Annotated in this window: 49 protein-coding genes and 6 tRNA genes (2 of these 55 running past the window's edge); 27 read left to right on the top strand and 28 right to left on the bottom strand. The window is 43.7% G+C overall.

Translation table 11 applies throughout. The annotated features are described in order from the left end of the window. The 4 genes from R7093_RS01105 to R7093_RS01090 form a co-directional block, all read left to right on the top strand. Nucleotides 1–129: the end of a PAAR domain-containing protein gene (locus R7093_RS01105; protein WP_005375969.1), read on the top strand. 162 nt of this gene lie to the left of the window's left edge; 129 of the gene's 291 nt are visible here — the last part of the coding sequence; its start codon lies beyond the left edge, outside the window; it ends in the stop codon at nt 127–129. Beyond that, nucleotides 130–969 carry an NAD/NADP transhydrogenase subunit beta gene (locus tag R7093_RS01100; RefSeq protein ID WP_318146464.1) on the top strand — a complete coding sequence of 280 codons (840 nt, stop codon included), beginning with the start codon at nt 130–132 and terminating at the stop codon, nt 967–969. It begins immediately after the preceding gene. Nucleotides 970–1,327: 358 nt separating this feature from the next. Further along, the gene (locus R7093_RS01095; RefSeq protein ID WP_005375971.1) at nt 1,328–2,461 is read left to right on the top strand and encodes an exonuclease SbcCD subunit D; all 1,134 of its coding nucleotides are present in this window, start codon (nt 1,328–1,330) and stop codon (nt 2,459–2,461) included. Nucleotides 2,462–2,470: 9 nt separating this feature from the next. Next, on the top strand, nt 2,471–5,527 hold the full coding sequence (locus tag R7093_RS01090) for an SMC family ATPase (protein ID WP_318146463.1): 3,057 nt from the start codon (nt 2,471–2,473) through the stop codon (nt 5,525–5,527). A gap of 58 nt (nt 5,528–5,585) precedes the next feature. On the opposite strand, the gene R7093_RS01085 is transcribed toward R7093_RS01090, so the two are convergent. Then, a complete protein-coding gene (locus tag R7093_RS01085; protein WP_017633640.1) occupies nt 5,586–5,966 on the bottom strand; it encodes a cystatin domain-containing protein in 381 nt (126 codons plus the stop codon). Nucleotides 5,967–6,273: 307 nt separating this feature from the next. Here R7093_RS01085 and R7093_RS01080 point away from each other — a divergent pair, with 307 nt between their 5' ends. Beyond that, nucleotides 6,274–6,807: a lipocalin family protein gene (locus R7093_RS01080; protein WP_005375974.1), complete on the top strand. Its 534-nt coding sequence runs from the start codon at nt 6,274–6,276 to the stop codon at nt 6,805–6,807. Nucleotides 6,808–7,014: 207 nt separating this feature from the next. Here the strand turns inward: R7093_RS01080 and R7093_RS01075 are convergent, their stop codons facing one another. The 5 genes from R7093_RS01075 to R7093_RS01055 all read right to left on the bottom strand — a co-directional run bounded on the left by R7093_RS01075 (nt 7,015) and on the right by R7093_RS01055 (nt 11,806). Next, entirely contained in the window at nt 7,015–8,010 is a 996-nt protein-coding gene (locus R7093_RS01075) for a succinylglutamate desuccinylase/aspartoacylase family protein (protein WP_047101032.1), read from the bottom strand. Between the two features lie 110 nt (nt 8,011–8,120). Next, nucleotides 8,121–9,653: a putative basic amino acid antiporter YfcC gene (gene yfcC / locus R7093_RS01070; protein WP_005387492.1), complete on the bottom strand. Its 1,533-nt coding sequence runs from the start codon at nt 9,651–9,653 to the stop codon at nt 8,121–8,123. A gap of 211 nt (nt 9,654–9,864) precedes the next feature. After that, nucleotides 9,865–10,185: a c-type cytochrome gene (locus R7093_RS01065; protein ID WP_005375977.1), complete on the bottom strand. Its 321-nt coding sequence runs from the start codon at nt 10,183–10,185 to the stop codon at nt 9,865–9,867. A 78-nt stretch (nt 10,186–10,263) separates the two neighbouring features. Continuing rightward, nucleotides 10,264–11,268 carry a low-specificity L-threonine aldolase gene (ltaE, locus tag R7093_RS01060; RefSeq protein ID WP_005375978.1) on the bottom strand — a complete coding sequence of 335 codons (1,005 nt, stop codon included), beginning with the start codon at nt 11,266–11,268 and terminating at the stop codon, nt 10,264–10,266. Nucleotides 11,269–11,290: 22 nt separating this feature from the next. Continuing rightward, nucleotides 11,291–11,806: an NUDIX hydrolase gene (locus R7093_RS01055; protein ID WP_005375979.1), complete on the bottom strand. Its 516-nt coding sequence runs from the start codon at nt 11,804–11,806 to the stop codon at nt 11,291–11,293. 269 nt (nt 11,807–12,075) lie between these two features. Here R7093_RS01055 and R7093_RS01050 point away from each other — a divergent pair, with 269 nt between their 5' ends. The 6 genes from R7093_RS01050 (at nt 12,076) to dld (ending at nt 18,823) form a co-directional block, all read left to right on the top strand. Then, entirely contained in the window at nt 12,076–13,737 is a 1,662-nt protein-coding gene (locus R7093_RS01050; RefSeq protein ID WP_005375980.1) for an ATPase RavA domain-containing protein, read from the top strand. A gap of 9 nt (nt 13,738–13,746) precedes the next feature. Then, nucleotides 13,747–15,201 (top strand): ATPase RavA stimulator ViaA, encoded by a 1,455-nt coding sequence (gene viaA, locus R7093_RS01045; protein WP_005375981.1) that lies wholly within the window; start codon nt 13,747–13,749, stop codon nt 15,199–15,201. Between the two features lie 204 nt (nt 15,202–15,405). Further along, nucleotides 15,406–15,479 (top strand) — tRNA-Cys (locus R7093_RS01040). A 37-nt stretch (nt 15,480–15,516) separates the two neighbouring features. Then, a tRNA-Gly gene (locus tag R7093_RS01035) sits at nt 15,517–15,592 on the top strand. A 239-nt stretch (nt 15,593–15,831) separates the two neighbouring features. Next, the gene (locus tag R7093_RS01030; RefSeq protein WP_047101034.1) at nt 15,832–16,734 is read left to right on the top strand and encodes a LysR family transcriptional regulator; all 903 of its coding nucleotides are present in this window, start codon (nt 15,832–15,834) and stop codon (nt 16,732–16,734) included. 382 nt (nt 16,735–17,116) lie between these two features. Continuing rightward, entirely contained in the window at nt 17,117–18,823 is a 1,707-nt protein-coding gene (gene dld / locus R7093_RS01025) for a D-lactate dehydrogenase (protein ID WP_047101035.1), read from the top strand. 140 nt (nt 18,824–18,963) lie between these two features. Here the strand turns inward: dld and R7093_RS01020 are convergent, their stop codons facing one another. The 4 genes from R7093_RS01020 to R7093_RS01005 all read right to left on the bottom strand — a co-directional run bounded on the left by R7093_RS01020 (nt 18,964) and on the right by R7093_RS01005 (nt 23,374). After that, the gene (locus R7093_RS01020; protein WP_017820198.1) at nt 18,964–19,272 is read right to left on the bottom strand and encodes an AzlD family protein; all 309 of its coding nucleotides are present in this window, start codon (nt 19,270–19,272) and stop codon (nt 18,964–18,966) included. After that, entirely contained in the window at nt 19,269–20,000 is a 732-nt protein-coding gene (locus R7093_RS01015; protein ID WP_017820197.1) for an AzlC family ABC transporter permease, read from the bottom strand. Before R7093_RS01015 ends, R7093_RS01020 begins: the two co-directional genes overlap by 4 nt. A gap of 311 nt (nt 20,001–20,311) precedes the next feature. Continuing rightward, nucleotides 20,312–21,541: an alanine racemase gene (gene alr, locus R7093_RS01010; protein ID WP_047101038.1), complete on the bottom strand. Its 1,230-nt coding sequence runs from the start codon at nt 21,539–21,541 to the stop codon at nt 20,312–20,314. A 201-nt stretch (nt 21,542–21,742) separates the two neighbouring features. Next, nucleotides 21,743–23,374: a methyl-accepting chemotaxis protein gene (locus R7093_RS01005; protein ID WP_005375988.1), complete on the bottom strand. Its 1,632-nt coding sequence runs from the start codon at nt 23,372–23,374 to the stop codon at nt 21,743–21,745. A gap of 550 nt (nt 23,375–23,924) precedes the next feature. Between R7093_RS01005 and R7093_RS01000 the strand changes: the two genes are divergently transcribed. From R7093_RS01000 to R7093_RS00985, 4 genes are all read left to right on the top strand, one after another. Then, nucleotides 23,925–24,011 (top strand) — tRNA-Leu (locus R7093_RS01000). Nucleotides 24,012–24,047: 36 nt separating this feature from the next. After that, nucleotides 24,048–24,121, top strand: a tRNA-Cys gene (locus tag R7093_RS00995). A 307-nt stretch (nt 24,122–24,428) separates the two neighbouring features. Further along, nucleotides 24,429–25,952, top strand: coding sequence for an alpha-amylase (gene amyS / locus R7093_RS00990; RefSeq protein ID WP_047101041.1), 1,524 nt, complete (start codon nt 24,429–24,431; stop codon nt 25,950–25,952). Between the two features lie 130 nt (nt 25,953–26,082). Beyond that, the gene (locus tag R7093_RS00985; protein ID WP_047101042.1) at nt 26,083–26,337 is read left to right on the top strand and encodes a hypothetical protein; all 255 of its coding nucleotides are present in this window, start codon (nt 26,083–26,085) and stop codon (nt 26,335–26,337) included. A gap of 74 nt (nt 26,338–26,411) precedes the next feature. On the opposite strand, the gene R7093_RS00980 is transcribed toward R7093_RS00985, so the two are convergent. Continuing rightward, nucleotides 26,412–27,200: a lipase family protein gene (locus tag R7093_RS00980; protein WP_005375991.1), complete on the bottom strand. Its 789-nt coding sequence runs from the start codon at nt 27,198–27,200 to the stop codon at nt 26,412–26,414. 69 nt (nt 27,201–27,269) lie between these two features. Then, nucleotides 27,270–28,199 (bottom strand): CHAD domain-containing protein, encoded by a 930-nt coding sequence (locus R7093_RS00975; RefSeq protein WP_047101155.1) that lies wholly within the window; start codon nt 28,197–28,199, stop codon nt 27,270–27,272. A 301-nt stretch (nt 28,200–28,500) separates the two neighbouring features. On the opposite strand from R7093_RS00975, the gene R7093_RS00970 reads away from it, so the two are divergent. Continuing rightward, nucleotides 28,501–28,587: transfer RNA gene (locus R7093_RS00970), tRNA-Leu, on the top strand. 36 nt (nt 28,588–28,623) lie between these two features. Further along, nucleotides 28,624–28,697 (top strand) — tRNA-Cys (locus R7093_RS00965). A gap of 5 nt (nt 28,698–28,702) precedes the next feature. Here R7093_RS00965 and R7093_RS00960 read toward each other — a convergent pair. The 5 genes from R7093_RS00960 to rnk all read right to left on the bottom strand — a co-directional run bounded on the left by R7093_RS00960 (nt 28,703) and on the right by rnk (nt 34,089). Further along, on the bottom strand, nt 28,703–29,695 hold the full coding sequence (locus R7093_RS00960) for an LLM class flavin-dependent oxidoreductase (RefSeq protein ID WP_047101045.1): 993 nt from the start codon (nt 29,693–29,695) through the stop codon (nt 28,703–28,705). A 235-nt stretch (nt 29,696–29,930) separates the two neighbouring features. Then, on the bottom strand, nt 29,931–31,136 hold the full coding sequence (locus R7093_RS00955) for a GGDEF domain-containing protein (protein ID WP_224721242.1): 1,206 nt from the start codon (nt 31,134–31,136) through the stop codon (nt 29,931–29,933). 133 nt (nt 31,137–31,269) lie between these two features. Continuing rightward, nucleotides 31,270–32,256: an ABC transporter substrate-binding protein gene (locus R7093_RS00950; protein ID WP_318104459.1), complete on the bottom strand. Its 987-nt coding sequence runs from the start codon at nt 32,254–32,256 to the stop codon at nt 31,270–31,272. Nucleotides 32,257–32,483: 227 nt separating this feature from the next. Continuing rightward, complete coding sequence (locus tag R7093_RS00945) at nt 32,484–33,443, bottom strand: GGDEF domain-containing protein (RefSeq protein ID WP_047101156.1); 960 nt, start codon at nt 33,441–33,443, stop codon at nt 32,484–32,486. Nucleotides 33,444–33,681: 238 nt separating this feature from the next. Continuing rightward, nucleotides 33,682–34,089, bottom strand: coding sequence for a nucleoside diphosphate kinase regulator (gene rnk, locus R7093_RS00940; RefSeq protein ID WP_005376048.1), 408 nt, complete (start codon nt 34,087–34,089; stop codon nt 33,682–33,684). Nucleotides 34,090–34,616: 527 nt separating this feature from the next. Between rnk and nirB the strand changes: the two genes are divergently transcribed. From nirB to cobA, 4 genes are all read left to right on the top strand, one after another. Next, a complete protein-coding gene (gene nirB / locus R7093_RS00935) occupies nt 34,617–37,181 on the top strand; it encodes a nitrite reductase large subunit NirB (RefSeq protein WP_318146462.1) in 2,565 nt (854 codons plus the stop codon). Nucleotides 37,182–37,194: 13 nt separating this feature from the next. Further along, on the top strand, nt 37,195–37,518 hold the full coding sequence (gene nirD / locus R7093_RS00930) for a nitrite reductase small subunit NirD (protein ID WP_005387969.1): 324 nt from the start codon (nt 37,195–37,197) through the stop codon (nt 37,516–37,518). A 195-nt stretch (nt 37,519–37,713) separates the two neighbouring features. After that, nucleotides 37,714–38,565 carry a formate/nitrite transporter family protein gene (locus R7093_RS00925; RefSeq protein ID WP_025767739.1) on the top strand — a complete coding sequence of 284 codons (852 nt, stop codon included), beginning with the start codon at nt 37,714–37,716 and terminating at the stop codon, nt 38,563–38,565. Nucleotides 38,566–38,681: 116 nt separating this feature from the next. After that, nucleotides 38,682–39,440 (top strand): uroporphyrinogen-III C-methyltransferase, encoded by a 759-nt coding sequence (gene cobA, locus R7093_RS00920; RefSeq protein ID WP_025767740.1) that lies wholly within the window; start codon nt 38,682–38,684, stop codon nt 39,438–39,440. Between the two features lie 16 nt (nt 39,441–39,456). On the opposite strand, the gene R7093_RS00915 is transcribed toward cobA, so the two are convergent. After that, nucleotides 39,457–39,897, bottom strand: coding sequence for a DUF4174 domain-containing protein (locus R7093_RS00915; protein ID WP_005376058.1), 441 nt, complete (start codon nt 39,895–39,897; stop codon nt 39,457–39,459). 119 nt (nt 39,898–40,016) lie between these two features. Between R7093_RS00915 and R7093_RS00910 the strand changes: the two genes are divergently transcribed. Next, nucleotides 40,017–40,505, top strand: coding sequence for an NYN domain-containing protein (locus R7093_RS00910; protein WP_005376059.1), 489 nt, complete (start codon nt 40,017–40,019; stop codon nt 40,503–40,505). 85 nt (nt 40,506–40,590) lie between these two features. Here the strand turns inward: R7093_RS00910 and R7093_RS00905 are convergent, their stop codons facing one another. After that, nucleotides 40,591–41,922 (bottom strand): anaerobic C4-dicarboxylate transporter, encoded by a 1,332-nt coding sequence (locus R7093_RS00905; protein WP_005376060.1) that lies wholly within the window; start codon nt 41,920–41,922, stop codon nt 40,591–40,593. Nucleotides 41,923–42,341: 419 nt separating this feature from the next. Here R7093_RS00905 and R7093_RS00900 point away from each other — a divergent pair, with 419 nt between their 5' ends. Together R7093_RS00900 and R7093_RS00895 are read left to right on the top strand one after the other, a co-directional pair. Continuing rightward, nucleotides 42,342–43,079 (top strand): siderophore ferric iron reductase, encoded by a 738-nt coding sequence (locus R7093_RS00900; RefSeq protein ID WP_042520969.1) that lies wholly within the window; start codon nt 42,342–42,344, stop codon nt 43,077–43,079. Between the two features lie 89 nt (nt 43,080–43,168). Continuing rightward, a complete protein-coding gene (locus R7093_RS00895) occupies nt 43,169–45,340 on the top strand; it encodes a TonB-dependent receptor (RefSeq protein ID WP_017634648.1) in 2,172 nt (723 codons plus the stop codon). A gap of 49 nt (nt 45,341–45,389) precedes the next feature. Here R7093_RS00895 and R7093_RS00890 read toward each other — a convergent pair whose 3' ends face one another. Beyond that, nucleotides 45,390–45,581 (bottom strand): DUF2986 domain-containing protein, encoded by a 192-nt coding sequence (locus R7093_RS00890; RefSeq protein ID WP_005376066.1) that lies wholly within the window; start codon nt 45,579–45,581, stop codon nt 45,390–45,392. A 136-nt stretch (nt 45,582–45,717) separates the two neighbouring features. On the opposite strand from R7093_RS00890, the gene R7093_RS00885 reads away from it, so the two are divergent. Both R7093_RS00885 and R7093_RS00880 read left to right on the top strand, forming a co-directional pair. After that, nucleotides 45,718–46,227, top strand: a complete 510-nt coding sequence (locus R7093_RS00885) for a GNAT family N-acetyltransferase (protein WP_025767743.1) — start codon at nt 45,718–45,720, stop codon at nt 46,225–46,227. Nucleotides 46,228–46,241: 14 nt separating this feature from the next. Next, nucleotides 46,242–46,631, top strand: a complete 390-nt coding sequence (locus R7093_RS00880; protein WP_025767744.1) for a nitrous oxide-stimulated promoter family protein — start codon at nt 46,242–46,244, stop codon at nt 46,629–46,631. Nucleotides 46,632–46,680: 49 nt separating this feature from the next. Here R7093_RS00880 and R7093_RS00875 read toward each other — a convergent pair whose 3' ends face one another. Further along, nucleotides 46,681–47,841 carry an MFS transporter gene (locus tag R7093_RS00875; RefSeq protein WP_262627161.1) on the bottom strand — a complete coding sequence of 387 codons (1,161 nt, stop codon included), beginning with the start codon at nt 47,839–47,841 and terminating at the stop codon, nt 46,681–46,683. A 176-nt stretch (nt 47,842–48,017) separates the two neighbouring features. Next, the gene (gene trxC / locus R7093_RS00870; protein WP_005387991.1) at nt 48,018–48,452 is read right to left on the bottom strand and encodes a thioredoxin TrxC; all 435 of its coding nucleotides are present in this window, start codon (nt 48,450–48,452) and stop codon (nt 48,018–48,020) included. Nucleotides 48,453–48,614: 162 nt separating this feature from the next. On the opposite strand from trxC, the gene R7093_RS00865 reads away from it, so the two are divergent. Next, the gene (locus tag R7093_RS00865) at nt 48,615–49,709 is read left to right on the top strand and encodes a ketoacyl-ACP synthase III (RefSeq protein ID WP_053349917.1); all 1,095 of its coding nucleotides are present in this window, start codon (nt 48,615–48,617) and stop codon (nt 49,707–49,709) included. A gap of 86 nt (nt 49,710–49,795) precedes the next feature. Here the strand turns inward: R7093_RS00865 and R7093_RS00860 are convergent, their stop codons facing one another. From R7093_RS00860 to uhpB, 6 genes are all read right to left on the bottom strand, one after another. Further along, nucleotides 49,796–51,121 carry a DUF1501 domain-containing protein gene (locus R7093_RS00860; RefSeq protein WP_025767746.1) on the bottom strand — a complete coding sequence of 442 codons (1,326 nt, stop codon included), beginning with the start codon at nt 51,119–51,121 and terminating at the stop codon, nt 49,796–49,798. Between the two features lie 9 nt (nt 51,122–51,130). Beyond that, entirely contained in the window at nt 51,131–52,699 is a 1,569-nt protein-coding gene (locus R7093_RS00855) for a DUF1800 family protein (protein WP_258458353.1), read from the bottom strand. Nucleotides 52,700–53,106: 407 nt separating this feature from the next. Further along, a complete protein-coding gene (locus R7093_RS00850) occupies nt 53,107–54,369 on the bottom strand; it encodes a hydroxymethylglutaryl-CoA reductase (protein WP_047101062.1) in 1,263 nt (420 codons plus the stop codon). A gap of 352 nt (nt 54,370–54,721) precedes the next feature. After that, complete coding sequence (gene manA / locus R7093_RS00845) at nt 54,722–55,939, bottom strand: mannose-6-phosphate isomerase, class I (RefSeq protein WP_047101063.1); 1,218 nt, start codon at nt 55,937–55,939, stop codon at nt 54,722–54,724. Nucleotides 55,940–56,063: 124 nt separating this feature from the next. Then, nucleotides 56,064–57,404: an MFS transporter gene (locus R7093_RS00840; protein WP_047101065.1), complete on the bottom strand. Its 1,341-nt coding sequence runs from the start codon at nt 57,402–57,404 to the stop codon at nt 56,064–56,066. A gap of 6 nt (nt 57,405–57,410) precedes the next feature. Next, nucleotides 57,411–57,671: the 3' portion of a signal transduction histidine-protein kinase/phosphatase UhpB gene (gene uhpB / locus R7093_RS00835; protein ID WP_047101067.1), read on the bottom strand. It continues 1,242 nt past the right edge of the window; 261 of the gene's 1,503 nt are visible here — the last part of the coding sequence; its start codon lies beyond the right edge, outside the window — the gene reads right to left on this strand; it ends in the stop codon at nt 57,411–57,413.

Raw genomic sequence — 57,671 nt, 5'->3', positions numbered from 1 at the left:
CCGGATAGTATCTCAGCAGGTTCTTCTAGCGTAACAATCAACGGTAAACCAGCCGCAAGAGTCGGCGATTCAACGTCTCATGGTGGCAAAATTCTATCTGGTATGCCTACGGTTTTAATCGGAGGCTAGATGCCACTCGCATTTCAAACGCATCTTCTATCCTTTAATGGCCGTTCACACACCGTTCGCGAGTTAGCTGATGATTCTTTTAGATTGTCCGAGGAAATCCGACCCCCTGACTTTGCTCAATCAATAGATGAGCATATATTAAGCCTCGTGCGCTCTGAGCGCGAGAGTCTTGAGCAAGCTGATATCAAGGAGAATCTCTGTGTTCTTTTACCATCTTCGGTGGACAAAAGTTTGCTTAAAGCATTGATAAGCGAGCTTTCTATTTTCGTTGACCAAACTGTCAATACTGAAATTTACTTTTATCCTTATGGCCAAGCTGCATTTTTGATGGCACTAAATCGGATAAATCGTGAAGTTAATGAAACGCAAGCGACTTGGATACTGGCTATAGAGGTTACGAGTGATGTAGAAGGGCATGTCAAACCTCAAAGCTCTATCATTTTAACCAAGTGTTTTTTTCGACATTCAGGTCTTGTGCCTGATGTTGTTCGAATTGATTTAGATGCCAAACAACAACGCATCGCCGTGGACAAAGTGTTTAAGCAATTAGGAGTAAGTTGTGAACATCCACTCAGTCAATTGTATTTATCCGTTAATGAGGAAGAACCGCAATGGTTAAACTCAATGCAATTCTTGTCTCCGTGGGTGACCGATCAAACTCAGTATCAATTTGTTGATATCAAACTTGGCGGATTGGGTGCATGTGGCGGCGTTTTAAAAGCGTTAGTGATTGATGAGCTTCAAAGAAGCAGCCCCTGCCCAGACTTTCACGTGTTGCAAGCCGACATCGAGTCAGATGGCTATGCGGTAGGAGTAATATACAATTGGCGTAGTGAATAGGTCTGGCTATTGCTTTTCCTTCTAGTAGCTGAGGTTTTAGTGATGCAAATGTTATGGGGGATTGACTCGAAACTGGCCCTTTAATGATGTTTGGACAATGACTAGGCGCAGCTTGCTTTTCAAAATAGCTTTGCTCACCGCGTTTTTACAGTGTTCTTCTCGCTTTCTGATTAAATAGCCAGCCATAGAACACAAACCACATGAAAAGCTGTTCGACTCAAGATATCCTTACCGATATAAAATAACTTGAGTTTTGGTTTGTTCGAGATCCCACCCGTGACGCATTCCTTTTTATAAACGGTACATGGACTCTGACAGAAGCAAGCCTACTCATAGAATTGGCGGAAAGTGAATTCGAATGAAGTTTATCCACACCTCAGATTGGCATCTTGGTCGACAATTCCACAACGTATCACTACTCGAAGATCAACAAGCAGTACTCGAACAACTGATTAACTATATTGAACGCAACCCCGTCGATGCAGTTGTAGTGGCGGGAGATATCTATGACCGTTCGGTGCCACCAACGGTTGCAATAGAACTGTTAAATCGAGTCGTGAAACGCATTTGTACCGAGTTAGAAACACCAATGATATTGATATCTGGCAACCATGATGGTGCAGAAAGGTTAGGTTTCGGCTCAGAGCAAATGAAAAATGCAGGTCTCCATATTGTTAGCAACTTTGAAGAGATGCTCACTCCCATCATCATAAAAACGGACTCTGCGGACGAGGTCGCGTTTTATGGTATGCCTTATAACGACCCTGAACAGGTCAGGTTTGCCTACAAAGCCTCGGTATCCACTCATGATGAGGCTCATCAATTGCTTGTTGAGCAAATTAAAGAGCGCTTTATCTCTAAGCAAAAGCGCGTGCTCGTGAGTCACTGTTTTGTTGATGGGGCTATCGAGTCAGACTCTGAACGACCATTATCTATTGGTGGTTCTGATCGCGTGAGTCATGAACACTTCTTAGATTTTGACTACGTCGCACTTGGTCATTTGCATCAGCCTCAAAAGAAAGGCGCAGAGCATATCCGTTACTCTGGCTCTCTCATGAAGTATAGCTTTGGTGAACAGAACCAGAGAAAAGGTTTCACGTTAGTTGAACTGGACAAGAAAGGATTCGTTTCTGCAAAGCATATTGATCTTACGGCTCCTCATGAAATGCGTATTGTAGAGGGCGAGCTGGATAAAGTTATTGAGCAAGGGAAAACAGACCCCAAGAATGAAGATTATTTGTTAGTTCGTTTGATGGATAAACATGCGATTTTAAACCCAATGGAAAAACTTCGTTCAGTGTATCCAAACGTTTTACACCTTGAGAAACCTGGCATGTTAATTGGGGTAGAGCAGGAAATGGCGCAAGCAAAGTTGGCGCGAAGCGAAATTGATATGTTCCGAGATTTTTTTATTGAGGCGCAAGATAGCCAGTTGTCTAAAGAGCAAGAGCAAGCTGTTACTGACATTATTAAGCAATTATCACAGCAATAGGGACCAAAGATGAAACCAATTAAACTAACCATACAAGCCTTTGGTCCGTTTGCAAAAACTGAAATCATTCATTTTGAGAAGCTTGGCAGTAACCCTCTATTTTTGATTAATGGTCCTACAGGTTCCGGTAAAACGTCGATCTTAGATGCCATTTGCTTCGCCCTTTATGGTGAAACCACAGGTAATGAGCGACAAGGTATTCAGATGCGGTGTGACTTATCCGCGCAAGACTTACCAACCGAAGTAGTTCTCGAATTTTCGTTACACGGCAAACAATACCGAGTTGTTCGATCCCCTGAGCAGGAAGCGCCCAAGGCCCGTGGTGAAGGGATGACGATTAAAAAGCACACTGCGGCTCTTTATGAACTCGGTGAGACTGAAACGCTTATCACCAGCAAGACGACTCAGGTTAAAACTGAAGTTAGCAATATTATTGGCTTGAATGAAACTCAATTTCGTCAAGTTATGGTGTTGCCTCAAGGAAAATTCCGAGAACTGTTGCTTGCTAGCTCTAAAGAGCGTGAAGAAATTTTTGGCCAGCTCTTTCAAACTGACATATATAAAAAAATTGAGTACGCGCTCAAAGATAAAGCGAGTGCAATTAGTAAAGCGAAAGGCGAATTTGATAATCAAATTCGAGGTGCTTTACAAGTTGCAGAAGCGAGTTCTGAACAAGAACTATTACAACAACTGGAACAAGTAACTAAGCAATTAGAGTCTGATAAAAAGAATGAGCAAGCAGCGTTAGATAAGCTCAATACTGCTAAATCTGAATTGCAAAAAGCGGAAACCTTGAATGGAGAGTTTTCGAAACGAGAGCAAGCAGAAAGCGCACTCAAGCTGCATCTAGAACACTCAGATTCGATAAAAGCTCGTCAACAGCAATTAGAAAACGCTAAAAATGCCAATAAGATAGAGTTGCCCTACATCTCATTACAAAATGCAAAAGCTCAAACGCAAGAGCTTAGGCAAAAAATCGTAGCTTTGGAAGAGAGTCTCGAAAAAGCTAATGTCGTTGCGAGAGAACAAGAAAACTTGCAGCAAAGTGCAAAAGAGGCAGCGGCAAAGGTCCCGCAGTTAACGCAACTGCAGTATCAACTTGAAAGTATGAAAAACAAGTTGGTCGAGAAAGACAATTTGGAAAGTAAAATAACGGCGGGTTATCAACAAAAACAACAATTTGAAGCAACGTTAAAACAGTACATAGAACTAAAAGATAAGTTAACGTTACAGGCCCAGCAGGGACAGAAGGAGCTAGAGAAAGCACGAGTTGATGTTGCGCTTATTGGCAGCATCGATGCGGAAATAAAACAAAAACAACGGCTGTTACAGGATCTACAAAAGCTGCATGATCTTACTTTAGAGCTCTCTAAACTCAATGCGCTAACTGTAGGCAAGCAGCAGTCACTACACGAAGCCAGTCAGCGCTATATGCAGCGTCAACAAGCCGCTGATACGATAGAGCTTAAGTGGCACAACGCTCAAGCGGCAGTATTAGCGCAGCGACTAAAAGCAGGTGAAGCATGCCCGGTGTGTGGTAGCGAAACGCATCCTAACCCCGCAACGTTTGTTGAAGAAGCCGTTACAAAAGAGCAAGTTCAGGCGGCTAGAGCTAAAGAGCGAGAAGCTCAAACCTTGTTGAACCAACTAAGCAATCAGCTAGAACAACATAACGTTGTCATTAGTCAGTATCAGAATCAGTGTAACCAGTTGAAAGAGGAGTTGGGTGAGTATGCTACATCTGAGATCTCGACGGTTCAAAATGATTTGCAAGCGATCAATGCTCAACTCCTACGTCTACAAGCTATTGATATTGAAAAGCTAGAAAAGAACGTTGAACAGCTTAATCAACGCTGCGTCGTGGGTGAAAATAAAATTCATGAGCTGCAGAATAAAATGGCGGCAAATGAATCAACCGTTAAAGCGAACCAAGAACAATTGGCTCAATTACAAGCTTCTATTGACCCAAAATACAGTTCCGCTGACTTGCTTGAACGTGAAATTTTGCTGACAAAAGAGCAAATTCTGAGTTTGAACACAGGCTTAGAAAAGGCGCAAACCGCTTTGCAGCAAGCGATATTGGAGAAATCAAATGCGGAAAGTCACTTAGCGACGAACAAGCAGTGGTTATCTGAGTCAGAGCAAAAACTTAGCCAAGCAGAATTAGCGTGGAATGAGGCACTACAGGCGAGTAAATTTGAGGATGAAAGCCATTATCTAAGTAGTCGAGTGGGAGATGATGAACTTCAAGCCTGGCAGCAAGAAATAGACAGCTTCAAACAGGCACAAACCAAGCTTGAGCAAACACTACATGATTTAAATCATGCATTGAAAGATCTTGAAAGGCCTAATTTAGAGTTGTTTAATGACAGGTTAACCACTCTGCAGGCGCAATATATTGAAGTAAGGAATCAACTTGATACCACACGCTCAATATTTGAACGTCTTGAAAAGGTTCGTAAAGATATTGCCGTGTTGCATGAGAAAAATAGTAAGTTAGAAGAAGAATACAAAGTCTTTGGTACGTTGTACGACGTTGCTAGTGGTAAAACAGGCAGCAGGGTTAGCCTACATCGCTTTGTTCTTGGTGTACTGTTGGATGATGTGCTGATTCAGGCCTCCCAACGTTTAAGCCTTATGAGTAAAGGGCGCTATATTCTTGCTCGAAAAACAGAGGGCTTCAAAGGTGCTGCGGGTCGCGGCTTAGATTTAATGGTTGAAGATGGCTACACAGGAAAAACGCGTGATGTTGCGACACTTTCCGGCGGTGAATCATTTATGGCAGCGCTTGCTCTGGCACTTGGTTTGTCGGATGTTGTGCAATCCTATAGTGGCGGTATTCGTTTAGACACTTTATTTATTGATGAGGGCTTCGGTAGTTTAGACCCAGAGTCTTTAGATCTTGCTATTCAAACGCTAGTGGACCTGCAACAGACTGGGCGCATGATCGGTGTTATTTCTCACGTTTCTGAGTTGAAAGAACAAATGGCGCAGAGGATTGATGTAGAACCATCAAGACTTGGTTCAACGGTGTCGATTAAATCTCAATGTCGCTTCGCTGTCTAATTCAGTGACTACTGTTAGATCAAAAAGCCCCTAATGTTGGGGCTTTCTGACTAAGTCGCTACTGTTCGCAAAAGTGGCCTTCTTTTGGCGATTGGGTAATCGCATATTCGCCATCGAGGTTGCGATAAACAATCGTGTTCCAAACAGAGCCATCATCCAATTCAAACTCAATAGCATAGTTGACGCCGCTAACGATTTGCGCGTGAACATTCAGTATTTGTTTAAACGACGCTATTGTGTCCATTTTCTTTAAAACAAAGGCCATTGCCTTTTGTGCATCAGGGGTCGCGTTAAACTCATTCCACCCACCTGGCATGTTTCCTTGTGCATTACATACATCTGCCGAGGTCGTTAATTGTGTCGTTGCGCTCGGCTTTTCCTGCTGACAACCTGCAAGTAACACCAAAAGTGCACAAACTGACACTGTTTTTAATTTCATAACAATAACCTCTGTCTATAACGCAACGTATTATAGGAGGGTGATATGCCTACGAATGTCTATGTTGTGCAAAGTTTCTATATGCATAGGGTTAAATGCTGACAAAATGTACAAGCATGGTCAGCTTGTAAGTCAAAAATAGAGCAATCTTGTTATCGATTTGCTGAGATGACGAGGTTTCGGTGTTCAGCGCGCTATTGATGATGAAGAATTGTGATGTGTACCTATTAGGGCGATGGTGCGGCTTAGTGATCGATTTGTTATCTTCTAGAGTAAAATCAATCACTAATTAAAATTTAGGTGTTGTATGAAATCGATAAAAATATTTTTACTTTTGTCACTTGCAACTTTATTTGGTTGTACCTCGAAGCCGGATGGGGTGGAACCCGTCAATAATTTCGATTTAGAGCCATATCTAGGTAAGTGGTACGAAATTGCACGCCTAGACCATTCATTTGAGCGAGGCTTATCCAACGTTACCGCTGAGTATCAGGTTCGCGAGGATGGTGGGGTTAAGGTGATAAACCGTGGATATTCCGAAGAAGAGCGACAGTGGTCAGAAGCTGAAGGCAAAGCTTATTTTGTTGAAGATAAAACGGTTGGACACTTAAAGGTTTCCTTTTTTGGGCCAATATACTCTTCTTACATTGTTTTTGAGCTAGGTGAAAACTATAACTATGCGTTTGTTTCCGGTTACAACCACGACTATTTGTGGCTATTGTCTAGAACGCCTAACGTTGATGAGAAAGTAGTGGAGCGCTTTAAGTACGTAGCTAAAGAGAAAGGTTTCGCTATAGACGAGCTCATTTTTGTTGAACAAGAGAAACAAAGACAGCTTTAAGTTCATCAGCGTGGCTGAAAAAGCGGACAGAGGGGAAGCTTCCTAATTAAGAGCTCAGTTTGTCATTTCGCTTAACAGTAATTTGTTACCGCGTAACTTAATGTGGTCAAAATGGATATAGCCCCATCATTTGTGATTACTCGTGATGGGGCTTATATAAATTTGAGTGAGCGTCGAAAGGTTGATCTATCAACAAACGGTTATGGTTTACTTAATCAAACGAACGATCAGGGAGCCTGGTGCTCGAATAGATTCAACATTGTGGCTAAGTACTGTGCCGCTTGTTGGGGCGGTGTAGCGTTTAATCTCAGCGCCAAAGCTGTCGTATTGAATCGCAAGAAGTTGACCTTGCTCGACAAAATCCATCAAACTAACATGAGGCAGTACAAAGCCGCCGTGTGTCGCTTTCACACTGATGATTTCGTTTCCTTCCAAGCATGACGTAATAGTGTCCACATCACCTTCAGCAATGTTATGCTCTTTCAGCACATTAAAAATGCCTGTTACAGTTCGACTGATGAGCTCTTGCTCGGTGTATCGCCCCATACCTACTTCAACTGTAATGCTTGGGACACCGTGGTTATTCCAAACCGTTTCAAGGACGCCAGCATCTCCAGGATCATTTAAAATCGCATCAGGATTAATGAGACGAGCCATTTCTAATGATTGCTCGATTCGGAAATCTGCAAACACGTAAAGCGGATAGGCCGCACCACTGGTTTGAGTGTGAAGGTCAATGGCTAAATCAGCATTTGGTTTGAGCAAATCATTCCACAATGCATATAAGTAGCGTTGGGCTTCATTGCCGTTTTGGTCACCAGGAAAAAAGCGGTTTAAGTTTGCAGGAGACGCATCAGGGTCTGCGGAATAGAAATCACGGCTGTGGTTTAGCATACCTGGCATGTTAACGGTTGGAACAATAGTGACAGTACCAGCGACTTCAGTGCCGATGAGCTCTCGAGCAGTTTGCTGCGCTGCTAACACACCATTGTACTCATCACCATGAACCCCTGCGGTAATCATGATTTTCTTGCCAGGTTTTTCACCTTTGAACACTAGCACAGGTAGGTGTTGCCACTGAGAGAGAGCATTCGTTGCGATGCGAAACCAAAACTTATGCTCGCCCGAATTTAGGTCTGCTACATTGAGAGATTGAATCACTTGATGACCTTGAATCACGTCATCGAGAAATTGTGTTGCCATTAAAGTTACCACTCCAAAACCATGAGCTAATCTAAAACCTTAGCGTCGTCATACCATGAATATTAATAAGGCGAGAACATGTCTCGCCTTAATTACCAATTGGCTTCGTTTTACGCAAAACCCATAATATGAGCTGCGATAACGACGATACTTGATAGGGTAAAGAGTAATAGAATAAATCGCCAGCAGAATTTTGCCCAGTCACCCCAGTCGATACGGCAGACACCAAGCGTTGCCATGAGAGATGCCGAAGTAGGGACGATAACGTTAGTAAAGCCATCGCCAAGTTGGAATGACAAAACTGCCACTTGGCGCGTAACTCCTGCAATGTCTGCCAGAGGGGCCAGTAGAGGCATCGTTAGTGCCGCTTGTCCGGATCCTGAAGTGACGAAGAAGTTGAAGATAGATTGGAATACATACATTAACCATGCCGCAGCCACGTCAGGAAGCCCGCTAATCACGCCGCCAGCACTGTTTAGAATTGAATTCAGTACACTCGCTTCATCAGTTGTACCACCACCAAGTATAAGCAATACACCTTTCGCACAACCCACTAATAGGGCAGGTGCAAGCATAATAGCTGCACCTTCTTTAAATGCATCAGCTGCGCAGTTTAGCGTCATACCGTTCAGGCGGAAAATCGTACCGATGATCGCGACAACAAAGCCCATAGTGAAAAATTGAGAAGCGATTTCTGGGATGTACCATGCGTTAGCGACTACGCCCCAAACGACCCACACCGTGGTCGCAATAACCGTAAGGATAACGAGTGTGTCACCTAGGTTCCAACGAGAATCTTGATTGCCAAGCTCTTGCTGACGGAAATACTGGTCTGTGCGGTGGCTGTAAGAAAGTTTAGGATTTGACTTCACACGAGCGGCGTAGATCATTGTGAAAGCGATACCGATTAACGTAAAGCCAGCCCATAACCCCATGCGCACTGTCATGCCAGATAAAACAGGTACACCCGCAATGCCTTGCGCAATAGCGACGGAGAAAGGGTTCATCCAAGAAGTAGCAAAGCCAATTTGAGTCGCAACATAGGTAACCATTACCGTAGTGATACCATCATAACCAAGGCGAACCATAAGCGGCGCGATAATAATCGCAAATGCTACGGCTTCTTCACCCATACCAAATACCGCACCGCCTAGCGAGAACAGCAAAAATAGCACTGGAATGAATAGCGCTTCGTTACCTTTGGTCTTATCGATAAGGCGCAGGATACCGTTATCGATTGTGCCTGTGCGCATTACAACGCCGAAAGCACCGCCGATAACCAACATGAACATAATCACGCCGATTGCGCTGCCCCATTTAGAGCCAGAAACTAGCCCTTCGAAAGGGAAGTTCATCAGACCAATGCCACCACCAGAAGCAAACAGGCCAACCTTGTTGTAAACCAATTCACCGTTTTCGTCGGTTGCATAAGAGAAAGAAGAAGGATCGATAACTGTGCGAGTTTTTTCTGCACCGTCGACCATGTAGGTCACCTGTTGGCTATCAAAATGACCAGCAGGAATTAAGTAGGTAAGAATCGCAGCAAGAATACCAACAATGAAGATCAAAATGAGGGTATCTGGCATCTGCCACGACTTAGGGGTAGCAACCGAGTCTGCTGGTTGCGCATGTGTGTGAGACATAACTTACTTCACGTCAAATTCAATAAAGCATGAAATATCGATAAAATAGAATAAAAAGTCAATATTAATGCTTATGTTGAACTATAAATTCATCAAATATTTGAAGTGAAGTTAATTTGATTGTTTTGTGGTCAAATGTTGGGTTAATGTTTCAATATGCGTTGAGTTTGGATGATTCACGAGCTTTCATAGTCATCTACAGGTGATCTAATTACTTGATTTCTGTCTGTTCTGCATAAAAAGCAGCGACATCACGAAGGTCTTCATCATTTAACATTTTTAACTGTGCTGCCATCATTTCTGCAAGCGGCCCTTTACGCTCACCGGCTTGATAAGATTTCATTGCATTGTAAAGGTACTGAGAATTTTGACCAGCAAGGCTTGGATAGGTGTTGTTCGTTGCGATGCCTTTAACACCGTGACAATAGACACAGCTAGGTGATTTGATTTTACCTTTATCAGCATCACCAAACGGCTCGGCATGGATAGCGGAAGAGAAAATAAAAGAGATTAGAAGTACAAACCTGAGCATGGAGGTTATCTATTCGCTAAAAATCATGGCGATACAATAAAGCTTCCCCTTAGGGGAAGCTCAATGATCAAAATCAAATTAAAGTAGAGATTTTATACTTGATAAGAAAGTGTCGATGTCTTTCGCTGAAATATCTTTATGAGTTACAAAACGAATTGGATTTCCAGGGGTTATCGTGATGTTTTGTTCCTTTAGTTTCGCAGCGATACTTACTATGTCCACTTGAGGATCAAGCTTCGCGAACACGATGTTCGTTTGAACAAATTCAGGGTTGACTGAAAAACCAGGCAGTTCTGCTAAACCTTCCGCTAAGGTTTTTGCGTTGATGTGGTCTTGTTTTAGCTGTTCCACTTGTTCGGTAAGGGCAAGTTTGCCTGCTGCGGCAAGAATACCCGCTTGACGCATACCACCGCCGACCATCTTTCTTAAGCGACGTGCTTTTGCGATGTAGTCTTTGCTACCAAGTAGTAGCGAGCCAACAGGGGCAGCCAGACCTTTCGACAGACAGATCGTCATTGAATCAAAGTACTGACCGATCTCTTTTACCGGAACATCAAGTGCAACGGCTGCGTTAAAAACGCGAGCGCCATCTAGATGCATCTGCAAGTTATGTTTATTCACGAAGTCACGTGCTTCTGCTAAGTAAGACAGAGGTAGTACTTTACCATTAATTGTGTTTTCTAAGCTGAGAAGCTTAGTGCGAGCAAAGTGACAATCATCTGGTTTAATTGCAGCAGCCAGTTTATCAAATGGTAGCGTGCCATCTGGGTTATTTTCGACTGGTTGAGGTTGAATTGATCCCAAAACCGCCGCGCCACCAGCTTCGTATTTGTAGTTATGTGCTTGTTGCCCACATAGATATTCATCTCCCCGCTCGCAATGCGCCATTAAACCGAGCAGATTGGCTTGAGTGCCTGAAGTGGTAAACAAAGCTGCTTCGAAACCAGCAAGCTGCGCAGCAAATTTTTCAAGCTCATTGACCGTAGGGTCATCACCATAAACATCATCCCCAACGGGGGCCTTAAACATGGCTTCTCGCATGGCTTGGGTGGGCTGTGTAACGGTATCTGATCGAAAATCCATGAATGTCTCCTTGGTCAAAGTCCTAAATATATCCGCAAAGGCGCGCTTTGCTTAAGCAAGCGATCGTTTTGGCATCGGTGATCGTGCCATCGACTATCTTTTCTTCGAGTTGCTTGATTGACAAGGTGACGACCTCAATCACTTCGTCTTCATCGCACTCGTAACGGTTTGTTTTGTTGAGCTTTTCGGCAACAAATAGATACTGTATCTCATCACAAAATCCGGCAAGAGGGGTGACTTGGCCGAGAGACGTGAATTTCTCTGCACTAAACCCAGTTTCTTCCTCTAACTCTCTTTTGGCGCAGCAGAGTGGCTCTTCGTTGCCTTCTCTGGTACCAGCAGGAAGTTCCAATAGCCATTTATTAAGTGAAGGCCGAAATTGGTGGACAAGGACAATGTGACCCTCCGCTGTAATAGGGAGAATCACCGCAGCACCCGGATGATGGATTGTGGTGTGCGTAATTGCCTGTCCTGTAGGAAGCACAACGTCTTCTTCAATCAGAGAAATTTGCTTCCATTTATGAATTATCTTGCTCATGCAGTTATAAACCCTAGCTGTTACCGCATTTTTGACGTTTTTCGACATTAACCACAAATGGTGGGAAACAAAAGCAAAAAATACTGCAACACGACGAAAGCGTTTGCACTTTAAGTGAGCAATGTCTCATAAATGGAAACTTTGATTGCTTCGTCAAGAAGGGGAAAAGCATCTGCTATAAGGGGAATTCGACAAAATACATTTGTAACAAAGTTATAACAAGTGTATAAAAATGTTAACGCAATACCACTTCAGCAGCCGGAGAACGTATGACACAAACCTTATTTACCTCAAATGCCGAAAAAGCGCTTCTCTCAGAACGCATCAATAAATTGGCGAAAGCGTTAACGGATGGCGTTTATGAGCGTGAACATACGATCAAGCTCTGCCTTCTTGCTGCACTTGCTGGTGAAAGTGTTTTTCTTTTAGGTCCCCCTGGTATTGCAAAAAGCTTAATTGCCAAACGACTCATCCAAGCGTTCGATAACAGCAGTTACTTCGAATACCTGATGACGCGCTTCTCAACCCCTGAAGAGGTGTTTGGGCCACTGAGTATCCAAGAGCTAAAAGACAACGGCCGTTATGTTCGCTTAACTAAAGGGTATTTGCCAACTGCACAAGTCGTATTTTTGGATGAAATCTGGAAGGCGGGCCCTGCAATTCTTAATACATTGCTGACAGTGGTTAATGAGAAAACATTCAAAAATGGCAGCGATATCGAGCGTGTGCCAATGCGCTTGTTGGTATCGGCTTCCAATGAATTACCCGATGAAGATAGTGGATTGGATGCGCTCTACGACCGCATGTTGGTGCGTGTGTTTGTGAATCGAATTCAGAATAAACAAAACTTTAAGTCGATGTTGACTGTGGGCACATCGCAAGAGGCACAAGTACCAGAAGGCCTAGCGATAACTGATGAAGAATATCATCAATGGCAACAACAGCTCGACAAATTGACGTTAACCGACAATGCATTCGAAAAGCTTTTCCAGCTTAAAACGATGTTAGAAAGCAAAGTTGAAGCTCAGTTTGGTGATGTGGCCAATACCGATATGTATGTCTCTGACCGCCGCTGGAAGAAAGCCGTGAAGTTGTTAAAAGCGAGCGCGTTTTTTAATGGTCGCGATGAAATAAATCCGCTTGACCTTTTACTGCTGCAAGATTGTTTATGGAACAGTCCTGAATCGCGAGATGTGGTACGTGAAGTGGTTCAAGAGTTCGCCTTAAAACATGCATTTGATCAACAAGACGCGGAGCAGGAAATCGAGTACTGCCGTGAGTCTTTGGTTGATGTCCAACATGAACTAGAAGATGCCTACCGCATGACGTTAACGTCTGAAGCGGCCACGGGTATTTTGCGTAAAGAAACCATGCGCTTTGATACCTCTAAAGCCAAGATGTACAAAGTTGGCGCAGCCGTTAACTTAGTTAAATTGGTTGTCTTGCAAAGCAACATGTCGGTTTCAGAATCAGAAAAAGGTGATAGCCGCTGGGTTTATGTACCCAAAGATGAGTTAGATCGAGTCATTAAAGAGGGAAGCGGTGATGTGTATGGTTACGTCAATCAAAACACCAACATGTGCCGTTTACGATTTGATGTTGACGCGGCGAATAACCTAGTTATCCGTGATATCGCGAACCGAGGCATTTTGGTTAGCCTAGTGACTCAAGAGGGCTTGGATGTAGAGCTTTACCAAAAGTGGTTAACGCAGAGCGAAAAAGCCGTAAATCAGCTTAGTGAGGCAGAACACCATATGCGCAAGGTGAAAGCGAACTTTCATGATGCGCTTCCGCATAGCTTTGTTGATCCTGAACTACCCCGCCTTATGGAGTCGAGTCTACAACAGGTCAGTCAGAGACTTGAATCAATCCAAGCAGAAAGTGAAAAAGTTATCCAACGCTTTAAAAACTTAAATCAGTTTTTCTCATAAGGAGACGACATGCTAGGTGCAGACGGACTTAACCTCGCGCTGATGGTGGCCGACTCCGGCATCATCGATAGCGCAGTTAATGATTTGATGGCTCGTTCACAAGTCATGATGATGGCAGAAAACCGAGGTGTTAAATCTTCGGTCAAAGGTCACTTGTTAAAGTGGCGAGGCAGCGTCAAAAAACGGATCACCAAGGTATGTGAGACAGAGCGTTTCCAACAAGAGCTGTCTTTATATCAAGAGGTTATTCATTGGGATGAAGAGGCGTTTTTTGAAAACATCGAAGATGTGATTAAAAAGCTGGAATGGCACTCTGCGTTTTACATGCAAGCTCGCCGAATGATGGAAAAGAACAAAGGGATGAATAACCCTATGTTCCCTCATTACTTTTGTGATCAATGGTACAAAAGCCTCACCGATGCTATAAAACAAGCGCAAGTAAGCGAGCTTGAAGCCAATAAAGAAAAGGTGCTGAATGACCTGTATCAACGTATGGAAACCATGCGTAATATGGATAAAGTCACGGAGTCGGGTGACGCTGAAAGTGTAGGGCGCCTGTGGGATATGGCATCTGCCAAGTTGAGTAAAACAGACTTAACGGTGATGAAACGCCATGCTGAGTTTCTGAAGAAGCACCAAGGCTTGCAAGAAATTGCGGAGCAACTCGGTCGTATGGCGGGGCAAGTAAATGATCCTGAACTAAATCGTGCGCCCACTGAAGAACTTCAATTGGTCGAAGAGAAAAGTGATGAGGCGACGGATGATATTGTCGGTATTCACGAAAGCGATGATCTAAATAAGCTACTTCCCAACGAAACGATGTTTTTGGCGTATCCTGAACTTGAAGTTGTGTTCTATAAACACTTAGTTGATAAACGGCTCATGAACTATCGTACACAAGGCAAATCGCGCACGTTACGTAAAGTTAAAGCTCACCGACCTGACCATAAAGCGGTAGATATCGAAAAAGGCCCCTTCATTGTTTGTGTGGACGCGTCCGGTTCCATGAGTGGCTTTCCTGAGCAATGCGCCAAAGCCATGGCTTATGCTCTGATGCAAATCGCACTAGCGGAGCAACGTGATTGCTATGTCATTATTTTTTCTACGGAACACATTACCTACGAACTAACCAAACAAGATGGTCTGCGCGAGGCGGCGGACTTTCTAACTTATAGCTTCCATGGTGGTACAGACTTAGAGCCAACTTTGATTAAATCTATCGACTTGATGAGCGGTGATAAATATAAAAACGCAGACATGGTAGTCATTTCCGACTTTATCGCGCCAAAACAACAAGACGAGTTACTGGCCAAAGTGGATGCGCTCAAAGCGAAGAAAAACCGTTTTCACGCGATTAGCTTATCGAAATACGGAAATCCTGCATTAATGTCGATGTTTGATCACACTTGGTCTTATCACCCTAATGTTGTGGGAAGATTGCTAAAAAGGGTCAGCAACTATTAAACGCCTTAATGTTTCATGGGACAAAACGAACTGAAAGCGAGATTTATATTGCTTCGTTTTAAGCCAATAAGATCGAACTTTGGTCGAATTGACTTAAAAGAAATCAAACGAACAGAAAATGAAATGTTTTTGTTTGACTATCTTCTCTCAATCCGTAAAGTAGCCACCAACGCAACGGGGTAGAGCCCTGAAGCGTAATAAAAAGGCGCCTTGGCAGAGTGGCTATGCAGCGGATTGCAAATCCGTGGACCTCGGTTCGACTCCGGGAGGCGCCTCCATTATTCTTTTGAGAGTGAATGGCTTTCGAGAATAAATGCGACACTAGCTCAGTTGGTAGAGCGCAACCTTGCCAAGGTTGAGGTCACGAGTTCGAACCTCGTGTGTCGCTCCAAATTATTCAGATATGGCCATGGCGGTATCTCGATGCCAAGTGCATCAACTTAAAACCAGCGAAAGCTGGTTTTTTTGTATCTGAAGACTGATAAATTCACACCATCTCTTTTTCATTACCTGTGAGCTTAGCAACCCCATCTCTGTCACGAGTTTCTGATATTAAGTGTGACCCGATGTTTCGCACCTCAGCCAATTTCAGTTTACAATACGGGCTTCCAAAGGATTTGACGAAGACGCATGAGAAATACCGACGATTACATCATTTTTTATCACTTGATCGAGCAAGGTTCATTCAGTGCTGCCGCGAGACATATGTCACTGACCAAATCGGTCGTCAGTAAACGGATTGCCAAGCTTGAACAAGAGCTTGGTGTACAGCTTCTCTACCGAACAACGCGAACGCTAACGTTGACTGAAGCAGGACGAGCGTTTTTTACTCATGCAAAAGCGGTTTATCAAGCGGTGGCAACGGCGGAAGAATCCATTGTGGGTTTAGGTAAAAACTTATCTGGAAACATTAAAATTTCGGTGCCTACTATCTCTGGTGAATTAATTCTTCCTCAAGTGATTAATGAATTTAATCAGAAATACCCAGACATCAATATCGATATGGATCTAGATAATCGTTTCGTCGATATCGTGAATGAACGTTTTGATTTGGCAATTAGAACGGGTGTGTTGCCAGATTCTAGTCTGATTGCAAGAAAGCTGGTGGATGCGAATTGGATCATTTGCGCGTCACCCCAATACCTAGCTAAACATGGCATACCTAAACAACCTCAAGCCTTGGCTAAACACAATTGTTTAGTCTATTCCTACCAAGAAACCGGAGCGCATGAGTGGGCGTTTAAAGATGGAGACGAGGTATATCAAATCACCGTCGACGGTAACCTCTGTACCAACAATTCTTCTGTATTGAGAAATGTGGCGCTGTTAGGGCAGGGAATCATCTATGTACCGCGTGTATTGGTTTATGAAGACTTAAAGCAAGGCAGTCTGATTCAGTTATTTAAAGACGAAACCGCCAAATGTTTGGGTATTTATGCGGTGTATCCTTACACTCGTCAGCAACCAGAAAAAATTAAGATCTTTATCGATCATCTATACTCAAGCTTTCAAAGTCAAAACCATCGATTTTAAGCCAATAACTCAACACCGATCGTTATATTGGTGTTGAGCTTATGTTTCCATCTTCATTTCTAAGAATCCTCTTAAATTTAGGGGCTTACGCTTCTCCTCGTTTTCTTCACTAATATTGATAACAAGATACCCCGCACAACTGTTAACAAATGGTTTTGCTATTGTTTCTTTTAAGAAACGGTCTGTTTCTTACGTTAAATTTCTCAAATGTGAAAGATAAGTGACAGAAAAATAAAGAATTATTTTGTTTGTTGTTTATTGATTACGTATTGCACGCCCGTCTGACATAGACGCAGAGAAATGGACTGCTTATAGTGGCTCAAACGCCATGCCTGCCGCTAAGCGGTGTTGTGAGCGAAGTACAATAACTAGAGATACGGATATGAAACAAAAGCAGCTGATTGAAGAATTTAAAGCCATCGTTGGGGAAGAAAATGTTCTAACCGACGAGGTTAAAACGAAATATTACCGCTCGGGGTTTCGTTCGGGTAGTGGTAATGCGCTTGCTATCGTGTTTCCTAACACTCTTCTAGAACAATGGAAGATTATTAAACAGTGTGTTGAAGCAAACTGCATCATTATCATGCAGGCGGCTAAAACAGGTTTAACAGAGGGCTCGGCTCCGAGTGGTAATGATTATGATCGCGATGTGGTTGTGATCAATATTACCAAAATCAAGAAGATTCACTTATTAGATGGCGGTAAGCAGGCGGTTTGCTTGCCTGGTGCGAGCTTACACTCTCTGGAGAAAGAGTTGAAGGCAGTGAACCGAGCACCGCATTCTATCATCGGCTCTTCATCCCTAGGTGCCACTGTGGTCGGTGGTATCGCTAATAACTCAGGCGGTGCGCTAGTTAAGCGTGGTCCTGCTTATACGGAACTGGCGATCTATGCGCAGGTGGATAAGCAAGGCCAGTTACATTTGGTGAACCACCTTGGTATTGAAGGATTAGGTGAAACGCCAGAAGAAATTCTAACAAACCTGCAAGAAGGGAACTTTGACCCAGCGAAGATCATTCATGATGAGCGAATGGCGTCAGACAAAGAATACGATGAACGTGTTCGAGACGTGACTTCTGACATTCCTTCTCGCTTTAATGCCGATGAACGCCGATTATTTGAAGCCAGTGGCTGCGCTGGTAAGTTGGGGATTTTTGCCGTTCGGGTTGACAGCTACCCAGTCCCAGAAAAAGAGCAGGTTTTTTACCTTGGCACCAATGACCCTGCGAAACTAACGAAGTTGCGAAAAGACTTCTTATCTACGTTTGATAACTTGCCTGAGATGGGAGAATACTTGCATCGAGATATCTTCAACATGGCAGAGAAGTACGGCAAGGATGTGTTCTTATCCATCGACTTGTTAGGCACAGATAAGCTGCCAAAAATGTTCGCACTTAAAGCTAAGGTAGAAAACTTCTTAGAGCGCATCCCGTTTGTCAGTAAATATCTGCCAGACACCATTTTGTACTACGCGAGCAAGTTGTTCCCACAACATTTACCAGAGCGAATGCTGGATTTCCGTGACAAGTATGAGCATCACCTGGTATTGAAAATGAGTGATGGTGGTATTGCTGAAGCACAAAAATACCTCAAGGAAGTTTGGGCTGTTGAAGACGACTGTGATTTCTTCGAGTGTACGCCGGAAGAAGGTAAAAAAGCTTATTTACATCGCTTTGCAGCAGCAGGTGCAGCAATTCGTTACGAGACGATTCATCGAAAAGACGTAGAAGACATCGTTGCACTTGATATCGCTTTGCGACGTAATGATGAAGAGTGGCTAGAAACTTTGCCTGAAGAGGTGAGTAAGAACCTTGTTCAAGCGCTCTATTATGGTCACTTTATGTGTTACGTCTTCCATCAAGATTACATTTTCAAAAAAGGGACTGACACGAAGTTGATGAAAAAGCTGATGCTAGAGCACCTCAATAGCCGTGGTGCCAAATACCCAGCAGAACATAACGTGGGTCACTTGTATGAAGCCGAAAACTCGTTGCAGAAGTTTTACCACGAATTAGACCCAACCAATACCTTTAACCCTGGTATTGGCAAAATGGACAAATATAAGCGCAATTGTAACTGCTGTGCATAATGTGCTGCATCACCATGATTAATAATCGTTGTTCATCGTTAAAATGATGAGCATAAGATAAGCCCTGATGACACTTGTGACATCAGGGCTTTGTGTTTTGGGTCTTTTATTGATGATTGGTATCGGCTTTGAAACAACGACTAAAGAGCACGTACTGCAGCGGCAGCGATGATGCCTGCTGCGATTGCGGGTAGAGGCTTTTTCACGATGAACATGACAACGGCAGTAGAAAACAGTGCTGCTCTAGCACCATTATCACCCTCTACTGCTAGCGGAGCTAAAAGCGCAACCAGTACGGAACCTGACATCGCAGTAATGAAACGTTGAACCCGTTCGCTAATTGGAATGAATGACATAACATACACACCGCCCCAGCGGGTTATGAGCGTGACTAACGCCATAGCGATAATGATAAGCAGTGTGCCACCTAAGGTTGTTTCGATGTTCATGCTTTCTTCTCCTTCCAACAAGCACCCAATACTCCGCCAGTAATGGCGCCAACCACTACGTGGCTATTCTCTGGCAAATACCAATACGCCAACATAGAAGAGGCTGCTGCTATGGCCCAAATCGCAAAGATTCTTAAGTCTTTCGGCCCGGCTACCACCATAGACAGCAGGAAGCACCCCATAACCATATCGAGCCCGAGGCCCACCGGATCTTTGATTGCGCTACCAAAATAAATGCCGATCCAGGTGCCCACAATCCAAAAAGACCACATCGCTAAGCCGCCACCAACAAGTAAGCCAAAGCCTGGTTCTTTTCTACCGAATGCATTGAGTGCCATTGCCCAGTTAGCGTCTGATGCTACCAGCATTACACCGTAACGTTTTGTTGGTGGGAGTTGTCGTAACCATGGATAAAGTGTGGCTCCCATCAAGAGGTGACGAGCATTAATCGCAAATACAGTAATAAGTACTGGAATGAGAGGGACTTCTGCTCCCCACATTTCTAACGTGGCAAATTGTGAAGCACCGGCGAAGACCAGTGTGCTCATCAACATAGTGGGAAATACATCTAGTCCAGTCTGTACGGCAGCAACACCGAAAGCGAGGCCAAATATGACCACGAACATAGAGAGGGGTAAAAGTTGGGTGAATCCGTTCCAGACGTCAAGCCGATTAAATTCGTGCAACTCAGTGGAGGAGCGTTGAAGATGTTGAGTATTTTCTGTCATAGAGATACCTAGCTAGCAGGCAAAGGGGCAGTGCCATACGAGTGTGTTTGTTATTCTTTTGTAAACTTCATGTTTAACATCAATTAGAGGGGCTTTCAAACACTAAGTGCTATATAAAATTGAGCCATCCAAGCGGCTTTAAGAAACAGAGTGTAGAGAGTCGCGCTTGGTAGTGCTAAAGGAGAATAAAACAACAGAAATAGTAAGCTCTGTTCAATTGATAACATCACGAGCTAGTACAGATTAGTAAATAAGAAAGAAAGCGAGCACGAGGCTCGCTTTTTCGCTCTGTTACGAATAACTGAATAGGTTTATTTTACGTAGACACGAGGGTTCGCGCTTCCCCAAACCGTGTATAGTTCAGGGAAGATGACTTCTGCGTGTTTTTCCATCTCAGCAGCTGAAATCGTTTTGCCTTGTTGGGAGCCAAACAAAACAACTTCAGAACCAGGCTCAACATCTTTGATACCTGTAACATCTACCATTGTAGTGTTCATTGAAGCAACGCCCGCAACTTTTGCACGTTGGCCATTGATCAGAACTTCTGCTGTATTCCCCATTTTTCGTGGATAACCATCAGAGTAACCAACAGGAATGTTCGCCATTAAGCTTTCTTTGCTTGTTGTGTAGCTGCTGTCGTAACCGACTGTGCTATTTTTTGGAAGGTGGTGAACGGATGCCACGCGTGTTTTGAAAGACACGATAGAAGGGTACTCAGGGTTAGTTGGTAAGTCTCCGTATAAAACGCCACCAGGACGAACCATATCAAGCTGGGCCTCAGGAACATTAAGCGCGGTGTAAGAGTTTGCTACGTGCAGTAAAATGTTGTCGCGTTTTAGATTCGCTTCTTTAATCAGCCATGCAGAACTGTCTTTGAATGAAGCTAACTTTTGGCGCACGTCGTCTGCATTGTAGTTAGGGAAATGAGTCATGATACCAACAATACTAACGCCAGCTTGTTGAGCGATTTCTAGCGCTTCTTTCTTGCCCGCTTCTGTCGTCATATCAACACCATTACGTCCCATACCACCGTCGTTCAGAGCAAGGTGAACTTTGATTTCTTTACCAGCTTTCTCGGCTAGTTTAGACAGTGCTTTAGCTTGCTCTGCTGTGCCTATCAACTCTTCGACATTTAGGTCGATTGCGGCTTCAATCTCGCCAATATCCGCTGAGCGTACACGCATGAGTTGGCCTTTAAAGCCACTGTCGCGAACAGTTTGTGCTTCGGCGTTACTTGCAACGGCAACGCAAGGAATTTGTTGTTCGATAATAGTCGGCATCAGGCCTGCGATACCATTACCGTATGCGTCGGCTTTCATCACGGCGCAGATTTTCGTTTTGCCATCCATGTGCGATTTAAACTGCTCAATATTATCGCGGAACTGACCTAAGTTTATTTCTAGCCAAGCGTTAGCACCTTGAACTTGCTCTGCTTTTGCTGCTGTATTGCTAATTTGAAGAGGAGCGGCAGTGGCTTGCATTACAGGAACCGCGATTGCAGCAGCGATAGTCAGTGATAGTAAGGTTTTATTTAAGCGCATAAAGTCTCCGTACGCGTTTTTTGTATTGGTTATGTTATTGAGTACTTGGGGAAAGTACCTGACGAAGTAAAACGCTCCAAGTGGTGCTTTGGAGCGTTTATTAAGATAGTGATTTAATATATACCTAAATATACCTCAGTGATGACATTCAATTTAAGCAAATCGGGATTGATTTGATATCTACTAAGGTATCCACTGAGTTTAACTCAGTTTAAAGCGGCTCATTACATCTTTAAGAGAAATGGATAGCTGGCTTAGTTCGCGGCACGCCTGTGCGGTTTGCTCCGAACCTTGCGAGACCTCTTGAGATGCCAAATGTATGTTTTCAATGCTGCGGTTAAGCTCTTCTGCAACAGAGTCTTGCTGGTTACAAGCCGTGGCGATTTGGGTACCCATGTCTGAGATGTCCGAAATCGAATGCTCAATGTCGCTCATCAGCTGTTTTGATTGAATGCCTTGTTCTGCACATTCTGAAATACTGGTTCTAGAAAGTTCAGTGGCTGATTTTGCGTCTTTTGCAAGTGATTGTAGCTGCTCAATGATCGAAGTGATTTCACTCGTTGAATCTTGCGTACGGCCGGCAAGAGTTCGAACTTCGTCTGCAACGACGGCAAAGCCACGACCAGACTCACCAGCACGCGCCGCTTCAATGGCTGCATTAAGTGCAAGTAGGTTGGTTTGATCGGCGATGTCGCGGATAACATCCACGATCACGTTAATTTTATTCGATTGCTGTTCAAGCTCTGCTACGGTATCGCCTGCAGCGCCAATTACGTTTGAAACTTCTTGAATCGCGTCAACCATACCTTGGGTTTCACGAACACCGTGTTGTGTGCGGCGGTTTGCTTCGTTAGCTTGGTTCGCTGAGTCTTCAGTGTTACGAGCAACATCGGCTACGGCCGCTTTCATTTCTGTCATTGCTGTTGCGATGTGCGTAATTTGCAGCTGTTGATCTTTCATACCAGACGCAGAAATATCGGAGATTTGGTTCATCTCTTCGACAGCGCTGCTTAACTGAGTAACTGCAGCAATCACATTATCGATAACTTGGCGTAAGTCGTCTTGCATCTTAGTGGTCGCGTCTGCCAGTTCACCAAGCTCGTCATTGCCGATTGCTTTACGGTCAATGTCACTTGATAGATCACCTGTCGCGATGGCATTTGCTTGCTCAACAACAAGTTTAAGTGGGCCACAAATTAGGCGAGTCAGCACGTATGTCATGCCTACCATGATCAGTAGAATAATCACGTTACTTGCAATTGAAGAATTACTCAATCCATTTACAGAGGACAGGATATGAGTTTTGTTGCTATCCATAGCTTCTTTAAGGAGACGGATTAGTTCGCCTAACTCTGAGTCAACCGCTTCGAAAGCAGACAAGGAGTTCGCCAAAATAGGGTGGGCCTTGCTTTTGTCGTTAGCTAGCATCGCTTCATTGTACTGGTCCATAGTAACCAAGTACTTTTTCCATTGACGCATAAGACGCTGGTAAGTTTGCTGCTCTTCGCCAGGCCAGATAGTTTCACCGTAAGCGTTGAGCTCTCTAGTGATCTTTTCGCGTTCTCTAATATTGTTAGAAATTTTAGTTTTGACTTGGTCTGCGTCTTCATAAGTGTACGCAGCAAATTGAGCTCGGCGCCAGCGAGACAAGTGATCTCGAATCGAATCGACCCTTTCCATTGCAGGAAGCGTATCGTCGGTATAGTTTAAAAGCTCAGATTTGATGCTTTTGAGCTCTGTAGATAAAAATACGCCAAATGCAATGTTGACGATGGCAATGAGTAAAAACGATAGCGATATCTTTTTCGCTATAGAAAGATTCTTGATAGACATTAGTGATATACCTTGTTTTTCTTATGTTGTGTCGCCAAAGTAAACCACATCCTTATATGTGATATATGTCCATTAAATTACTGCAACTCGTGTAACGTACCATTATTTATTGATATTTTCGATAATGAATTGAGCTTTGTTTGAAAATAAAAAAAGTCAATGATTTTATAAAGGTACGACCACATTCGATATAAAGTTATCGGTAACAAAATATGATGTTCTGTACGCAGTCGTGCCAAGAGTAGGGAATCAAATTGTTACAGATGTTACAACGATGAAAAGATCAGCGTTCATAACGTGATAGTCGCGTGTTTACCTCGAAGCAGTTACGGACACTAGTATGCGTATGACTTCATAGCTAATGAAAGGGAACGGGTGCTTATTGGTCTAATTGAATGCCAAACGTACTAGTCAGATCGCTTTTTAAGCACTTAAATCAAAAAGATAAAATTTATTGTTGACCAGATAAATTAATCCGTTAAAGTACGCCTCGTTCTCACGGCAAAGGCCGCTGAGACAGATGGTGTCTAACCCATCGCATGATTGCGTTGCCCTGGTGGTGGAATTGGTAGACACAAGGGATTTAAAATCCCTCGGCGTTCGCGCTGTGCCGGTTCAAGTCCGGCCCGGGGCACCATCAAAATCTTTGGTGACAGAGATACAAAATCAGAAAGGCGCCTTGGCAGAGTGGCTATGCAGCGGATTGCAAATCCGTGGACCTCGGTTCGACTCCGGGAGGCGCCTCCACTATTTCGAAAGCCAGTCTTAAATGACTGGCTTTTTTCGTTTTTAGTCCGCCTTTTCGTAACCCTTCGCGCTTTCCTAAAGTCTCCCATGTTTTGATCACCATTCAATATTTTTAATGCGCTAATCATTGATTTTATAAATGTTAGACAACTCAATAATTGTATAGTGTGATTGGTGATAGTTTCTCTTCGATTGTAATCCGAACTTTTTGTATTACAGGCAGCAACCTAGCTAGCGTCATAGTTAGTATCGCTTGGTGCGTATATGCAGAAAGGAGGATTCTAGTCCTTAACGTGAGAGAAAAATAATGAAAACATTCAACCTTAAACCTACACTTTTACCCTTAACTTTGCTGCTCAGTTCGCCTGTAATGGCGGCACAAAATGGCACCATGATGCAGTATTTCCATTGGTATGTGCCAAATGACGGTGCACTCTGGACACAAGTTGAAAACAACGCGTCGGCACTATCTGATAACGGCTTTACTGCGTTATGGTTACCACCCGCCTATAAAGGTGCTGGTGGTAGCAACGACGTCGGTTATGGCGTTTATGATATGTACGATTTGGGAGAGTTTGATCAAAAAGGTTCGGTGCGCACCAAGTATGGCACCAAAGATCAGTACCTAAGCGCCATCAATGCTGCCCATAAAAACAATATCCAGATTTATGGCGATGTGGTGTTCAACCATCGCGGTGGTGCGGATGGAAAGTCTTGGGTTGATACCAAGCGAGTAGATTGGAACAACCGAAATATTGAACTTGGTGATAAATGGATTGAAGCGTGGGTAGAGTTTGATTTCCCTGGGCGCAACGACAAGTACTCAAACTTTCATTGGACGTGGTACCACTTTGATGGCGTGGACTGGGACGATGCTGGCGAAGAAAAAGCTATCTTCAAATTCAAAGGTGAGGGTAAGGCATGGGATTGGGAAGTTAGCTCGGAAAAAGGCAACTACGATTACCTTATGTACGCTGATCTAGACATGGATCACCCTGAAGTGAAGCAAGAGCTGAAAGACTGGGGCGAGTGGTATATCAACATGACGGGTGTGGATGGGTTTAGAATGGACGCGGTGAAGCACATCAAATATCAATACCTGCAAGAATGGATTGATCACCTACGTTGGACAACAGGGAAAGAACTATTCACGGTCGGAGAGTACTGGAACTACGATGTGAATCAGCTGCATAACTTTATCACCAAAACTTCTGGCAGCATGTCTCTATTCGATGCACCGTTACACATGAACTTCTACAATGCTTCTAAATCGGGTGGTAGCTACGATATGCGTCAAATCATGGATGGTACGCTGATGAAGGACAATTCAGTCAAAGCGGTAACCTTAGTAGAAAACCATGACACTCAACCTTTGCAGGCTTTGGAGTCGACGGTTGATTGGTGGTTTAAGCCGCTCGCTTACGCGTTTATCTTATTGCGTGAAGAAGGTTATCCATCCGTGTTTTATGCAGATTACTACGGCGCGCAGTACAGTGATAAAGGACATGACATCAATATGGTCAAAGTGCCTTACATTGAAGAGCTAGTAACACTGCGTAAAGATTATGCGTATGGCAAACAACATTCTTATCTCGACCACTGGGATGTAATTGGTTGGACTCGAGAAGGTGATGCAAAGCATCCACATTCAATGGCCGTGATCATGAGTGATGGACCTGGCGGCTCGAAGTGGATGTATACGGGTAAACCAAGTGCTCGCTACGTAGACAAGTTGGGTATCCGAACTGAAGAAGTTTGGACTGATGCGAATGGTTGGGCTGAGTTCCCAGTAAACGGCGGATCTGTCTCGGTTTGGGTTGGCGTTGAATAATCCATTCCTGTGATTTTGATACAGAGTAGGCAATTCTTGATAAAACTTTTCAATGAATCAATGTGTTATTTGATATTCATTCAGCAAATGAGTAACTTATATTTGAGCATAATCTAGAGGAAGATAAAGAATGGAATCTATTGCTGATGTATTGGTTGTGGCTATTGTGTTCGGTGCCATATTTGGAGGCGGGATAATAAAGTTAATCTTGAACCATCGTAAAGAAGTAAGAGCGTTGGAGATATCTGAACGTAATATGATGAGCCGAGAAGAACAAGATGACCTTAACAAGCAAATTGGTGACTTGAAGCGACGCGTTGAAGTGTTAGAGCGAATTGTCACAGATAACAAATATCAACTTGAAAAAGAAATTGCCTCTCTGTAGATCACCACTTAATCGTAAAGCCGGCGGAGTCCGGCTTTATCGTGTCTGTACGTCATACCTTTCGGATGTTTAACTCAGCGTTCATCAAAAAAGTCTTTGTCGCGAATGTATTTACTCATAAAGTGATAAGAGAACGGTCGCATTAACCAACTAAATAAGGAGCGCCCAAGCCGTATGAGCGTTGGGGTGTTCTCGTATATTCTCCCGTTATATAACCATAGCATTTTGCCTACATGCCAATACAAAAAAGGTACGGGCGGCATGAAGGTCACGATGTCGATGTCGCAACAAATCCTGTATGTTTTGTGCCCCAAACGGTAGCGTTTCTTAAACGTCCAATCTCCGACAGCGGGCTGTCCGAAAGTGACCACGCGTTTAATGCTTTTGGGGTATTTTTTCTCAATATAGTCAGCAAAAACACTGCCAATCGCGCCACCTGAAGAGTGGCCAGTAATAGTGATTCTTTTTCCCCTGAGAATAAGTGGTACAACGATACCTTCGAGGCGTTCGATCACGGTCAACCCTAACCGATCTTCATTCCGGCTCGGTAAACTTTCTTGGAACAACAGATGATAGAAACCCGCGTGAATGCGATAGTTTAGTCCCAACCTTCGACAACTTCTCGTCCACATCGCGAAGTTCAACAACCAATCACTGATACTGTGTGAGCCTTTAATCACTACGACCACTTCACTCTGTTTTTTACTCCAGAGCACGCGAATCATAATCTTACCGTGTTCATTTCTAATGACTCGTTGCCCATTAGGATCGAATCCATATTGAGTTTGTCTGAAGACGCGAGGGTAGGCGAGATTACAAAGCACCGCATAGCGCTCGTATTGGTATCGTTTTAATGGTTTCACGTTATCTTTCTTAGTGGAGCCCAACGATTGACTGTAATTAATGAATATTAAGAATACGTGAACCTTGATTTAGGGTCGGTAGAGATTTTGTGTATTGGAATCGCGAACGAAAGACTCTAACTGGCTTAAATGCGTCAAGATGGTTTGGCGAGAGAGTTCATGATGTTCGCTAAGCACGTTAATTAGCTTTTTCAAAGCCTTACGATCTTGTTTATTGAGATTTGCTGTTTCTTTGAGTTGTGCGAAAAATTCAATTTGACTTGAAGTGTCGTTAAAGTCACCGAGCTTGTCTTGCAATAGTTTTAGTTGTTTCACGTTGTTTTTGTGCTGTTGGGAAGGATAGAGCGTGGAAAATCCTTCTAACAAATAACGAAGCGCTTTGCACTTTATCCGCATCGAATGAATCACGCTGTCACGACTTTTGTCCGAGATTTTGCGTCGTGCTTTATCAACTTTTTTAAATTGAACGGAGATTTTTTGGCTTGCGAAAAGTAACGCAGGTACGTTGCTATCCACTGGTTCGTGTTGCGTACTTCGCAACATACTATTCCTGATCAAAGTGCAGTGCGTTGTGTATTCTTGTGTAGCTAGCCAACGCGTAACTTTTGCTTGTTCGTAAGCACGTTCAGATTCTATAAAGCAAAAAAGTTGCTCAAGAGACGATTTGTGATTTAGGAGCATTTCAATGTATTGGTTTTTGTCCAAGATAAATACGTCCAAATCACGCAGCTTATTTGTTTTCTTCATCATTATTCTTAAATGAGGTTTCAAAATACGCTGTTCAAAAGGAGGGATCAGTTCGCGAAGTAGTGAGCATAGTGAGCGTATGCGCCTCAGTGTGACGCGATATTGGTGTGTATATTCAGGATCCAAGTCGTCGATGACTCCCTGCTCCAGAGAGCGTGCATAATCAAATTCAGTAAGGAAGAAGTGGGGCACTACGAAGTCGAGTTCGGAGTCGGCATGTAAGGGTAAGTGAAATGATGGTTTTCGAAACATGATGAGCGCTATTTTGTTCTCTGAAATACACATTAAGTTTATACCCATACTGTTAACTTGCGCGATTTGTTGGCTCTTCATTGATATAAAATGAGAAGGTTAAAAGGCACGAAAGCAAAGTGTATTGATGATCAAATAAGCAAAATGATCGCCCTTTGTTCGTTAGAGTCGTCTTTTTAACCATTTGAATAAAAAAGACTAATTTTTTGTTGACCAGATAAATTAATCCGTTAAAGTACGCCTCGTTCTCACGGCAAAGGTCGCGAGATAGATGGTGTCTAACCCATCGCATGATTGCGTTGCCCTGGTGGTGGAATTGGTAGACACAAGGGATTTAAAATCCCTCGGCGTTCGCGCTGTGCCGGTTCAAGTCCGGCCCGGGGCACCATCAAAATCTTTGGTGACAGAGATACAAAATCAGAAAGGCGCCTTGGCAGAGTGGCTATGCAGCGGATTGCAAATCCGTGGACCTCGGTTCGACTCCGGGAGGCGCCTCCATTCTTTTACTTGTCCATGAGTTCCGATAGTAACCTGTAGGATCTCAACTTCTCAGATTGTTCAAACACCATCGTGTTTACCATAATTTCATCTGCCCCAGTGCGTTCCAAAAGTTTCTCAATTTTCTGTCTTACATATGTTTGATCACCATGGATAGATTCACGTAATTGAGTTTCAACGTGAAGCTTTTCCTGTGCTGACCATAGTGGTGCCATACTTTTCACTGGTGCGCGAAGTTTTTCGCGATTGCCGCGAATCATTTTTAAGAATTTTTGCTTCTCTGTTGTCGCGAGAAAATCTGCATGTGACTGAGTATCCGCTACGATAACGTTGGCACAAATCATCACATAGGGTTGAGCTAAATGCTCGGATGGGACAAACTCATCTCGATAAAAGTTTAGAGCACGAGACATTGCATCTGGAGCAAAGTGTGCAGCAAATGCGAAAGGTAAGCCTCTCTTAGCTGCTAAACGTGCGCTGTATGTACTCGACCCCAGAAGCCAAATCGGCAGAGATGTGTTGTTACCTGGATAAGCCGCGACTGGTTGATTTCGAGATACGGGACCAAGAAAGAAATTAAGTTCCTCCAACAGCTCTTCAAAGTCAGGATCTATATGCTCTGGTTCCCGCCTTAATGCATGCATTGTTTGGTAGTCGGTGCCTGGTGCGCGTCCTAATCCGAGGTCAATACGACCAGGGTATAATGCCTCTAACGTTCCGAATTGCTCTGCAATAACTAGTGGTGCATGGTTAGGTAACATGATTCCACCTGATCCTAAACGGATCGAGTTCGTGTGCGCTCCAATATGACTGAGTAATACACTGGTTGCGGCACTGGCGATGTCGGGCATGTTATGGTGTTCAGCCATCCAAAACCGATGATAGCCCCAGGACTCGATTGATTGAGCTAATTCAACGGAGCGTTCGAACGTTTCGGTGAAGTTTGTTCCGTCGGACACGGGTGCCAAATCCAGAACAGATAAACGAGGAAAAGACATAGGATAGTTATAGCCTGTTAATGAATCTTAACTATCATATGGTGGTGAAAGTTGACGTTTAAAAGGGGAGGATTAACCATTCACAATGGATTATTTTTCTTCAATGCCTGGAGAGCGTTTAGCTTACGAGTTTAGCTTTTGCTATGTGATAAAAGCGGCTTTATTACTGTAAGTGGCCACAGTGGTCGATGTCGTTGAATATTCGCATGTAGAACGTTTCCACAACTACTTTAGATTAAAACATAGGCCTCTTTAACAGCGAACTGCTGTTGTCGACAATAGTGAACGAGCTAGCTTTAGAACGTTTTGACTGATACATAGACTTGTCTGCCGCTGTTAATAATTCATGTACATTCGACCCATGCTCAGGATAGAGTGCAATACCAATGCTAGCTCCGACGCATAACTCTTTACCTTTAAAATGAATTACTTTTTCTATTTCTTGGATATAGCGTAGTGCACATGCAGACAGAGACGTACCTGTTGTGTGTGAACGATGAATAATAATAAATTCATCTCCACCAAAGCGGCCTACCATGTCTGATTCGTCGATAATACTTGATAATCTACTAGCTACAGATTTTAACACTGCATCACCTGCCTCATGGCCATGGCTATCGTTAATATCCTTAAATAAATTTAAATCTATAAAAAACAAACTAAACCTATTCTCACTGCCTCTGAAATTACGCGTAAGCTGGATCAAATGTTTTTCTATTGCTCGACGATTGTAGATATTAGTTAAGGAGTCGTGCTCAGACAAAAATACCAAACTTTCTTTTTGACGATTTAGAACTGAAGTTTGATTCTCTACTTCTTCTTTAAGTTTTGATTTTGATATTGTTGTGTGGTTTAACAATGCCGCCATTTTATTGAAGTAACAAGACAGATTTTCAAATTCCGTGAATTGATTTTCTGAAGGGATTTTATAGTCAAAATTTGACCTGCTTAATTGTTTTATTCCATTTATAAACCTTTGAAAGCTTCTCTTGAACTTTATTTTTATATAAAAGCATAATAGCATAACAACCAGAGAGATAAAAATAATACCTGCTTGAGTGTAATAATTTAAATTTTGTAGTTTTGTAGACTTATTATTAAGTATTTTTTTATAAATATATATTATTTCATTATTCATATCCTGGGATACAATGTTTATTCTGGATTGTATGACAGGATTTGATTTATTATAATTTACGACTGAATCATAATGGCGATCTTTGTCTAGTAAATGATTATTTTCGTATTGAACTAAAAAATACAGTTCGAGATTCATTTTTTTTAGGTCTTTAGTAAGGTATAAAACATCTTCATTTTGAGATAATAATTCGTTTAATTTGTTATGAGAAATCATGAATTGTGTGAAATTGTTTTTTCCTCTATTTTGAGTGTAAGCCCAAAGATAACTACTTAATGACTCTAATGATATTTGTATGTCCATTATTTGGTTTAATTGTTTCTTGGCTTTATAATCTTCTATTTTTATGAAGCTTATGTATACTATAACGCTGATACATAGTATTACGCTTAGACTGAATAGTGATGCTAAATAGTGGTTTAACGAACGATGCATTTTAATCTAGACCATCAAAATATGAATTGATATAGTTTTCTTTAAATATTTTTCTGTAATTTGGAATCTGTCCTTCTACATAGTTTTGTTTTAATGCCCAATTAGCTTCTGATTGTAATGTAAATAATAAAGAATTCGTTAAATTTAATCGAAAGTTATAATCATCCCAACTCCAAGATATTTCTTCAACTGTTATGTTAAGTTTTTGTGATAGTATTTTCATTGTTAAATGAGGGTTTTTATCCATCCAGTTAATTGAGTGATGAAGTGACTTTATTATTTTCATTACTTCTTGATCTGATTTTTCAATGTGTATTTCTTTTGATACAAGCAAAAAGTAAAGTTTATACACGCCAATAATTCCTATGTTCTTTACTTCTTCATTTATTCTATTCTTGGCCATAAATCCGTATGGCTCCCAAGTAGATATTGCATCGACGTTTCCTTGCATTAAATGATTTATAATAACCTGCGTTGTTGATGATATTTTTTCTACTTTTTCTAAATCAATGTCATTTACCTGTAGCAACAAGTCTAAGTAATATTCGCTAGCGCTCTTTTTTATTACACCAACCTTTTTTCCTGGTAATTTATCTATACTTTCTATGCCAGACCGCTTTTTAGTTAGCAGCTTAATATCATTCGTAGAAGATGCAAAAGAAGTGATTAATGCTAAATCTTTGTATTCAAAGCTTTTAAACATCAGTACGCTTTCAGAAAAAGTGGCGTAATTAACATGGTTTTCTAGAAGTAGGTTTGAACATTCGACCCCTCCAAAGCACATGATAAGCTCAACGTTTAAATCGTTTTCTTCAAACGCACCTATGTGCTCTGCAATGATAAAAGGTGCTGACAGAGGCGTCTTAGATATACCGATTGTTGTAGGTTTGTGGATAGCATTTGATACCGTTGTTAACTTTAAATAAGAAACCACTAATACAGAAAGAACTAAAATTATGATAACTGTAGAAATCTGTTTTGTATCCATCAAAAACAACTCCCTTCATAATAGTAGTAATTAATCTATCAGTTAAATGAGTGTAGTTGCTTATTGGGTTGATGCTAGGAGAGGAGGGGATTTATTTGTATCGTGCCAAATTTATGAGTACCTAGGGGTAATTTCGGTAACTGGCTTAGATATAAAGAATTTATCTTGAGTTAGTTCAAGTTGTAGCAAATGACTGATTTCATAACATGATGATTTATGGAGAGATATCAACTTTTTAAGTTGAAAAATTGTACTCCATTTTTGCCATTTTTCTTTATCTCATACATTGCATGATCGGCTTTTTGATAAACTTCATTAAACTGTTGTTTTCCTTTATCAAATAGACAAACACCGATGCTCATTCCAATCGTTACTTTATTTAAGTCCTGATTTATCGCAGGAATGATGGAACTTAAGAGTCGATCACAAAGTTGAGATATTTCTTCTTGATTTGAATAAGAGCTTAAAACGACAAACTCATCTCCTCCTATGCGTCCGACTTGAGACTTGCTTGGCGCAAGCTCTGTTAAGCTATTGGCGATATTGATGAGGAGAGTATCACCAGTATGATGGCCTAGCTGGTCGTTAACTGCTTTAAAATTATCTATATCAACAAACACTAAGGCAGACTGCTGAGACGGCTTGGTTTGAGGTTGATGATTAAAGTTTTCCTCAATTGCTTTTCTATTTAACAGTCCGGTCAATGGATCACTCGAAGCTAACTTAGCCAGTTGCTGCTCATATCGCTTTTCTTTTGTAATATCGATATGAGTGCCCATCATGCGCAGTGGTTCGCCATCAGAACCATACTCGACGATGCGCCCTCGATCGTAGACCCAACTATCACTGCCGTCTTTATGAATCATGCGATGAACTACCTCATAAAGGTCGGTTTTGCCAGCTAGGTGATCTTCAAATGCACCCACCGCAAGATCATAATCTTCAGGGTGGAGATTGTTTTTCCACGTTTCAACCGTCGCGGTTAACTCATGGGGCTGATAACCTAGCATTTTGCCCCACTGCATATTGAATATCGTCAAAGTACCTGAAGGAATATGCTGCTCCCACAAACACAGTCCATTACTGTCGAGTGCAGCATTCAACTTTTCTTGTAGTCGCGCATTCTTCCGCTTCAGCTCTTCATTTTCTTTTTCTAAGCAGGCAATTCGAGTTAGATATTCTTCCATTTTGCGCATAATTTACGTCGTTTTCGGAGCGACAATATACGAAAAATACTTTGCAATTTCTATGATTGAGCTTGGAGATATAAATATTGAATATGCGGTAAATAATAAAGAATCGGTGATGTTACTTAAGAGCAGCAAAGTAAATGCTTGGAAAACAAAGAAGGAAATAGGGGGTAAGCGAGGGGCTCTCCTGGTGCAAAGTCTTAAATGGAGGCCTTTGCACCGGGACTACTGAGGGCTAGCGGTTTAGTGCACCACAACGCTCAGGTTGGTATGTGATATCGACAATTTCAATTGTCTTCACTTGATTATTTGGCATTGGCCATTCAAGTTTTTGACCAACAGACAAACCGATCAGTGCGCTGCCTACGGGCGCAAAAATAGAGATATCATCACTGCTTTTCAGTTCAGAAGGGTAAACCAGTGTCTTTGTCATGGTTCTATCTTCACCTGAAAATTTAAACTCTACAGTCGAGTTCATCGTGACCACGTTATCTGGCATTTGTTCTGGCTCAAGAACTGTTGCTCGGTCGAGCTCTGCTTCTAATTCCACAAGCTCCGCTGCGATGTTTGGCATTTTATCCAACAAGGCCGTGATTCGGTTCATATCTAAGCTTGAGATGTAGATAGAATTGTTTTCTGACATTTTATGACTCCCAAATAAAAGGCCGCCTCACAAAAATGGGACGGCACTCTATATGTCAATTACGGTATCAATCATATGGACGCTATTCCATATGAACTAAACCTGATTTTAGTCTTTATAGTGCGACTTAGCTAGTAAAAAATTTTTGTTGTGAAGCTTGATTTTTCTAAATCTTTCAATCACTTCAGATATTGTTCTCTGATCACCTTGAAACGGTGAAGTCAAGTGAGTGCGTCGTTTAGAAGCAAAACAGGATTTATCGTAGGTGTGCTCGGTTTCGATGGTCAGCCTAACTTCATAAAAGCAAAACGGTATAGTCCGTTGCTAGCATGGCTTCGGTTATCTCAGTTTGTTAAAACTACCAATATCCGTTAATAAATTACTTTTTATTTCGCAATAGTCAGATAAATACGTTCATCTACCCCTTTAGGGTAGTTTGAAATTGTAATTGATTTACATCATGTATTAATTTTCTTTCACAACTAACAATGAGCTCAGTGATAAGAACCTAACCCTTAGGAATTATAATGAGCAAGTTGAAGCTAGTAGTCATCGGTAACGGTATGGTAGGGCACCGTTATATTGAAGACTTAGTCGAGAAAGCTGATATGTCTAATATAGACATTACGGTTTTCTGTGAAGAACCTCGTGTCGCATACGACCGTGTGCACCTTTCCTCTTACTTTTCTCACCATACTGCAGATGAACTTTCTTTAGTAAAAGAAGGCTTCTACGAGAAACACGGTATTAACATGCTGATCGGCGAACGCGCGATTAACATCAACCGTGAAAACCGCATTGTTTACTCAAGCACTGGCCGTGAAGTTCAATACGACAAGCTGATTCTTGCTACTGGCTCGTTCCCATTTGTTCCACCTATCAAAGGTCACGAAAGCAAAGACTGTTTTGTTTACCGTACTATCGAAGATCTTAAAGCGATCGAAGCGTGTGCGAAGAAGAGCAAATCAGGCGTTGTTGTCGGTGGTGGTCTGCTAGGTCTTGAAGCAGCAGGCGCATTGAAAGCACTGGGTGTAGAAACGCATGTTGTTGAGTTCGCACCGAAGCTAATGGCTGAGCAACTTGACCTTGCTGGTGGTAACCAACTTCGACAAAAGATCGAGCGTATGGGCGTGAACGTTCACACTAGCAAAAACACGCTTGAGATTGCGCCAGAAGGCACAAACGCACGCAACGTTATGCGTTTTGCTGACGGCTCAGAGCTAGAAACAGACTTCATCGTATTCTCTGCAGGTATTCGTCCACAAGACAAACTAGCACGCCAAATGGAGCTAGAAGTGGCACCTCGTGGCGGTGTTGCTATCAACGATCATTGTCAGACTTCTGATGAGAACATCTACGCGATTGGTGAGTGTGCGTCTTGGAACGAAATGTTCTACGGCCTTGTTGCTCCTGGCTACAAGATGGCGACAGTTGCTGTTGACCACCTACTAGGTAACACAGAAAGCAAATTCGAAGGCGCTGACATGTCTGCGAAGCTGAAACTTCTAGGTGTAAAAGTAGGTTCAATCGGTGACGCGAACGGTCGTACTGAAGGCTGTAAGAGTTACGTTTACCAGAACGAAGAACAAGAAGTTTACAAACGTCTTATCGTTTCTAAAGACAACAAGAAACTACTTGGCGCGGTTATGGTTGGTGACACCTCTGACTACGGCGACCTGCTTCAACTTATGTTGAACGAAATCGACCTACCAGAACACCCAGATGCGTTGATCCTTCCTGCTCACGCAGGCGCTGAGAAACCAGCATTAGGTGCAGACGCTCTACCAGAAAGCGCAGTGATCTGTTCTTGTTTCGACGTGACAAAAGGCAAGATCGCACAGGCGGTTGCTGATGGTAATCATACGTTGGGCGACATCAAAGCAGTGACTGGCGCAGGTACAGGCTGTGGTGGTTGTATTCCTCTAGTGACGTCTGTTCTAAATGCTGAGCTTGCTAAATCGGGTATCGAAGTGAAGAACGACGTGTGTGAGCACTTTGCATACTCACGCCAAGAGCTGTTCCACCTAATCCGCATTGAAGAGATCAAAACGTTTGATGAGCTTCTAGAGAAATACGGCAAAGGTTACGGCTGTGAAGTTTGTAAACCACTGGCTGGTTCTATCTTGGCTTCTTGCTGGGGTGAGCACATTCTTAAGCCACAACTGGTTAAGCTGCACGACACGAACGATAACTTCCTAGGTAACATCCAAAAAGACGGTACTTACTCTGTTATCCCACGTATGGCGGGTGGTGAAGTAACACCTCAAGCACTGGGTGCGTTAGCGAACGTTGCAGCAGAATACAACCTATACACCAAAGTAACCGGTGCTCAACGTATTGGTCTGTTTGGTGCTCAAAAAGACGATCTTCCAGAGATCTGGCGCAAGCTTATCGACGCTGGTTTCGAAACAGGTCAAGCGTACGCAAAAGCCCTTCGTATGGCGAAGACCTGTGTTGGCTCAACTTGGTGTCGTTACGGCGTTCAAGACTCTGTTGGTCTGGGTTCTTACATCGAGAACCGTTACAAAGGCATTCGTACACCTCATAAGATGAAGTTCGGTGTTTCTGGTTGTACTCGTGAGTGTGCGGAAGCACAAGGTAAAGACCTTGGTATTATCGCGACTGACGCAGGTTGGAACATGTACGTATGTGGTAACGGTGGTATGAAACCTCGTCACGCAGACCTACTTGCAAGTGACCTAGATAAAGAAACGCTAATCAAGTACATCGACCGCTTCATGATGTTCTACATCCGTACTGCTGCGCCACTACAACGCACATCAGTTTGGATGGAAAACATGGAAGGTGGCGTTGACTACCTACGCGAAGTGATTGTTAACGACAAGCTTGGTATCAACGCTCAACTAGAGGCAGACGTAGCGAAGCTTGTAGACGAGTACGAGTGTGAGTGGACTGCGACCATCAACGACGAATCACAACTGACTCGTTTCGCGCACTTCATCAACTCTGACAAGCGCGATGACAACGTTGTGTTTGTACAAGAGCGTGAACAGCACCGCCCAGCAACCTTCACGGAAAAGCACCCTGAAGCGAAAGGCGACATCCTACACGTAGCGATCACTGAAGCATAAGGGAAGGTTGATTATGTCATTTGAAAAGATTTGCCAAATCAGCGACATCGTACCGGGCACAGGTGTTTGTGCACTGGTTGATGGTCAGCAAGTTGCGGTATTCCGCCCAACACAAGCAGAAGAAGTGCTGGCGATCAGCAACACAGACCCGTTCTTCCAATCAAACGTGCTTTCTCGCGGTTTGATCTGTGAGCACCAAGGCGAGCTTTGGGTGGCTAGCCCACTTAAGAAGCAACGCTTTAACCTGACAACAGGTGCGTGCATGGAAGACGAGCGTTTTAGCGTGAAAGCGTACAAAACCCGCGTAACCAACGGCGAAGTAGAAATCTCTGCGTAAGCTTGGTTTTCATTCCCTCCTCTTAGGGGGAGGGAATGAACTGAAACCTAGATTTAATAGACAAAGGCTTTCCAAGCATCATCTCAGGGGAACAGGGAAGCGAGGTGTTGTAGACAGCGTTCAGGTGTCAACGGGAAGCCTTTCTCTATTCAATCTTTAACTTTTTAACTTTCAATTTTGGATAAGGACACATTCATGTCTACTGATTTTAAGCCTGCAGAATTCGTGCAAACCATGATCAATGTTGGTGAAGCGAAAACTAATACAAGCACGCGAGATCTTCTGCTTCGCGGTACGATGGCTGGCGTTATTCTTTCGCTTGCGGTGGTGGTTGCTATTACCGCGATTGTACAAACGGGTATCGGTCTTGTAGGAGCACTTGTTTTCCCCGTTGGTTTCGTAATTCTAAGTGTGATGGGGTATGACCTAGTAACCGGTGTTTTTGGTCTAGCGCCTCTGGCTAAGTTTGCTAACCGTCCGGGCATCACTTGGGGTCGTATCTTCCGTTGTTGGGGTCTTGTAGGCTTGGGTAACCTTATCGGTTCTCTGATCGTTGCTTACCTAGTGGCTATCTCTCTAACAGGTAACTTCTCTCTAGAACTGAATGCAGTAGCGAAGAAATTTGTGGCTGTTTCTACCGCGCGTAGCCTTGGTTTTGAAAACATGGGTATGGACGGATGGATCACGTGTTTCGTACGCGGCATCTTCTGTAACCTAATGGTATGTCTAGGCGTTATCGGCAACATGACAGCACGTTCAGTATCTGGTCGCGTAGCAATGATGTGGTTCCCAATCTTCATCTTCTTCGCTCTAGTATTCGAGCACACAGTAGTAAACATGTTCCTATTCCCACTAGGTATGATTCTAGGTGCGGATTTTGGTATCGCGACTTGGTTGAACTTCAACCTTATCCCAACCATCCTAGGTAACATTGTTGGTGGTCTAGTAATGACTTGTATTCCACTGTACCTAACTCACGCGAAAACAGCGCCTTCTATCAACGTAGTTGAAGAAGAAGTAAAAGCAGAGCCTGCAATCGCAAAATAAACCGCTTTTATCTGGCCCTACCTATGGTAGGTAGGGCTGTTCAACGGGGTGATTTTAACCTTGAGTTAATGACTTGAGTGTTACTTTTTATGTCCAAATTTTCGATAGGCGTTGATATGACAACTGTTAACTCATCTTTAAACAGCGGCTTTGTTTCTCTTGTTGGTGCAGGTCCTGGTGATCCTGATTTGCTCACAGTAAAAGGCTTAAAAGCCATTCAAGCGGCTGAAGTTGTTGTGTACGACCGATTGGTATCAAAAGAGATTCTTGAGTTGGCTCATGCATCAGCAGAGATGATTTATGTTGGGAAAAAACTCGATTTTCACTGTGTGCCTCAAGATCAAATCAACCAAATCTTGGTGCAAAAAGCGCAAGAAGGTAAGCGCGTTGTGCGCCTAAAAGGTGGGGACTCATTTATCTTTGGCCGTGGTGGTGAAGAGCTAGAAGAGCTAGCCGAATTTGGCATCAAATACGAAGTGGTTCCGGGTATCACAGCAGCAGCGGGTGCAACGGCTTATGCTGGTATTCCATTAACACACCGCGACCATGCACAAAGCGTTCAATTTATCACTGGTCATGTACAAAAAGATGGTCGTGAAATTGAGTGGCATTCACTAGCTCAGTCTAATAACACGCTTGTATTCTACATGGGTTTGAAGCAAAGCGGCCATATTATGGATAAGCTGATCACTCATGGGTTAGATCCTGAGATGTCATGCGCCATTATTGAAAACGGTACGCGCCCAGAGCAGCGCGTGTTCCAAGGAAAGTTGAACGAGCTATCGATCATGGCAGAGCAAGCCGTGAGCCCAGCATTGATTGTGGTTGGTAGCGTGACTCAACTTCACAACAAGTTGGATTGGTTCGCAAAGTAACATTGCCCAGAAGTGACTATATTTTACAGGGGCTTTGCTGCCTCTGCATTTCTTGCTTACGCATAGGCATTTGATCAATGAGGTTGTTGATAAACGGCCAGTCTGTTTCTGCGCCCCAGCGGTGCTTTTCTAGACCATCTTTACCAAGCAAAATAGCGGTGTGAGATCCTTTTTCGACCTCATAAAGACGAGCTAGCATTTTTAAGTCGAACTCTTCTTTAAGCCAAGCAGGAAAGGTATACCCTTGCTCTGTAATGACCAGTGTGACGACATCTCTGTCTTCCAACTCACACTCATTCATAAGTGTTTCTAGCAAGAATTGTTTGACGTATTCATCATTTTCCGGCGCAAAGTAGAGCACACTTCTATGTGGCCAGTATTTGGAGTGCGCTGGATAACCAAATGCTGTCGATGACAAGATACAAGAAAGTAGTATCACTAGTAACTTTCCGCCCATGACAGTTCCCCTAGAAACCCAAATAACTTTTTATACGTTAAGTTTAGTGGAATTGGCTCATTGTGCTTTTTCCAAAACTGGCATAGGGTAGGCAGCAAATAAATTGAGCGTAGAAATAGATGAGTTCGGAAAGCAAACAAAAAATCGCTATTTTGGTTGATGTACAGAATGTGTATTACACCTGTCGCGAAGCGTATCGAAGCAATTTTGATTACAACCAGTTTTGGTATGTTGCCACACAAGGGAAAGAGGTGGTAAGTGCTCGTGCTTATGCTATTGCGAGCAATGATCCCAAGCAACGTCAGTTCCACCATATTCTTCGGGGTGTTGGCTTTGAGGTGATGCTTAAACCCTACATCCAGCGTCGTGATGGTAGCTCGAAAGGCGATTGGGATGTGGGTATTACTCTCGATGCAATTGAAATTGCTCCCGAAGTTGAGGAAGTGATTCTAGTTTCGGGAGATGGAGACTTTAGTCTGCTAGTAGAGAGAATTCAGCAGCGCTTCAATAACACGGTGACCGTTTATGGTGTACCTAAGCTAACATCCCAAACTCTGATTGATTGTGCCGACAATTTTGTCGCGATTGATGACGATTTCTTGCTGTAGTAATAGTGCAATAAAGAAAGGCGAGTCACTCAGGCTGTACGAAACGTACAATGACTCGCCTCTAATTTATCGTTGATTTGGCTAGTTACGAAGGAATGATCATTTGCCCTAGCAAGTAACCCAAGCAACACGCACCAATCACGCCGATTAAGCCCACAGACATGAATGAGTGGTTGAAGTACCACTTACCAATCTTAGTTGTGCCCGAGGTATCGAAGTTCACAGTCGCGATATCTGAAGGGTAGTTTGGAATAAAGAAGTAGCCGTATACCGCTGGCATCAAGCCGATAAGCAGCGCAGGTTCCAAACCTAAGCCGAGACCAACAGGCAGCATCATGCGAGCCGTTGCAGCTTGAGAGTTCACCACAACCGACACAATGAATAACGCAAGCGCGAATGTCCAAGGATAGTTGGTTACCATCTCAACGATGCCAGATTTAAATTGAGGCATAGCGTACTGGAAGTAGGTATCTGACATCCATGCAATACCGAAGATAGCAATCGCCGCCACCATACCAGATTTAAATACCACCCCATTTGGTACGTCACGCGGGTCAGTTTTGGTCGCAAGCAAAATGATACCGCCGAAGCAGAGCATCATCATTTGAATCACAACTGCCATGCTGATTGGCTTCGAGCCATCTACGATGGTACGAATGTCTGGCCACATCGCGATAACGACGATAACCAAGATAGAAGCAATGAACAGCAATACAGAGTTACGAGCACTTGTTGGTAGTACTTCATCAAGAGACGTTGCAGTTGTGTTGAGGATTTTTTCTCTCCACACAGGATCTTTCAAACGCTCTTGGTATTCTTCATCGTCGTCTAGCTCTTTACCACGCTTTAGGCTGTAAAGTGACATCAACAACGTACCGAATAGCGTTGCAGGTACAGTAACGAGCAGAATTGAGAGCAGAGTGATCTCGTGTTGAATATCAGAGAGTTGCGCCAAGTAGTAAACTACGGCCGCTGAAATTGGTGATGCCGTGATTGCGATTTGAGAGGCGACAGAAGCGGCAGCCATAGGACGCTCAGGACGAATGCCGTTTTTAAGTGCAACGTCGCCAATGATTGGCATGATAGAGTAAACCGCGTGACCTGTACCAAGTAGGAAGGTCATAAAGTAAGTCACGAACGGAGCAATAAGGGTGACGCGTTTTGGGTTCTTACGAAGCACACGCTCGGCAACTTGCAGCATGTATTTCAAACCGCCAGCGGCTTCAAGAATGGAAGCACATGTTACCACCGCTAAAATGATCAACATGACGGTGACAGGAGGAGAGGTTGGCGGCATCTTAAAGATGAAGACTTCAATCACCAAGCCAATTCCGGATACGACCCCAAGGCCTATACCACCATAACGTGAGCCGATATACAGCATCACGAGCAAAAATAGAAACTCAAGATACAACATGTGGATTTCCTTATTCAAAACAGAGGGCTACATAGCCAAATTACCTCTTTGTATTGTCTCGATATTCAGAAAGAAAATACTTCATGTTGTTCACAATCCGCTGGATAAGAAACAGCAATATTCAATTATTGGCAATAACTCACGCTACACAGGGGAACTGTTAACACAGTTTTATCAGGGTGTTTTTATGCTGTGTATTTTTGCGATCATGTGAGCGTTAAATGCGAAGAGGTTTAAGAGTTTGTTGCTATTCATCGCATACGTAACCAGACCTTACAGTTTCACAGAACGCGGAAATACAGTCATAACTAACCCTAAAGGTGCTTCTTTGTTATGAAAACGCAAAGGATAATAGTTTGCATTGCGATTGGTGCTTGGGTATAAAGGTGTCAGAATGACTACACCAACAATAAGCCATCATGTCTGAGCAATTTTTCCCGCAACTGTTTCAAACTTCGAGTGAGATTACACCTTATCTACACGGTGATATCGGCGAGATAGGGCAAGAAGCTATCCATATCGAGAATGATATCAACCCGATCATCCAAGGCCTTTACCAGCAAATCTCGGAGGCTCATCCGGAAGCGGGAAAAGCATATTGGTTGACAAGAACGTGGGATTTACTTTGTTGGCAGCCAGTTTATGTCGCATTCATCTCTATTTACGGTTACCACACGTTGCCAAACATTCGCGAGATAGCGCAGCACCTCAAACCTTGTTTTGTTTCTGGGTACCGATTCGCCGACGAAGCGCATATACATGGCGAGCCAGAAGCGTTGATAAAAGAGGCGGGGCGTCAAATCCGAGAACTGTTCGACTTCTATCAACAAGAGATGAGTCAATGGACACGCATTCGTCCTGGCTTCACCCATCAATTGATGTCGGACGGAATCATGGCTTGTTTAATTCGTCTCCAACAGCGCTTTCCGCAAATGACTAACTCGACACTTCAGGAGCATGCGGTCTTGTGGCTAAGCGCAATGGGTTTGGATGTTGATAATAGCCGCTCACTTCATGAGACGGAATCTGATCAGCCGCTAAAGTTAGTAAGAAAAAGTTGTTGTTTAGTCTATAAGTGTGAAGGCAGAAAGCTTTGTGCAGATTGTCCTCGTTTAGAGGAAAATCGACAGCTTATGAGCAAGAAGGTTCTTAATTAACATTTATTTAACTTGTGTAACAGTGCTCGATTTGAGAGTGAGAATAAGTATCATTGCATGCTCTTGTTGACAACAAAAAGATAAATACAATGATGAAAAGGACGTTTTCTTTCAATCTCATCGTACTTGCGATGAGCAGTGGATACGCAGTTAGCTCAATAGCAGCAGAAGATCTTCAACAAACATCGACTCCGAGCGATGAGCAATTGGTTGTTGTAGGCAGTGTGATGCCGAAATCGATCTCCGATATTCCAGGAACGGTTTGGTTTGTTGGCCAAGAAGAGATTGCTCAGCAATATCGTGCGGGCAAGACACTGGGTGATATTCTTTCTGCAACCATCCCTTCTTTAGACGTCGGCACCGGTGGTCGAACTAACTATGGTCAGAACCTTCGCGGTAGAGCAATGTTGGTAATGATTGATGGTGTCTCGTTACAGTCTTCTCGCCCGATTAGTCGTCAGTTAGATGCAATAGACCCATTCAACATCGAGCGAATTGAAGTACTATCTGGTGCAACCTCCATTTATGGTGCAGGCGCTACTGGTGGTGTTATTAACATTATCACCAAGAAAGCGTACTCGGATGACTTGTCGTTTGAATCCTACGTGAGTGGCACTACAGGCTTTAATAGCAGCGATGACTTTGATTACAAACTCGCTCAGTCTATCTCGGGTGGTAATGAGCGAATTACCGCTAGAGGTTCGGTTGTGTACACCGAGACACAAGGTGCATTTGACGCAAATGGCGACATTGTCACCCCAGACATTTCACAGGGCTCTTTGCAGTATAATTCAACGCTCGATGTTATGGGATCGACCGAGATTCAAATCTCCGATGCCAGCAAGTTAAACCTTGTCGCACAATACTATGACAGCCAGCAAGATTCGCCATACGGTTTGTACATTGTTAACAATAAATTTGTTGATGTACGAGAGGGGTTCGATTCCGACCGTGAACATGGTACAGAGCGAGTTCTCTTAAGTGCGAACTACGCTCACGACAGCGTATTCGGTCATCAACTGATAGGCGAGTTATCTTACCGTAGTGAAGACCAAACCTTTACTCCTTATTACCAAAGTGCCTCTCAACAAAAAACAGAAGTTTTTGCTGGGCGCTTAGCGTTAGCTAAAAGCTGGGAGTCATTCAAACTTGTTTATGGTGTCGATGCGTACTTAGACCGTTTTGAAAGTAACCAGGCTCTGTTCGATCCAACCATTGCGAACAGCTCTGGGAACTTAATTAATCGAACCTATGCCGAAGTGGGGCGTTACCCAGATGTTGATGTGGCGTCTTACGCAATGTTTGTCCAAGGGGATTACCAAATCAATCAAGATTGGTCAGTACAAGCAGGCTACCGCTACCAATACATGGACAATAAGATTGATGATTTTGTTGCCTATAGTATACAAAAGAAGATCGCATCGGGTAATGGTGTATCAGCGGATGCGGTACCAGGTGGCAGCACTGACTACTCTGTGAGCTTATTTAATTTGGGCACCATTTATCAGCTTAACGATGAATCTCAGCTTTGGGCGAACTTCTCTCAAGGTTTCGAACTCGCTGATCCTGCAAAGTACTACGGCCAAGGTAGCTACGATGCCGCGGATGCAAATGGTCACTACGCGTTGAACAATAGCATTAACGTATCTGACTCAAAAATGTCGGGCATCAAAACGGACAGCTATGAAATTGGTTACCGATTAGATACGGATACTGTCGCACTGCAAGCGGCGGGTTACTACTCGGTGTCGGATAACTCAATCAAGTATGACAAGAAGACGCTCCTAATCACCAATGTTGATGACGAGCAACGTGTATACGGTGCCGAAGCAAACATTAACTACTGGGTAAACCGTGATATTTTGTTAGGTGCATCAGGTCACTATGTGGTTTCTGAGCTGAAAACCAACGGTAAGTGGGAAGATCTAAGTGCGGGTAAAGCAAGTACATCAAAAGCGAACGCGTGGGCGGCTTACTATCAGGATGGCTATTCACTACGTCTACAAAGCCAGACGATGTTTGATTACGAAGATGACGCAAACAACAAACTAGATGGATACACTACGTTTGATCTTCTTGGTAACGTAACACTACCTATCGGGCAGTTAGGTTTTGGTATTCAAAACCTATTTGACGAAGACTACACAACCGCTTGGGGACAACGTGCGCAGATTCTTTATGCAGCACACTACGATGCAGCAGCGTACGACTACAAAGGAAGAGGTCGCACATTCACACTGAACTACAGTGTTGAATACTAAAGCTAACTCGCTCCAAATATCAAAAAAGCCGCTTGAAGCGGCTTTTCTTTTAGGCTTGATCTGTCTGCGCTGTGTCTACAACGTTTTCCGTGTGTTCTGAAGCTTGGTTTTGTTCTTCAGCTTCCATTTTCGCGCGTTCAGCTTTGGAGATATAACGCGGCTTATTGCTCTTATGTAGCTTAGCGTTATGCTTCTTCTGCTTCGCTTTCAAGATCTGATTGATTTTCTTCTTGCGGTTCATGGTGGTGGTCCTTTAATTTAGCGAGGCAGGATAGTTACTTTTTTATCAAGTTACAACTAAATAAGCGCCGGTATCGGTCGCAAAATTCAAGTACGTTCCTATGTCCAATCATCTATCGCGTTTTAATGGAGCCCAAATGAAAACACTGTACACCGAACGTTTGATACTGCGTCTTGTGAGTGTAAATGATGCACCATTTATACTAGAACTTTATAACCGCCCAGACTTCTACCGTTTTGTCGGAGACAAACAAATTCGTACCGAATATGAAGCGGCGCGTTACATAAAAGAAAACATGCTACGCATGCAAAAAATTAGAGGCGTGAGTTTACTCGTTGTAGAGAAGAAAGAAGATGGACAACCCATCGGGATTTGTGGGTTGGTTAAACGTGACACATTACAACACTATGATCTCGGATATGGATTTTTACCTTCCGCTTATGGCTTCGGCTACGGAACGGAGTCTGCAACCGCAGTGCTGGAATACGCTAGAGAGGAAATGAAACTCGATAATTTGGTTGCCATCACCAACAATGACAATATTCGTAGTATAAGTTTGCTCAAAAAACTGGGCTTTGAGTTTGAACGAGTTGAGCAGCAATATGATAATGGCCGCACGTTAGAACTTTACACAATGATGTTGTGATTTTTGGATAGCGCATGAGCGATATTTTACTTGGCAAACTCGCCACTGAATTTAAGACAGTAAAAGCCATGGTAGAGGTTTACTGTCATGACCATCATGGAACAAAACGTGACTTATGCTCAGAATGTCATGAGCTGCTTGAATACGCAGAAGTGCGCCTCGACCGCTGTCCTTATGGAGAGAATAAACCGACGTGTAATAAATGTCCGATTCACTGCTACAAACCAGAGCCGAAAGAACAAATGCGTTTGGTCATGCGTTACTCTGGCCCCAGAATGTTACTGAAACATCCCATCTTGGCGGTTCGTCATTTGCTTCATGAAAAGCGAATGGTACCGGAAAAGCCTGCAGCGAACGCGTCAAACCGTCACAAGCGTTTATCTAAACAAAAATGCGAAGAATAAAAAAACGAGGGCGACAAGCCCTCGTTTTCGTTGAGTAGAAGCGGCGTGGTTAGAGGCCAGCGGCCATACGCTGCTTGGTTTTGCTCGCAGCAAGTAGCATGTATACGCCAGTCGCAACCAAAGCGGCAAACAAGTAGCCTAGCAAGCCGTGTTCTTGGCCCATAAATTTATCAGCGACAACAGGACCAGCAACAGAGCCGATGCTGTAGCTAAACAGCATGACTTGTGTCGCAGAGACAATAAAGCGTTCATCAAGTCCTTCGCAACCTAAGTTGATTGCAATCGGGTACAAGGCAAAAGTAGCTGCACCTAAAAAGAATAATGCAGCAGCCAATACCACGGCTGACGAGGAAATAAAGGTCATACCGATCGAAAAAATACCCAAAATACAGAAAAACGCCATTAGCACTGTGCGGCTCATGTATTTGTTTAACGCGGTCACCATTGGTTGAACTAGCATGCCACCTAGAATCACTAGCGCCATCAATGTACCAATGTCTTGATGGCTAATTTTACGGTTAGTTAACTCAACTGGCATTAATCCGTAGATCGCGCCTAAGGTCAAACCTGAAACAACACAACCAATAATTGCTGCATGGTTTAGTTTGGCAATTTGCTTAAATGATAAAGCGGTTGATTCATGGCTGTTTGGCTGCTCACACTCAATGAACATTAGCACCATCATCGCCATTAAGATCAACGTCGTGATCGCAATAAACGGAACGCCGCCACTTACGCCAAGCACGCCAATACCAAACTGGCCTAATGCTGAACCACCATAAAGCGATAGCATGTACAAGCTCAAACGTCTCGCACGCGATGCTTCGTCTCCAGACATTAGCCAAGATTCAACAATGACAAAAACACCAGCAACCGCGATACCCGCAATAAAGCGAGCGGCAAGCCACATCAATCCGTTAGCAAACACGGGTAGTGTGACGATAGTTAGCGAAAATACGGCCAAGCAACCAATAAACGCGTTACGGTGACCAACTTGACGTACGATACGTTCAATAAAAATAGCACCGGTTAATAAGCCGCCATAAAACACACTCGCCAACCAACTCGCGTAATCTGCTGAGATGTTGTATTCACCGAGCATGAGAGGGATCAAGCTCATTAAATAGCCCGAAGCCACCGCATAAAGAGACAGTGCGACGACTGGAACTGTAACTCGTGGTGATGCTGCAGGAACGACTGTGTTTTCCACTGTTTTGCGCCTATAAGTTAAATGAAATCTAAGGGTTATTCGGCGCGAATATGAGGCTAATAGTTAGGCAAGTAAAATGATAAATTTAAGTCGTTTCGATAAATAATATTTGTTAACTAGATAGGTTGATAAGTTGCATAAAAACGCCAACCTACAAACAAGGTTGGCGTGGAAGATTATTTAGTAAGTGCTTGATTTAACCATTGATCGAATTGAGTTTTAGGTAACGCACCATTGATCATATCAACGCGTTGACCATTCTTGAAAACCATAATGGTAGGAATACTGCGAATACCAAATTGCGTCGCAAGTTGTTGTTGAGCTTCGGTATCAATCTTAACAAAACGAGCCGTTCCGGCTTGCTCATGAGCAACATCAGAGAAAACAGGAGCAAAACCAACGCACGGGTTGCACCATGGGGCCCAAAAATCTACTACAACAGGCATATCACTTTGTAATAGAGCAGAAAAGTTATCTTGTGTACCTTCGATAGGCGAGCCGTCTAAAAGTGCACTTTTACATTTACCGCAAGTTGCAGATTCGGCAACGCGCTCATTAGGGACACGATTTAGACCGCCGCACGAAGGGCAGCGAGTTTTAAACGATGACATGACTTCTTCCTTTATTACGTATTGATGAAAACATGACTTACCAGTCAGCCTCATTATTTGTATACTTATTTTTTAACCTGCCGAAATAACGCAGCGCAGGTTTGTATTTGAGCCTAAGGTTCTAAGAAATTTTATTAAAATACAACAATAAATAGGTCTGCGATGACAAATTACTACGCTGAAATTACAGGTTGGGGGAAATGTGTTCCGCCAGCCGTGCTCTCTAACGATGATCTTAGCACTTTCCTCGATACTTCCGATGAGTGGATTCGTACCCGCACTGGTATCGAAAACCGCCGTATTAGTCATGTAAACACGTCAGACATGGCGACCGTTGCTGCTAAACATGCATTAGCTCGAGCAGGCGTCGATGCAACAGACGTGGATTTAATCATTGTGGCGACTTGTTCACCAGATTCATTGATTCCAAATATCGCGTCTAAGGTACAGCAGAACCTAGGTATTCGTGCAGCCGCTGCCTTTGACTTAAATGCCGCATGTACGGGATTTGTCTATGGCCTAGAAACGGGCACACGTTTGATTCAATCAGGTAACTATCGTAACGCGATCATTATTGGTGCGGAAAGATTGTCTTTCTACATCGATTGGGCAATGCGAGATACCGCTGTTCTATTTGGTGATGGTGCGGGCGCCGTTGTGTTATCAAGAACGGAAAAAGAAACGGGTTTACTACAGTCTCAAATCGGTTGTGACGCAAAAGGCCGCGATATTCTGTCCGTACCAAAGTTTGGTACTTGTATGGATCGCTTTGCGGAAGACAACGGTTACTGGGATTTCAACTTTGTAGGACAAGAAATTTTCAAACGTGCAGTAAAAGGCATGGGGCTAGCTGCGAAAACCGTACTGAAAGCATCACAGTTAACGACGGAACAAATCGATGTTGTGATTCCGCATCAAGCGAATATTCGTATTATTCAAACCTTGTGTGACCTGTCTGGAATTCCACACGACAAAGCGTTTGTTAACATTCAAAACTATGGCAATACTTCAGCTGCGACGGTGCCAATTGCATTGTGTGAAGCGGTAGAGCAAGGTCGAGTTAACCCAGGTGATAATATGCTTCTTGCTGCATTTGGTGCAGGTTTGACATGGGGTGCGGCAGTATTGAAATGGGGTGACCGCGTAACGCCAGTTTCTGAAAGTGATGCGGTTCTGCCTGAATGTGAGCAATCCGCGTTAGAATTACTTGAGCGTGCCATTAAGCTGTGTAACGAACGCCGTCGCGACGAGGTGTAACGGACACTCTGCAAACATAAGATGAGTAAGGGAGCGCGAGGCTCCCTTATTTGATGATGCGTTCTACAGCTAACCTGAAAAATATCTTAAGCCATAAAACCCAGGTTTGAATGAGTAAAATTACGGATGTTCGGGAAGACGTATTCCAGTGCAGCGTTATCACTCACGCCCATCCACTGCGCTAGTGTTGAACCAACTTGATCAGCGGCAATTTTGGGTATGAGTCGGCCTTGAGAGTAATCATCGTTTCCGCCCAGTATTAGTTCCGGCCATGTACCGATAGGTTGTTTCCCATTTACCGCGCCTCCAATTAATAGTTGATGGCCACCCCAGCCATGATCGGTACCATTTCCGTTGCTCATCATCCGTCGACCGAAGTCAGACATAGTGAAAGAGGTGACTTGCTTGTTTAGCCCTAACCGTTCGACCGCACGATACATTGCTAAAAGGTTTGTCGCGAGATCCTCAAGTAACACTGGATGACGTGTCAGTTGCGAATCGTGCAGGTCATACCCAGAGTGTTTAACGAAAAAGACTTGTCGTTGCTGCTTCAGGACATCTTGGCTTGCTATCAATTTGTACACGGTTTGCATCTGCTTGCCGAGCGTCGATGACGTAAACAGCGGCTCGTCAGCAATGTGGTTGAGTTGCTCGCTCAGTACACTACTCATTACCATCGACTCATCAACCATCAAATTAAAATGACCATTAAATGGATTGTCAGTTTGATGAGAGAGAAGGCGATCATAGATCCCCTTGTATAGCGGGTTATCAATCGCGGTAAGCTGAACTGCGCGATCTTTTTTCAGGACGGTTTGGCGGTGTTCCATTGCCCGTAACCAAAGCGAGTTGCCATGCACACTGTATAGCGGTGTTATTTCTGATTCAGAGTTTAATACATCCAACATTCTGCCAGCCCAACCAAGATTTTTAGACTCGCTCATTCCACCAAGTAACCAAGCGTCTGTTTGAGAATTATGAGAAAACAGTTGCTCGGGAAGTGATGCTTCACCTTGCTCAATAGCTTGTTTGGTGACGGGATGGTTGAGAATGCCACTATTGAGCACGATGCTGGCATCGCCTTGTTCGAAAACGGAAGTTAACGCATTTAACTTTGGGTGTAAGCCGAGCTTCACTGGGTGATTTGAGCTATCGACAGCACTTAAATTGATAGGGAGTATGTCTTCTTTGGCGACAGAGAGTGGCCCTCTGACTTTGGAATATTGACGATAGTGCGCCTCCGATAATGGCAGTATGGTGTTGAATGCATCGTTTCCGCCTGCTAAATACACACATATTAATGCTCGAAAGTCATTGGATGGCGCTGCGAGAGAGTAACCTGGCAGACTAAGAGAGGCTAGTGCGCCCATCGATAGCGTGCTTTGTATAAAATGTCGTCGTGAAATATCCATAATTCACTCCTAATCCTGAATATAGAATTCGTCGCCAGAAATGGCGGTAAATATCACTAGAGCGAGTTTTGTTGTTGGCACATAGTCCCCACGATAATCATTCAGGGCGGTGAGCATGAGCTCTTTCAATTCAGCAGAAGCCGTTCCAGCAAAGAAACGCTCGTTAACCAATTCGACTAAGGCACGGTGATCGTCCAGAAGAAGATAAAACTCGTTAAGATCGAAGTGGTAGGAATCACCACCTCCTCTACGAGTGCTGGTTAACATATAGTTGACCAAATCGGTATAAACAGACCAATTGAGAAGTTCATACTCTGGAGAGTTAATACCAGACTCCGTAAACTCGTTAGACGGCTGATAGTCTGGAGAGTAAAAATTAAACACGGAAGGAGAACGAAGCGGCCCTTGATTAGCGATGTTCATCATCGTTGTTGCGTCTTCGTAACGTGATCCTTTAATCGTAAAACCTGATGCTCGATGAAAATTAGTCAGGACCAGTATCGGTTCTTTCACTTTTATAGGCGGGGTATCCGTCATCCCTAATGCTTCAGGGTCGAGCAATATGGCTCGAACAACGGCGGTTAGATCGCCTTTTTCTCCTTCCCCATTGTTGTTAAATATCGTAGCAACACGCGCGACGTACTCTGGGCTTGGATTTGAACTGACCAAACGTTGGATAAGTAACTTTGAAACAAATGGAGCAACATTTGGGTGAGACATCAACATATCAATCACTTTTGAAAGCTCTTCTTGTGCGGTTAGACCCGATGGGATCACGTTCCCTAGAAATCGCTTCTCGCCGGTGTCGTGTCTTTGACTGATAACTCGCATCGGTTTCACGAATGCGATGTCGGAATTTTTCCATCCAGTTAATGCTCGCGCGAGCTCTTGAATATCAGTTTGATTGTACGTGGGGATAGGTTTGCCTGTTGCGTGGTTTAGCTTTTTACTGCCATCTAAATTGAGTTCATACAAACCGATAGTGAATAACTGCATTAACTCTCGAGCAAAGTTCTCATCGGGAAGCGTTCCTGTCGCACTATTTTCTTTTGCACTACCGAGCATAGACAAATAGCTCCCCATGACTGGATGGATGGAAACGTCATACAACAGGTCTCGGTAGTTGCCAAGCGCATGCTCAACCAACAGATCGTAGTAATTCACTAACCCTGTAGGTTTGCTGGAAAGAACGCCGCCATAACGAGAAACGACTACGATCTGACTCAATGCATAAGCCGTTCGCTGTCTGAGCTGATCTTCAGCAGTAACAACAATCTGATACCAAGCATTTTCTCGGTTTGACTGTAGGCCTTTAGAAAAAGGCGTTTGATAAAGTGGTTGATGGTAGGTTGCTGGCAGGTTGATTTGTTTCTGTATCCAGTCCTCTAACCCGTTTTCCCTAACCTCATTAATTAACGCAGGAGTTGGTCCAAAAGAGGTTTGATAGAGAAAACGCGCAACGGTTTGATCGGATGGGGATTGCTGTATTTGTGCTGATACATTAGGCACATGGCTCAGCAATAAGATAGCCAATCCTAGTACCCAAGCAGAGATTTTATTTAGCTTCTGACGTCTCATAGTTAACTCGCTTACCCGAAGTAACGATTTAAGTCCATTTAACGGGAGTTATTAAGCTCTTTTGAGCTGTTTAGTAAATTTATGAAAATCAAGCAGCTGCATAGGCGAGTATAGTAGCTATAAGTGGTGAACAAAAAACTCAAACGATGAATTTGGTACTATAGTGCTAGAAGTTTTTGATGCTATTTTTTCTAAGATACTGATATTAAATATGGCCAATGAAGAGTAACAAGCAGAGATATCGCAATGGATATAGAAGGGGGACAGCTAAAGTACTGTTAACAAGAGATTGGTATGTTTGTTAAGGCTTAAGTTAGTTTCAAGAAATTATTGAGCCAATAAATAAAGTCCATTGGTTTGCACAAGAGAAAACCACACGGATGTTCTCTTGTACAAAGCAACAAAGGTTATTTTCGGGCAAGCTTATGGTGAGCACGAGAAAAGTGATCGGCACAAAATGCGCCCACGATCGAGAGTTCGCCAGCCAGACAAAGCGCAGCTGCGACTTCGGCTAACGCTTTCGCATTGCCGTTGCCGTGCAAACCCAAAATATCCAAACATGCTTTTTGTGTTGGAAGGCCAGTACCACCACCAACCGTCCCCACCATGATGTTTGGCAAGGTCACGCACGCGTACAAGTTGCCTTGAGCGTCCACATCCATACGAGTGATTCCAATGGCAGACTCTGCAACGCAAGCGGCATCTTGACCACAAGCAATGTACAGCGCGGCAAGCGCGTTTGCGTAATGCGCGTTGACGCCAATTGTCCCGCTAAGTAAACCGCCCACTGTAGTCATTTTGCCAAATTGAACCATAGACTCCGGCGTCGTATGCAGATATTTTTCCACCAACTCAGCAGGAATGGTCACTTCGGCGGATACTTTCTTACCGCGTACCGAGCGCAGTGTGTGCGCGTTTGGTTTTTTGTCGCCTGATAAGTTGCCATCCAAGAATGCTTGAGTTGGTTTGATTGGGCTGGTCGCCAAAATATGATGGAACACTTCGTTTGTTGCGATGGTCACCATGTTTTGTCCGGAAGCGTCACCAGTCACGTATTCAAAGACCAAATAAACGTGGTTTCCTTCGATATTTACATTGATGTCTTTGAGTTTGCCATGTGAGGTGGTGGATTCCGCAATTTGACGAAATGCGTCAAACTGGGTCACAACCCAACTGACGAACTGGCCAGCGTCGGCAAGGTTATTAAAGGCGAACACTGGCGTTCGGCTCACCCCTTCACTCAGCAACAATGCGCTCGCGCCACCAGCGGCGGTAATAAGATTTGCGCCACGGTTGTAGGAAGCGACTAACGCGGCTTCTGTCGTTGCGAGCGGAACCAAAAAGTCATCGTTCGCATACAAGCCGTTGACGCGCAAAGGGCCTGCAATGCCGACCGGCACATTAACAGTACCAATGAAGTGCTCGATGTTGTTGGAGTAAGCATCGCAATGTGACTGCGTGAAAGGATCAAGGAGATGATCTTTATTGGTCACGTGTTCCAATACTTGCCAACGGCGCGCCAAATGCTTATCCGACAGGCCAGGGCTTAAGCAGAGACGTTTCTCTGGCTTGTGAAACTTCGGTTCTAATGCCGATTGAATCTTACTGCTGGTTTCGATATCGGAAAGGGCGGAGCTTTGAACAGGGTTATCTTGGTTTAACTTCGGCATACAAACGTTAACTGAAAAATCGAACCAGAGATTGTAGTGATTGAGGCTTTGATTACAACGTTGATTATACGTTTTGCAACAAATACCACTGTGCAAGCGCCTTTATTATCCAAGTGATTTGATATTGGAGCGACGAATTTACCGGACATAAATGGGTTTTGACAATGAATGTTGCAGTAAATGGCAGATCCGGGAGGTTATGCCTCTTAGAGAAACTGGCCTGTAGGTGTTTGGATTCGACAAGGTGTAAGCATGAGTGCCTTAAAAGCGGAATGGTTCAATCTATGAAAGGAATAAATTGTCTAACCCAGTCCCTTGGGTCAGACGTTAGTTTGAATCAGTTATTCAAAAACTAGTTGAAGGCGCGAGCCACACGTCCCGCACTTTGAATACGGTAATGACCAACGTAAGCAGGAACAAATACAGATTGTCCTTTCGAGGCAGTTAACGTCTCACCGTTATCACTGATGAGTGTCAGGTCGGCATCAATCGCCATCAAAATCTCTGCGCTATTGGCATCAACCACTTCATTGTTCGGTTGGTTAAGAATGCTGAAACTAAAGTCTGCCACTGGAACGGGGTAAAGGCTCTGGCAACCATTGGCATTGGGTTTTAGGACAAGGCTGTGAAACGGCTTAGGCACAAAGTCTGTGCATTTAACCAGTTCTTCAACATCCATATGTTTCTGCGTGAGTCCTGCACGCAAAACGTTATCTGAGTTCGCCATGATCTCTAATCCCGTACCTTTAATGTAAGCGTGTGGCGTTCTTGCGCTCAGGAACATGGCTTCGCCAGGTTGCAGCGTGATGACATTCAACAGTAATGGCGCAAACAAGCCGACATCGCCAGGGTATTGAGTGGATAGATCCAAGATGAGCTGGAAAACGTCGCTGTCAGTGCCTTGTTCCGATTGACGTGAAGCGTGGGCAAGAAGTTGTTTCAGTGCTCGCTCTTTTGTTTCTCCTTCTATGGTCAGAATGTGCACAAAGAAATCGCGTAAACCTTGTGAGTTGGCTTCGTGTTTGAATGCATCTAGTGGCGCGCGTAGCTCATCGATATCGCAAAGGCTAAATGCCTCAATAATCTCGGAATACGAGCGAAAACCGTTCATGGCTTGGTAACTTGTTAGCGCGTACACCAACTCAGGTTTGTGGTTCGGATCCTTGTAGTTACGATGGCTCGCGTTTAGTGGGATCCCAGCACTTTGCTCTTTTTCGAAACCTATTTCGGCATCTTGTTTGCTTGGGTGAACTTGAATCGACAGTGCGTGTTCGGCCGCTAAGATCTTAAACAGAAAGGGCAGGTCGCCAAATTTCGCTGCGGTTTCTGCTGATAAATAAGCGGGTTGGTTTTGTTTGATCAGTTCAGACAAAGGCAGCGTGTTTTGCTCAACCTGAACTTCAGAGCAGCCGTTTGGGTGAGTACCCATCCATACTTCTGCTTGAGGCTCATTCGTTTCGTTAGAAAAGCCAAACAAATCGTGAATAGAAGAGGTGCTTCCCCAAGCGTAGTTTTGGATTTTGTTGTTCATTTGAAAGAAGCTATGCGATGAAATAGTGTTCAAATTCATGAATTTTTCCCATAGTTAACCCTCCGAACTGAATCGGAAGAAAAATTGAGCAGAGATACGTTAAATAAGGAGGGCGAGCGCGGTTAGGTCACTCGCCAATTTGCCCTAAGGGCGATAAGTCGATTTACAACCGAGGCTTTGGTTCGAGTGGTTTTCGTGATGGCTGCGCTTGCAAAAATGGCAGCAACAAAAGGCCAATGACGGCTGCACAAACTGAAATGGTGATGAAGAAACCTGTCCAATGATATTCTTCAAGAATTAATGCCAGTGGATAGCCAGACAATGCTGCGCCCATGTAGGCGAACAAGCCCACGAATCCTGTTGCCGCGCCGGCAGAATCTTTGTGAGAGCACTCCGCCGCCGCCATACCGATCAGCATTTGTGGTCCAAAGACAAAGAAGCCGATGGAGAACAATCCCGCTGCTTGGAATGCAAAGTTGGTCAGAGGCATTAGCCAAAGCGCAGAGACAGATAAGAAAATCCCAATCGCGAACAGCAAGTTCATTGGTCCACGGTTACCGCCAAAGATTTTGTCTGAGCCCCAGCCCGCAACCAATGAACCAACAAAACCGCCGATTTCAAACATAGACAGAGCAGCGTTGGCATTAATCAGGCTATAGTGATGCTGCTCGGTCAAGTACAGGTTTCCCCAGTCATTGATTGCGGTTCGGACGATGTAAACCAACACATAACTGAACGCGAGCAGCCAGATGTATTTGTTGTTAAATACGTACGATTTCAGAATTTCTCGGTAGGTGAGGCCACGTCCGTAATTTTCCTGCGCAAGTTCTAGTGCGTCGTTGCGCCATTGGCCGACACTTGGTAAACCCATTGTTGTGGGTTTGTCGCGCAATCGCCAACAAACGAATAGACCGAGTAATACGCCGATGATGCCGGGTAGAATAAAGCCTTCACGCCAGCTGTAGTGCAACGTTAAATAGCCCACCAAAATAGGGATCAGCGCGCCACCAACGTTGTGTGCGGTGTTCCAAATGGCCCATAAGAAGCCACGCTCGGAGCGTGAATACCAAGTGGTTAACAGCTTGGAGCATGAAGGCCAGCCCCAGCCTTGGAACCAGGCGTTTAAGATCCACAGAGTAATGAAAGCCGCGAGTGAGCTAGAAAAACCGAACGCGATATTGACCAGACCTGTCGCAATCAATCCTAATCCCATGAAATAACGAGGGTTAGAGCGATCCGAAATCGTGCCAGAAATAAACTTCGAACAGCCGTAAGTAATGTAGAAAAGTGTACCGATAAGACCCAAATCGCCTTTATCTAAGCCAAGATCGGTAATCATCGCTGGTGCGGCGTAGTTAAAGGTCTTACGGGTAAAGTAGAAACCTGCGTAGCCGATGTACATCCCCAACATAATGTGCAAACGCCAATGGTGGTAACGCTGGTCGATTTGCTCGTTGCTCAGGCTCGGTTGAGTAAATTTAGGTGAACGTAAAAATCCAAACATCTTGAGTTACACCTTAGGTAAAGTAATGCTGATTTGTGTGCCGATCACTTGATCGCTGGTGGAGTAGATAACCATTTTTCCACCTAACGCGTGCACACGTTCTTGCATGCCGCGAACGCCCATGCCTTTCATGCTGTCCTGAACTTTGAATCCGACACCATCATCGTGAATCATCAGTGACACCGCAGCTTCTCCAATTGTCAGTTCAATATTGATCAACTGCGCTTCTGCGTACTTGGCAGCGTTATTTAATGACTCTTGGCATAA

The organism is Vibrio sp. 1580 (assembly GCF_033340055.1).
This window is presented reverse-complemented; position numbering and strand designations above follow the sequence as displayed.

What these genes read in the sequence shown, in the direction of transcription:
- R7093_RS01100 (WP_318146464.1), top strand. Translation starts at nt 130, where the DNA reads ATGCCACTCGCATTTCAAACGCATCTTCTATCCTTTAATGGCCGTTCA.
- R7093_RS01095 (WP_005375971.1), top strand. Translation starts at nt 1,328, where the DNA reads ATGAAGTTTATCCACACCTCAGATTGGCATCTTGGTCGACAATTCCAC.
- R7093_RS01090 (WP_318146463.1), top strand. Translation starts at nt 2,471, where the DNA reads ATGAAACCAATTAAACTAACCATACAAGCCTTTGGTCCGTTTGCAAAA.
- R7093_RS01085 (WP_017633640.1), bottom strand. Translation starts at nt 5,966, where the DNA reads ATGAAATTAAAAACAGTGTCAGTTTGTGCACTTTTGGTGTTACTTGCA.
- R7093_RS01080 (WP_005375974.1), top strand. Translation starts at nt 6,274, where the DNA reads ATGAAATCGATAAAAATATTTTTACTTTTGTCACTTGCAACTTTATTT.
- R7093_RS01075 (WP_047101032.1), bottom strand. Translation starts at nt 8,010, where the DNA reads ATGGCAACACAATTTCTCGATGACGTGATTCAAGGTCATCAAGTGATT.
- yfcC (WP_005387492.1), bottom strand. Translation starts at nt 9,653, where the DNA reads ATGTCTCACACACATGCGCAACCAGCAGACTCGGTTGCTACCCCTAAG.
- R7093_RS01065 (WP_005375977.1), bottom strand. Translation starts at nt 10,185, where the DNA reads ATGCTCAGGTTTGTACTTCTAATCTCTTTTATTTTCTCTTCCGCTATC.
- ltaE (WP_005375978.1), bottom strand. Translation starts at nt 11,268, where the DNA reads ATGGATTTTCGATCAGATACCGTTACACAGCCCACCCAAGCCATGCGA.
- R7093_RS01055 (WP_005375979.1), bottom strand. Translation starts at nt 11,806, where the DNA reads ATGAGCAAGATAATTCATAAATGGAAGCAAATTTCTCTGATTGAAGAA.
- R7093_RS01050 (WP_005375980.1), top strand. Translation starts at nt 12,076, where the DNA reads ATGACACAAACCTTATTTACCTCAAATGCCGAAAAAGCGCTTCTCTCA.
- viaA (WP_005375981.1), top strand. Translation starts at nt 13,747, where the DNA reads ATGCTAGGTGCAGACGGACTTAACCTCGCGCTGATGGTGGCCGACTCC.
- R7093_RS01030 (WP_047101034.1), top strand. Translation starts at nt 15,832, where the DNA reads ATGAGAAATACCGACGATTACATCATTTTTTATCACTTGATCGAGCAA.
- dld (WP_047101035.1), top strand. Translation starts at nt 17,117, where the DNA reads ATGAAACAAAAGCAGCTGATTGAAGAATTTAAAGCCATCGTTGGGGAA.
- R7093_RS01020 (WP_017820198.1), bottom strand. Translation starts at nt 19,272, where the DNA reads ATGAACATCGAAACAACCTTAGGTGGCACACTGCTTATCATTATCGCT.
- R7093_RS01015 (WP_017820197.1), bottom strand. Translation starts at nt 20,000, where the DNA reads ATGACAGAAAATACTCAACATCTTCAACGCTCCTCCACTGAGTTGCAC.
- alr (WP_047101038.1), bottom strand. Translation starts at nt 21,541, where the DNA reads ATGCGCTTAAATAAAACCTTACTATCACTGACTATCGCTGCTGCAATC.
- R7093_RS01005 (WP_005375988.1), bottom strand. Translation starts at nt 23,374, where the DNA reads ATGTCTATCAAGAATCTTTCTATAGCGAAAAAGATATCGCTATCGTTT.
- amyS (WP_047101041.1), top strand. Translation starts at nt 24,429, where the DNA reads ATGAAAACATTCAACCTTAAACCTACACTTTTACCCTTAACTTTGCTG.
- R7093_RS00985 (WP_047101042.1), top strand. Translation starts at nt 26,083, where the DNA reads ATGGAATCTATTGCTGATGTATTGGTTGTGGCTATTGTGTTCGGTGCC.
- R7093_RS00975 (WP_047101155.1), bottom strand. Translation starts at nt 28,199, where the DNA reads ATGTTTCGAAAACCATCATTTCACTTACCCTTACATGCCGACTCCGAA.
- R7093_RS00960 (WP_047101045.1), bottom strand. Translation starts at nt 29,695, where the DNA reads ATGTCTTTTCCTCGTTTATCTGTTCTGGATTTGGCACCCGTGTCCGAC.
- R7093_RS00955 (WP_224721242.1), bottom strand. Translation starts at nt 31,136, where the DNA reads ATGGACATACAAATATCATTAGAGTCATTAAGTAGTTATCTTTGGGCT.
- R7093_RS00950 (WP_318104459.1), bottom strand. Translation starts at nt 32,256, where the DNA reads ATGGATACAAAACAGATTTCTACAGTTATCATAATTTTAGTTCTTTCT.
- R7093_RS00945 (WP_047101156.1), bottom strand. Translation starts at nt 33,443, where the DNA reads ATGGAAGAATATCTAACTCGAATTGCCTGCTTAGAAAAAGAAAATGAA.
- rnk (WP_005376048.1), bottom strand. Translation starts at nt 34,089, where the DNA reads ATGTCAGAAAACAATTCTATCTACATCTCAAGCTTAGATATGAACCGA.
- nirB (WP_318146462.1), top strand. Translation starts at nt 34,617, where the DNA reads ATGAGCAAGTTGAAGCTAGTAGTCATCGGTAACGGTATGGTAGGGCAC.
- nirD (WP_005387969.1), top strand. Translation starts at nt 37,195, where the DNA reads ATGTCATTTGAAAAGATTTGCCAAATCAGCGACATCGTACCGGGCACA.
- R7093_RS00925 (WP_025767739.1), top strand. Translation starts at nt 37,714, where the DNA reads ATGTCTACTGATTTTAAGCCTGCAGAATTCGTGCAAACCATGATCAAT.
- cobA (WP_025767740.1), top strand. Translation starts at nt 38,682, where the DNA reads ATGACAACTGTTAACTCATCTTTAAACAGCGGCTTTGTTTCTCTTGTT.
- R7093_RS00915 (WP_005376058.1), bottom strand. Translation starts at nt 39,897, where the DNA reads ATGGGCGGAAAGTTACTAGTGATACTACTTTCTTGTATCTTGTCATCG.
- R7093_RS00910 (WP_005376059.1), top strand. Translation starts at nt 40,017, where the DNA reads ATGAGTTCGGAAAGCAAACAAAAAATCGCTATTTTGGTTGATGTACAG.
- R7093_RS00905 (WP_005376060.1), bottom strand. Translation starts at nt 41,922, where the DNA reads ATGTTGTATCTTGAGTTTCTATTTTTGCTCGTGATGCTGTATATCGGC.
- R7093_RS00900 (WP_042520969.1), top strand. Translation starts at nt 42,342, where the DNA reads ATGTCTGAGCAATTTTTCCCGCAACTGTTTCAAACTTCGAGTGAGATT.
- R7093_RS00895 (WP_017634648.1), top strand. Translation starts at nt 43,169, where the DNA reads ATGATGAAAAGGACGTTTTCTTTCAATCTCATCGTACTTGCGATGAGC.
- R7093_RS00890 (WP_005376066.1), bottom strand. Translation starts at nt 45,581, where the DNA reads ATGAACCGCAAGAAGAAAATCAATCAGATCTTGAAAGCGAAGCAGAAG.
- R7093_RS00885 (WP_025767743.1), top strand. Translation starts at nt 45,718, where the DNA reads ATGAAAACACTGTACACCGAACGTTTGATACTGCGTCTTGTGAGTGTA.
- R7093_RS00880 (WP_025767744.1), top strand. Translation starts at nt 46,242, where the DNA reads ATGAGCGATATTTTACTTGGCAAACTCGCCACTGAATTTAAGACAGTA.
- trxC (WP_005387991.1), bottom strand. Translation starts at nt 48,452, where the DNA reads ATGTCATCGTTTAAAACTCGCTGCCCTTCGTGCGGCGGTCTAAATCGT.
- R7093_RS00865 (WP_053349917.1), top strand. Translation starts at nt 48,615, where the DNA reads ATGACAAATTACTACGCTGAAATTACAGGTTGGGGGAAATGTGTTCCG.
- R7093_RS00860 (WP_025767746.1), bottom strand. Translation starts at nt 51,121, where the DNA reads ATGGATATTTCACGACGACATTTTATACAAAGCACGCTATCGATGGGC.
- R7093_RS00855 (WP_258458353.1), bottom strand. Translation starts at nt 52,699, where the DNA reads ATGAGACGTCAGAAGCTAAATAAAATCTCTGCTTGGGTACTAGGATTG.
- R7093_RS00850 (WP_047101062.1), bottom strand. Translation starts at nt 54,369, where the DNA reads ATGCCGAAGTTAAACCAAGATAACCCTGTTCAAAGCTCCGCCCTTTCC.
- manA (WP_047101063.1), bottom strand. Translation starts at nt 55,939, where the DNA reads ATGAATTTGAACACTATTTCATCGCATAGCTTCTTTCAAATGAACAAC.
- R7093_RS00840 (WP_047101065.1), bottom strand. Translation starts at nt 57,404, where the DNA reads ATGTTTGGATTTTTACGTTCACCTAAATTTACTCAACCGAGCCTGAGC.